Source organism: Oribacterium sinus (assembly GCF_963537195.1).
GTDB lineage: Bacteria > Bacillota > Clostridia > Lachnospirales > Lachnospiraceae > Oribacterium > Oribacterium sinus_A.
Map to the genome: position 1 here is coordinate 1 of NZ_CAUTEG010000007.1, position 42,250 is coordinate 42,250.

Annotated in this window: 33 protein-coding genes; 11 read left to right on the top strand and 22 right to left on the bottom strand. The window is 43.7% G+C overall.

Annotated features, from left to right (window positions below; translation table 11 throughout):
- Positions 1–351: 351 nt before the first annotated feature.
- The 6 genes from RYL27_RS01935 to RYL27_RS01960 all read right to left on the bottom strand — a co-directional run bounded on the left by RYL27_RS01935 (position 352) and on the right by RYL27_RS01960 (position 9,412).
- The gene (locus tag RYL27_RS01935) at positions 352–1,068 is read right to left on the bottom strand and encodes an SDR family oxidoreductase (protein ID WP_314964856.1); all 717 of its coding nucleotides are present in this window, start codon (positions 1,066–1,068) and stop codon (positions 352–354) included.
- A gap of 85 nt (positions 1,069–1,153) precedes the next feature.
- Complete coding sequence (locus tag RYL27_RS01940) at positions 1,154–3,382, bottom strand: spore photoproduct lyase family protein (RefSeq protein ID WP_314964859.1); 2,229 nt, start codon at positions 3,380–3,382, stop codon at positions 1,154–1,156.
- A 98-nt stretch (positions 3,383–3,480) separates the two neighbouring features.
- Positions 3,481–5,547, bottom strand: coding sequence for a polyphosphate kinase 1 (ppk1, locus tag RYL27_RS01945; protein ID WP_314964906.1), 2,067 nt, complete (start codon positions 5,545–5,547; stop codon positions 3,481–3,483).
- A gap of 240 nt (positions 5,548–5,787) precedes the next feature.
- A complete protein-coding gene (locus RYL27_RS01950; protein WP_314964861.1) occupies positions 5,788–7,206 on the bottom strand; it encodes an APC family permease in 1,419 nt (472 codons plus the stop codon).
- Positions 7,207–7,324: 118 nt separating this feature from the next.
- Positions 7,325–8,656: a M18 family aminopeptidase gene (locus tag RYL27_RS01955; protein WP_314964862.1), complete on the bottom strand. Its 1,332-nt coding sequence runs from the start codon at positions 8,654–8,656 to the stop codon at positions 7,325–7,327.
- A 213-nt stretch (positions 8,657–8,869) separates the two neighbouring features.
- A complete protein-coding gene (locus RYL27_RS01960) occupies positions 8,870–9,412 on the bottom strand; it encodes a glutathione peroxidase (RefSeq protein ID WP_314964864.1) in 543 nt (180 codons plus the stop codon).
- Positions 9,413–9,696: 284 nt separating this feature from the next.
- Between RYL27_RS01960 and RYL27_RS01965 the strand changes: the two genes are divergently transcribed.
- From RYL27_RS01965 to RYL27_RS01985, 5 genes are all read left to right on the top strand, one after another.
- Positions 9,697–9,906, top strand: a complete 210-nt coding sequence (locus tag RYL27_RS01965) for a DUF1858 domain-containing protein (protein ID WP_183684395.1) — start codon at positions 9,697–9,699, stop codon at positions 9,904–9,906.
- The gene (locus RYL27_RS01970; protein WP_007158057.1) at positions 9,906–10,511 is read left to right on the top strand and encodes a hypothetical protein; all 606 of its coding nucleotides are present in this window, start codon (positions 9,906–9,908) and stop codon (positions 10,509–10,511) included. Before RYL27_RS01965 ends, RYL27_RS01970 begins: the two co-directional genes overlap by 1 nt.
- Before the next feature lie 160 nt (positions 10,512–10,671).
- Positions 10,672–11,247 (top strand): hemerythrin domain-containing protein, encoded by a 576-nt coding sequence (locus RYL27_RS01975; RefSeq protein WP_314344994.1) that lies wholly within the window; start codon positions 10,672–10,674, stop codon positions 11,245–11,247.
- Positions 11,248–11,466: 219 nt separating this feature from the next.
- Positions 11,467–11,766, top strand: a complete 300-nt coding sequence (locus RYL27_RS01980; protein ID WP_314344996.1) for a type II toxin-antitoxin system RelB/DinJ family antitoxin — start codon at positions 11,467–11,469, stop codon at positions 11,764–11,766.
- Positions 11,763–12,185 carry a PIN domain-containing protein gene (locus RYL27_RS01985; RefSeq protein ID WP_314964868.1) on the top strand — a complete coding sequence of 141 codons (423 nt, stop codon included), beginning with the start codon at positions 11,763–11,765 and terminating at the stop codon, positions 12,183–12,185. Before RYL27_RS01980 ends, RYL27_RS01985 begins: the two co-directional genes overlap by 4 nt.
- A 301-nt stretch (positions 12,186–12,486) precedes the next feature.
- Here RYL27_RS01985 and RYL27_RS01990 read toward each other — a convergent pair whose 3' ends face one another.
- On the bottom strand, positions 12,487–13,482 hold the full coding sequence (locus RYL27_RS01990; protein ID WP_314964870.1) for a Crp/Fnr family transcriptional regulator: 996 nt from the start codon (positions 13,480–13,482) through the stop codon (positions 12,487–12,489).
- 331 nt (positions 13,483–13,813) lie between these two features.
- On the opposite strand from RYL27_RS01990, the gene hcp reads away from it, so the two are divergent.
- Positions 13,814–15,457: a hydroxylamine reductase gene (gene hcp / locus RYL27_RS01995; protein ID WP_040649579.1), complete on the top strand. Its 1,644-nt coding sequence runs from the start codon at positions 13,814–13,816 to the stop codon at positions 15,455–15,457.
- 218 nt (positions 15,458–15,675) lie between these two features.
- Positions 15,676–16,065: a DUF488 domain-containing protein gene (locus tag RYL27_RS02000; protein ID WP_183684390.1), complete on the top strand. Its 390-nt coding sequence runs from the start codon at positions 15,676–15,678 to the stop codon at positions 16,063–16,065.
- A 295-nt stretch (positions 16,066–16,360) separates the two neighbouring features.
- Here RYL27_RS02000 and RYL27_RS02005 read toward each other — a convergent pair whose 3' ends face one another.
- The 4 genes from RYL27_RS02005 to RYL27_RS02020 form a co-directional block, all read right to left on the bottom strand.
- Positions 16,361–17,020, bottom strand: coding sequence for a hypothetical protein (locus RYL27_RS02005; RefSeq protein ID WP_314964872.1), 660 nt, complete (start codon positions 17,018–17,020; stop codon positions 16,361–16,363).
- 119 nt (positions 17,021–17,139) lie between these two features.
- Positions 17,140–18,246: an NAD(P)H-dependent flavin oxidoreductase gene (locus RYL27_RS02010; protein WP_314964874.1), complete on the bottom strand. Its 1,107-nt coding sequence runs from the start codon at positions 18,244–18,246 to the stop codon at positions 17,140–17,142.
- 443 nt (positions 18,247–18,689) lie between these two features.
- Positions 18,690–19,112, bottom strand: coding sequence for a flavodoxin (locus RYL27_RS02015; RefSeq protein ID WP_007158065.1), 423 nt, complete (start codon positions 19,110–19,112; stop codon positions 18,690–18,692).
- Positions 19,113–19,369: 257 nt separating this feature from the next.
- Entirely contained in the window at positions 19,370–19,984 is a 615-nt protein-coding gene (locus RYL27_RS02020; RefSeq protein ID WP_314964876.1) for a DUF3793 family protein, read from the bottom strand.
- A gap of 222 nt (positions 19,985–20,206) precedes the next feature.
- Here RYL27_RS02020 and hydA point away from each other — a divergent pair, with 222 nt between their 5' ends.
- On the top strand, positions 20,207–21,622 hold the full coding sequence (gene hydA / locus RYL27_RS02025; RefSeq protein ID WP_314964877.1) for a dihydropyrimidinase: 1,416 nt from the start codon (positions 20,207–20,209) through the stop codon (positions 21,620–21,622).
- A 305-nt stretch (positions 21,623–21,927) separates the two neighbouring features.
- Complete coding sequence (locus RYL27_RS02030; protein WP_314964879.1) at positions 21,928–22,767, top strand: PD-(D/E)XK nuclease family transposase; 840 nt, start codon at positions 21,928–21,930, stop codon at positions 22,765–22,767.
- Between the two features lie 165 nt (positions 22,768–22,932).
- On the opposite strand, the gene RYL27_RS02035 is transcribed toward RYL27_RS02030, so the two are convergent.
- Entirely contained in the window at positions 22,933–23,106 is a 174-nt protein-coding gene (locus RYL27_RS02035; RefSeq protein WP_314964881.1) for a hypothetical protein, read from the bottom strand.
- 149 nt (positions 23,107–23,255) lie between these two features.
- On the opposite strand from RYL27_RS02035, the gene RYL27_RS02040 reads away from it, so the two are divergent.
- Complete coding sequence (locus tag RYL27_RS02040; RefSeq protein WP_314964883.1) at positions 23,256–23,915, top strand: CPBP family intramembrane glutamic endopeptidase; 660 nt, start codon at positions 23,256–23,258, stop codon at positions 23,913–23,915.
- A 221-nt stretch (positions 23,916–24,136) separates the two neighbouring features.
- Here the strand turns inward: RYL27_RS02040 and RYL27_RS02045 are convergent, their stop codons facing one another.
- The 10 genes from RYL27_RS02045 to RYL27_RS02090 all read right to left on the bottom strand — a co-directional run bounded on the left by RYL27_RS02045 (position 24,137) and on the right by RYL27_RS02090 (position 39,992).
- Complete coding sequence (locus tag RYL27_RS02045) at positions 24,137–24,928, bottom strand: hypothetical protein (RefSeq protein WP_314964884.1); 792 nt, start codon at positions 24,926–24,928, stop codon at positions 24,137–24,139.
- Between the two features lie 21 nt (positions 24,929–24,949).
- Positions 24,950–26,005 carry a YARHG domain-containing protein gene (locus RYL27_RS02050; RefSeq protein WP_314964885.1) on the bottom strand — a complete coding sequence of 352 codons (1,056 nt, stop codon included), beginning with the start codon at positions 26,003–26,005 and terminating at the stop codon, positions 24,950–24,952.
- Between the two features lie 30 nt (positions 26,006–26,035).
- A complete protein-coding gene (locus RYL27_RS02055) occupies positions 26,036–28,123 on the bottom strand; it encodes a hypothetical protein (RefSeq protein WP_314964886.1) in 2,088 nt (695 codons plus the stop codon).
- A 123-nt stretch (positions 28,124–28,246) separates the two neighbouring features.
- Positions 28,247–30,973, bottom strand: coding sequence for an RICIN domain-containing protein (locus RYL27_RS02060; RefSeq protein ID WP_314964888.1), 2,727 nt, complete (start codon positions 30,971–30,973; stop codon positions 28,247–28,249).
- A gap of 333 nt (positions 30,974–31,306) precedes the next feature.
- Positions 31,307–32,983 carry a hypothetical protein gene (locus RYL27_RS02065; protein WP_314964890.1) on the bottom strand — a complete coding sequence of 559 codons (1,677 nt, stop codon included), beginning with the start codon at positions 32,981–32,983 and terminating at the stop codon, positions 31,307–31,309.
- A gap of 516 nt (positions 32,984–33,499) precedes the next feature.
- Positions 33,500–33,853: a hypothetical protein gene (locus tag RYL27_RS02070; protein WP_314964892.1), complete on the bottom strand. Its 354-nt coding sequence runs from the start codon at positions 33,851–33,853 to the stop codon at positions 33,500–33,502.
- A 540-nt stretch (positions 33,854–34,393) separates the two neighbouring features.
- On the bottom strand, positions 34,394–35,641 hold the full coding sequence (locus RYL27_RS02075; RefSeq protein WP_314964894.1) for a pyridoxal phosphate-dependent aminotransferase: 1,248 nt from the start codon (positions 35,639–35,641) through the stop codon (positions 34,394–34,396).
- Positions 35,642–35,803: 162 nt separating this feature from the next.
- Complete coding sequence (locus RYL27_RS02080) at positions 35,804–36,877, bottom strand: putative ABC transporter permease (protein WP_314964896.1); 1,074 nt, start codon at positions 36,875–36,877, stop codon at positions 35,804–35,806.
- Between the two features lie 220 nt (positions 36,878–37,097).
- The gene (locus RYL27_RS02085; protein ID WP_314964899.1) at positions 37,098–38,204 is read right to left on the bottom strand and encodes an acyltransferase family protein; all 1,107 of its coding nucleotides are present in this window, start codon (positions 38,202–38,204) and stop codon (positions 37,098–37,100) included.
- Between the two features lie 99 nt (positions 38,205–38,303).
- Entirely contained in the window at positions 38,304–39,992 is a 1,689-nt protein-coding gene (locus RYL27_RS02090) for a phospho-sugar mutase (RefSeq protein ID WP_314964901.1), read from the bottom strand.
- A gap of 395 nt (positions 39,993–40,387) precedes the next feature.
- Between RYL27_RS02090 and RYL27_RS02095 the strand changes: the two genes are divergently transcribed.
- A complete protein-coding gene (locus RYL27_RS02095) occupies positions 40,388–42,130 on the top strand; it encodes an ABC transporter ATP-binding protein (RefSeq protein WP_314964904.1) in 1,743 nt (580 codons plus the stop codon).
- The last annotated feature ends 120 nt before the right edge of the window (positions 42,131–42,250 follow it).

Genomic DNA, 42,250 nt, shown 5'->3' on the forward strand with positions numbered 1-42,250 from the left:
TACCGACGGGCTCAGACTACCCCTATTATAGACCTACACTGCATCATTCGCTTCACTTATTGCTTTCTGCAGTCCTTCCTTCCGCCGGTTTTTGTAAATACCTGCGGATTCAGATTGCCTCTCTTACAGACCCATACTGCATCATTCGCTTCACTTATTGATTTTTACAGTCCTTCACTTCACCGGCTTTCGGTAAGTTTCGACGGGCTCAGATTGCCCCTCTTACAGACCCACATTGCATCATTCGCTTCATTTATTGATTTTTACAGTCCTTCATTTCACCGGCTTTCGGTAAGTTTCGACGGGCTTAGATTGCCCCTCTTTCGGATCTATTCTATTGAACCGGAACATCTATAGTCTCTTCTTTCTTTGTATCTGAAAGCGTTGTGGCCGGATGAGTATCTCCTCCAATACCACCCCTTCTCTTTGAGAGAGTAGCATTTCCACCGCCGAAGCCACATCCTCCGGCAGGAGGTAGCTTCCTTCGTCTCCCACGGTAAAGTCCGCATTTCGGTACAGCTTGGTATCCGTCATATCCGGCAAGATGCTGTGTACCTTTAGACCGCTTTTTCTATATTCGGAAAATAGGCTTCTGGCAAAGGACAGCAGTCCTGCCTTTCCTGCCCCGTACACCGCCCCATAGGTATTTCGCTCCAAGGCGGTTACGGAGGAAATGAAAATGATATGCCCCTGATTTTCCTTTAGCTCTCGTAAAAAATGCTGCGTCAAAATCATGGGGATTTCCAGATTCAACTCTGTCATCTCTAAAATTTTTGCTTCTTCTACATTTTCCTGTAAACCATAATAGGCCACTCCGGCAGAATGCACCAATATATCAAGCTTTCCCTTTTCCCGAAGGCTTTTTAGAAAACTGTCTCTTTCTTCTTTCTTTCGTAAATCCAAAGAAATCGCTTGAAAAGATGGATTCAGACCGGAAAAATCCCGGCCAATGCCATAGACGGTATAGCCCAGTTTTTGCAGACTTTCCGCAATGGCAAAACCAATCCCCCCGGAGGCTCCGGTGACCAAAGCCGGTTTTTCTTTTTTCAGCTTGCTTAAATTGTCCAATTTCCCACCTCTTTTCTTCTCGTGCTCCTTGTCTTTTTACAAGCTTGATCTTAGTTCTGTTTCAGGTCTTAGTTCCTGCCTGCCTCTATTTTTCGTTTACACTGTCTTCTTCCTGACTGTCCCAACGGAAGATTTTCTCCTTAGGGAGCTTCTCCTGCAAACGGCTATACAAAAAACCTTCCATTTCCTCCATCAGTTCCTTGGGATAATGATAATAGCCCCCGGTATTTTCATAGGGAAATTGGGTGTGGGGAGAGTTGGGCAAAGCCTTTCCCATAGCCTTCAAGTAGCTTTCCGAAATCCGAAAGCTTCCCAAACTACAGTCATGAATCTGCTCCATGGGAATCTTTTCAAAAACTTCTTCAAGCAGGTCACTATAAGGTTCCTTCCAACGGGGATGATAAATCATAGGGTCAAAGCAAAGTCGTACCAAATATCCCTCTTCCAATGCCTTTTGAATGGCATAGATTCGGGAAGAAAGTCTTGCGGTGCCCTCCTCCGCCTCTTCAATAATTTCCTCCGGAGACAAAGTAAAGGCGAAAATCATTCGTTTTCTAGCATCCGAAGATAGGGGAAGTTTCTGCATTTTCCGCCAAAGACCTTCTCCCCCGGCCTTGGTTCGCACCTCGATACGGAGAGCATTTTCCTGATTTAAAAAGCGGGCAAACTCCTCCACATAGGGATAAATCCCCTCCATAGCCAGCAAATCCGTGTCGTAAGAGATGCAAAGATACAAGCTTCCCTTTTCTGCAATCCACTTTCTACAGTCGGAAAAATAATCCTCCAAATTTAAAAACATCACCAGATTACTGCTGGGGTACATCCCTTGCAGATAGCAGTAGGCGCAGTGAAAGGGACAATTCATCAGGAGGGAGGTATAGCAAAAATGGCTTTCCGAAAAATCCTGACAAACCACCGCACCGTCATACAGCCTTTGCCCCTCTTTCTTTGCCAAAATCAGCTTTCGGCTATGGGACTGGGCAAGACGCCCCTGTTTCTTTCGGTTAAAAACATCCTTGTAATGCCTGATAGGAATGACCTTTGCCTTGGGGAATTTCCGTAAAATCCGTTCCACATCAGGACTCTGTAGCAAGGCTTCCTCCACATAAATATGCTGAAAATGCTCCTGATAGGGATATCTGTTTGCATGTCTTCCTTTCGGCGATGTACTTCCGAAACAACCGCAATGATTCATCAAGATATTTTCCGAACTGCTGCAATGGGTTTGCAAGGAATCTCCTGAACCGCCGCGATTGCTTTGCAAGGAATCTCCTGAACCGTCACATTCTACCTGCAAAGTTCTTTCGGACAAAATCCATTCTTTCAAAGAAGAAAGAGCTTTTTTTCCGGCTCTTTTATCAATCAACGTAAGCCCACCTTGCTTATCTATATCCTTCCCAAGGCCTTTGAGAACCTCTTCTTTGGCCCCATTTTCGGCATCCTGACCGGCATCGTCCCCTGCATTCCGTCTTCCAAAATTCTTCTCTAAATATTCCCGAATTTCTTCCGGAGAAATCCCTTGCAGGAAGGCATAACGAAGCAGTCTTTCCAGCTGCTTTTCCATCACAAAGGAACAATGCAAGCTTTCGGAAAGACTTTGAAGCTGCTTCTGAAAAGTGATCTCCTCTTCCTCTTCTTTTCTTCTTTCTATGGATTTTTTCTGTAAAAATCCGATGAAACGAAGAACTTTGTCCTCTTCCTTTTGCAAAAGACTTTGCAGCTTTTCCTTCCATGACAGAGAAGAGGAAGAGAAAGAATCTGTTTCTTCACCGGGATTCACGCCAAAGTCCGTTACACAGCGAAGGAAAAAGAAATCTTCCGGAGCCAAATAAAAATTTGCCGTCTGAAAAACCGCAGCGCTTTCCATATCGTAAAGTAAGCGCTTCTCCCCTGAGATTTCGCCATCACCCATAGAAGTCCGTTCTAAAATCTTATCCCCCGTTAACAGCCTGGCTTCCGGAAAATCCAGCTTATAGAGTAAATCCGGATAAAAGCAGCGGCCTGTACTTTGCTGTTCCAGCTTTTGAATCCAAAACCAGCGCCCCATCAGCTCTTCTGATGCTGTCCGATTCTTTCCAAATATCACTGCCGCACTCCCTAAAGAAAGAAGGATATCTCCCTTTTTTGCTTTTTCCTCTTGCAAAGTCGCCCCAACAGATACAGAAGCATTAATCTGTCCCTGTCCGGTGATGGTTAGGAGAATCTCTTCTCCTTCATACTGCAAAAAGGGAAACGAAGTTTTTCGTTTCCCCAGACTTAGTTTCTTGATAAGATGTTCTACTTCTCCCTTGTGGGCCGCAAAGATATAGACCATTTTTATTCCTTAGTTTTATTTCCCAAGCTTGTTCCTTGTCTTTATTCCTTAGTTTATTCCTTAGCTTTATTCTTAGCTTTATTTCTTAGCTTTATTTCTTAGCTTTTCTCCTGTTCCACTCTCCGATAGGCTTCCCGGTAGAAATAATCTTGAGAATCCAATCGTTCCTCCGGCATAGGATCCGGATCATGATAAAGACCGTCGGAAAGAAGCCATTTTCCTTTTTCCGTATCCTGGAAGCCTAAGTCAAAGATTTTCCGAACCCGATTCTTATTCTCAGGATCCCAGATGGGCACTGCCACCTCCACCCTTCGAAGGGTGTTTCTGGTCATGCAGTCCGCACTGGCAATGTAAAGCTCCTCTTCCTCTCCCTGTCCAAAACGATAAATCCGAGAGTGCTCCAGATACCGCCCCACAATGCTTCGAACGGAGATATTCTCCGTCTTTCCCGGAATTCCGGGGATGAGACAGCAAATGCCTCGTACCAGAAGCTGAATCACTACACCGCTTTTGGACGCGTCAATCAAGGCATCAATAATATCCTTATCCGTAAGGGCATTTAACTTGAAACCGATATAGCCGCCTCTGCCCTCTTCGCATTTCTTCTTTTCTCCCTGGATTTTTTCCAAGATGCGATTTTGTAAACCGTGGGGAGCCACCCAAAGTGCCTCCGTAGTTTCCACAGTTTCTCCCAAAAGAAGGGTACGGAAAACCTCTGCCGCATCCTTTCCGATACTTTGATTTGCCGTCATTAGGCAAAGATCCGTATACAAAGTAGCGGTTTTTTCATTGTAATTACCGGTTCCGATCTGGGTAATGTAGTGGATGCCCTGTTCCGTCTGTTTTGCAATTAAGCAAAGCTTGGAATGTACCTTATAATTGGGCAGACCATAGATTACCTGACAGCCTGCATCCTCCAAGCGATGGGACATTTCGATGTTGTTGGCTTCGTCAAATCTTGCCCGAAGCTCCACCAAAACCAGGACTTCCTTTCCATTTTCCGCAGCTTCACAAAGGATATCCACAATCTGACTATGGCTGGCTACCCGGTACAAGGTAATCTTAATGGAAACCACGGAAGGATCTCTGGATGCATCCTGCAACAAGCCTAAAAATCCCTTCATGCTTTCGTAGGGGTAGGACAGCATCAAATCCCGACGTTCTACCTGAGAAAGGACGGACTCGCCTTTTTGAATGTAGGCAGAGCTTCTGGGGCTGTACTTCGGGTAGAAGAGCTCCGTCTTCTCTCGAAAGCTGTTCTGTAAGGTAAAGAGGAAGGACAAATCCAAGGGTGTTCCGCAATGCAGGATATGCTTATGGGAAATGCCAAGATGCTCCGCTATCTTTTTCTTCACGGACTTATGGAGTTCTCTGGTAAATTCCAGTCGCACCGGATTCAAACGGTTTCGCTTCTTTAAAAGCTGCTCCATCATGCCTCGATAATCCAGGTCCTCATCATAGACATCCGTAGCGTCAATATCCGCATTTCGGGTAATCCGAAGAATGGACTTTTCCTTAATCTGATAACCAGGATAAAGCTTGGAAACAAAGTGTAGAATCAACTCCTCGGACAGCATGTGGTAGCCCTTTCTTCCGGGAATCTCGATGAGTCGTTTAAAGACCGGGTTCCAGCAGGGCACAATGCCCAGCTTCTTTTTTCCGTTCTTGCTTTCCAGACGTACCACCGCATAAAGCTCCCGGTTCTGTAAGAAGGGGAAGGGTTGTGTCTTTCCCACAATCATGGGAGAAAGGTAGGGGCGAATGGCCTGGTCAAAATAGATTTCCAGCTGACTCTGCTCTGCCTTAGACAGTCTTTGGAAATTAATGATGTGAATACCAACAGGCTCCAGCTCTCCCATGACCTGCTCGTAGATTTCTTTCCGCTTTTGCTCTAAACGCTCTACTTCCTTTAAAATCAAGTCCACCTGCTCTTCACTGCTAAGATCGGTTTTATTGTCCCTGGTCGTTTTCTTTGAGCGCATTTGCTGCATCAAGGTGCCCACCCGCACCATAAAGAACTCATCCAGATTGGTCTGGTAAATGGAAATAAAGGGCAGACGATCCAGGAGGGGCACTCGCGGATTTCCTGCCTCATCTAAAACGCGCTCATTAAATAAAAGCCAAGACAGTTCCCGGTTTTGATACGCTTCTCTTCCTTCCTTCATTTTCCATCCCTCTTTTCTCTCTATAGCGGCAGGAAAGATCTTCCCCTTATCCGACTCCTGCCTGTCCATGTGGCTGTCTCTGCCGTTATGCAGTAAGGTCTGCTTCGTTTCTTTCCTATTACTTAAAGATAATAAATCTTCCCTCCCCCTCTGTACAGAGGGAAGAGGGAAGAAATTTTGTTTTCTACGAAAATGAAAGCTTCTGGAATGGCGATGGTTCTGCTCTGTCCAAGCCATGACTTAGGCCTTTTCGTTCTTTGCCAAAATCGGCATGATAATTCCCAAGATGGAAAGCACTACCGGGGTAATGATATTTAAAGCCATGGTGAAAGGATCATCGGAGTGCATACCCATTAAACAGCAGATGGCTGTAAGGGCAAAGCACCATACACCGAAGCCCAGAGCCACTGCATTGTTCTTTACAAAGTAATACTCTCTCGGGAACTTGTCTCCGGCCTTTCTTAAAGCAATGTAAGCCACGAATACCCAAAGGTAACGAAGAGGCATACATACGGAGTTTAACTTGGTCAGCTGCTTCAATACTGCTGCCGCTCCCGGAACGAAGGACTGTGCCAGGATGATGGAGCCGGAAAGTACCGCTACCATGACAATACCGTTTACATAGCTTCCTTCCTTGTTCTGCTTTAAGAGCTTCTTGGGGAAGAACGGACGAGTCTCTTCATTGTCCAAAAGCATACGAAGGGGGGCGTCAATACTGATAATCAAAACCGCAAACTGTCCGATTACGTTACAAAGAGCATAGATTACCAGCAAAGCATCTCCAACATGATAGTACTGGCCAAGCTTCTGGAATGCCCAGTAGGATCCGTTTGCCGCATAGGAGTCAAAGGCTTCCTTACTCTCGTTGATTAATGCAGGGTCAAACATCATACCCATAGCGATGGTTCCCAACATAGCACAAACCACAACCATGATAGCCAGGGCAATCATTCCCTTGGGGAAGCCCTTACTGGGGTTCTCTACCTTATTTACATAAGGAGAAATCTTCTCACATCCGCCTACCGCAAATACCAGGATGGAAAGAGAAGTAAAATACTCCAAACGGAAATTCGGAATCAGGTTCTTTAAGCTGAAATCCAAAGAAACATAGTCTCCCTTAGGATTGATAGCCGGTGCCGCAAACATCATGACAATGTAGAGCAGGGACATAATAAACATGCTGGAACCTGCCAGAGTAGCCATCTTCTTCAATGGATTCAAGCCCTTGCTGGCTACATAGCAGAAGATAATGAGTAAAGCAAAGGTAATCAACTGAATCATGAGCGTGGGAAGCTTATCATAAAGCTCTGCGCTACGGAAGATTACCCAGGACAATGCCTTCAGTCCGCCACTTGGCTTACTGGCAATATAGGTGATGTGACAAGCCCAATAGGTCCAACCTGCATAGTAAGCAAGCTTTGTGCCTAAGGTTTCTCTAATCCAGGAGCTTACACCGCCTCCCGCATGCTTGAAGGCAGAGCCCAGCTCTCCTACCATTAACGCATAGGGGACAAAATAAAGGGCAAACATGAAAATCCAGCTGAAAATAACCTGAATTCCATTGAACCATACGAAGCCGTTGGTTACGTTTCCAAATCCCCATACTGTGGAAAAGGCCATAAACGCCAGCATTTTCCAACTAATTTTTTTCTGATCCATACTTTTTCCTCTTCAATTCTAATTGCTGAAATCGTGTCACGAAGCTTTCGTAACACAGGTTGAGCGATTTTTTTCCTCCGGCCCTGTTCTCCATTTTCAGTGCCGAAGAAAAATCTTTTTACGAAAAGAGAATTTCGTAATTTCCGTCACCCCGTCCCAAAACGGAGGAGGAGAAAAACAGCTTAGCTACTTCCACCATGTATCCGGTGTCCTTCACCCCTGCAGTTTCGTAGGGGGAGTGCATAGCCAGCTGGGCCAAACCGATGTCCACCGTATTCAGGGCTACCTGGCTGTTGGAAATGTTTCCAAGGGTAGAGCCTCCCAACATATCGGACCTGTTGGTGAAAATCTGGAAGGGAACCTTTGCCTTTTCGCAGAACTGCTTGAAAATGGCGCCGGAAATTCCATCCGTGGTGTACTTCTGGTTGGCACTGTACTTAATGACAATTCCCTTATTGATATAAGGACGGTTTGTGGGATCCGCCTTATCCGGCTGGTTGGGATGTACCGCATGGGCATTGTCTGCAGAAAGCAGGAAGCTGTTCTGCAAAGCCTGCAAATACTCGTCTTCGGTCTTTCCGAAGGCACGGATAATTCGCATTAACACATCCTTTAGGAAGGTGGAAGCTGCGCCCTGCTTGGTACCGCTGCCTACCTCTTCATTGTCATAAACACAATGAACCGCTACACTCTGCTTAGGCTTTGCGGCAAGGATTCCCTGTAAGGAGGAAAATCCGCATTGCAAATCATCCAGTCTTCCGCTGCAAAGGTACTCTTCCTTTGCCCCTAAGATACTGGCCTTTTCCCTGTTGTAAAGGAAGAGGTCCGTATCCAGGATATCCTCCGGCTTAACTCCCAGTTCCTTTCCGATAAATTCCAGAAAGGCACCCTTCTCCTGGAAGGAGGAAAATAAAGGCAGCATATCCTTTTGTGCATTGAAGGCATAGCCGTCGTTGACTTCACGATTCATGTGAATGGCAAGGTTCGGGATAATCATTAAGTCTCTGTCCACATTTAAGAGCTTAGTCTCTACTCCGCCCTTTGTCTTGCAAATGACTCTTCCCGCCAAAGACAGCGGTCTGTCCAGCCAGGGGGAGCAAATCATTCCGCCATACTTCTCCACATTCAGCTTCAGATACTCCTTGTCAATCCCGATTTCCGCATTGGCCTTGATTTTGAAAACCGGAGAATCACTGTGGCTGGCCATCATCTGGAAGCCCTTGAAATCCCCTTTGGGAAGGACAAAGGCTATTAAAGCAGAGCCGTTCCTTGTCACATAGTACTTTTCTCCTGCCTTCAGTTTCCAGGCCTCTCCCTCATAGAGAGCTTTAAAACCGCCCTTTTCCAAAGCCTGCTTCATATTTTCCACAGCAAAAAAGGCATTGGGACTTTGGTCCAAAAAGTCCATTAATTTACGGTTTATGCTTTGTTCTTCTTTGTCTATCGGCATATAGACTCCTTTCTAATCTTGCAAGAACCGGTGGTCACTGAAATACATCGTGACACCCGAATGGAATTATACCGTAAAAGCCCGGACAATGAAATACTGTCCGGGCTTTTCTTTTATGCTATTTATGCAAAAGCATTTGTTTAATGCTGTTTCTATTTATTCAAAACTATCTGTTCTGAGAAATAGCTTCCAAGCAATTTGACAAAGGAGATATTATAGTGCAGCTTCCACAGCCTTTCTTACCTCTGCCATATCTACGGTTGGCTCAAAACGGGCAAGTACGTTTCCCTTTCTGTCCACCAGGAACTTGGTAAAGTTCCACTTAATCTCCGGATTCTTCTCATAGTCCGGATCAATCTTTGGAAGCATATCCCGAAGAAGATCTGCCATCTTGCCTTCTCCGAAGCCCTTAAATCCCTGCTGCTCCTTTAAGAAACGGTAAAGAGGAATCTGGGTTTCTCCATTTACATCCACCTTCTTCATCTGAGGGAACCGGGTATTGTAGTTTAAAGTACAGAACTCATGAATTTCCTCATCGGTTCCGGGAGTCTGTCCGGCAAACTGATTGCAAGGAATATCCAGAATCTCCAGTCCCTTGTCGTGGAATGCCTCGTACATCTCCTCCAGCTCCTTATATTGGGGTGTAAAACCGCAGCCTGTTGCTGTGTTTACTACCAATACTACCTTTCCTTCGAAATCCTTTAAGTCCTTCTCTCCGCCCTTGGTGTCCGCTACCTTATAATCATAAAATCCCATAAAAAACTCCTTCCTAATACTATACTTACGTTCTATTTGAATTCCCTTCCGTCTTTGGCTTTTTGAAAGATTTTTGGCAATTCAATTTTTTACAATCTTTATTGTAGTGAGGGCAAACTTCCCTGTCAAGGAAAAGAATCTAAAAATTCAAGAAAGTCTAAAAATCCTCCATGCCTATACTTTTTCTCCAAATGTTGCAATCGCAACAAACTTTATTTTTTCTCTTTGCTATACTTTGCTCAGATTCAAAATTTGTAAGTCAGAGTTTACAGGAGGATAAAATAATGGCACAGATTACTAGTGATATGTTGGTAGGACAGATTGTAAATGAGTATCCTATGTTAATTGATACTTTACTGGAGGCAGGAATGCATTGTCTTGGTTGCCCCAGCTCTCAGATGGAGTCCTTGGAGGATGCTTGCATGGTTCACGGATTAAACCCGGATGCTCTTGTTTTGGCATTGAACAGTAAGTTAGGAGAGGTAGAGGCGTAATGAGTGCATTTTTAGGGCCGATTCATTATTGGTTATACAACAAGATTCAGCTACAGGAAGAGCTGATTAAGGATATTGTAGCTTACGGCGAAAAAGAGCAATGGAAGGCTTTTGCTGATGGAAACTTGGCTGAGAAAACGGTAAATAAAGAGTTACGTCCTTTAAATGAATTGATTGACGTAATGAACATTCACGGATGGTTGCAGGAAAGAGTGCAGGATGCGGAAGCTCGCTATGCTCTTTTGGTTACAACTGTTCTGGCAGAGGACAGTTCCCGTCTTTCTTCCTTAGAGGATATCGCCTTTCAGTTTGGACAAAAGCACGCTTTGGAGGCTGACTCCGATGCCAGCGACGCTTACAGAAAGATTGACGATTCTCTTTTAAACGGTATGCCCTGTGACAGAGTAAATGTCTTAACAGAGCAGGATGTGGATAGAACCTCCTGGCAGCAGGAAGAGGATATTCATGCCCCCTTCTGGGAGGCCGTTTCCGGAGATCCTAAGGTTTACTATCAGTTGAGGAGAAAAATTATGGAAGGTATGCTAAAGGATACCAAGCTCCATATGGATTCTTCTGATGAGAACCATTACAGCATTTACAGATAAAGGGAAATGCTGCCGGTTCAGATTAAAGGCTGGCGTAATGCCATAGCTCCGGCGATACTATATATTTATAGGAATCTTTTATTGAGGGGTCATCACTTTGAAGAAACCCTTCTCCTATTACTATTGCAAAAATTTTAGAAAATACGAAAAGAGGAAGTTTATGAATCAAAGTGTAATTCTCATGGAAGAAGACCATGCCAATATCAATAGAGCCTTAGGGGTTATCCGCAACATTTGCCTGCAGCTGATGCAGGGAGGGGAAGTTCCCGATGAAGATCTCCGGGAAATTATCGAGTTTGTTCGGGAATATGCGGATAAGCATCACCACGGTAAGGAAGAGAAATTCCTCTTCCCCGTGATGGTAAAGAAGTTGGGACCTGTAGGAGACAAGCTGGTAACTCACGGTATGCTGGTGGAGCATGATTTAGGAAGAGCGGATGTTTTATCATTGGAAACCGCCCTGAACGAGTATAAGAAGAATCCCCGTCTGGAGTTAAAGCTGGACATCTTGTCCTATGCTATGGCTTATGCTCACTTATTACAGCTTCATATCGAGAAGGAAAACAGTGTGGTATATCCTTTTGCGGAAAGAGGTCTAAGCGAAGAAGATTTCAAGGAAATCAATGAGAAGAGCCAGATTTTCGAGGATGAGCAAACTGCCAAGGGTGTGCAGAAGCATTACCTGGATATTTTGGAGAAGCTGGAGAAGAAGTATCCGGCAAGCGCACAGGCGTAATATCAAAAGAGTTACAAATAAGAAGCTATGGAAAATCAATTTGGTTTTCTACGCAATATAGGTCTAAATTGGGGCACAGATCGCCCTATTTCAGACCTATATTTTTCTTTTTCGAACACAATAATCATCAACTAGAACCTATCGTGTTCTTTTTATATTGAAATTTCTTGTCAAACTAACTATACTGAAGAAAAATATCTAAAAAGGAGGTATAGAGATATGGCACAGGCTACTTTCAGCGTTCGTATGGATGAATCCTTAAAAAAACAATTTGACGGACTATGTCAGGAATTCGGCATGAACCCCTCTACTGCCATAAATGTATTTGCAAGAGCAGTAGTAAGACAGCGTAAAATCCCCTTTGAGATTTCCTCTCCCGAAACAGGGATTACAAGAGAAGGTGCAATGCAGGCATTTACAGCTTTACGAGCACAGGCTAAAGCTAATGGTGTTTCAGGTATGAGCCTGGAGGATATCAATAAAGAAATCAATCTTGCTCGGAGGGAGGCAAAGATATGATTTGCTGTGCTGTAGTGGACACAAATGTACTTGTTTCAGCCTTATTGTCAAAAAAAGATGATGCCGCCACAGTTCAGATATTTAATAAAGTAATTAGCGGCGAAATCATCCCTGTCTACAGCAATTTAATCACAAGAGAATATCGGGAAGTCTTAACACGTAAGAAATTTGGTTTCTCAGTAGATTTAGTTGAATGCTTAATATCTACTATAGAAAAATACGGTATATGGGTGGATCCTATAGCTTCCGGCATAACACTTCCAGACATGAAAGATTTGCCATTTTATGAGGTTGTACTTGAAAAGCAAAATAATAATAGCAATACTTATCTTGTTACCGGAAATACCAAACATTTCCCGAAAGAGCCTTATATTGTAACCCCAAGAGAGCTACTGGGTATTTTAAGCACTAACGAATAATACTATTGAATCTAACACCCTAACAATTATCTATATGGTATATGAGTTTTAGAAAAATTTCATTACCCTTTTTGTTCCTTCTATGATAGACTGAAAACCAGTATAGGGTATTTTTATATATCGACAGCATGTGAACTGCTCTTGGCGATACAGAAATAAGGAACTGTGAAAGAGATTTTTCTCCTTCTACAGTTCCTTTTGTTTTGCATTATTACAAGCTGACTTTTGTCCTATAACCCTAGCTTTTTCTTATTTTCTTCTATACATTTTTTCTTAGCGTGATAACGCACGCACTCCGACTCTACTGCTTTAAAATAAAGGTATTCCGGTCAAAATCGATAATTCCTTCCTCCTTTAGCTGGGAAAGCTCTCTGGTCATGGCGGAACGGTTAGTGCATAAAAACTGTGCCATATCCGTACGGCTCAGTCCCAGTTCAATGTACTTGGATTTTTGTTTTTGTGCCTGTAAGGAAAGGTAGGCCAATATCTTCTCTCTAAGGCTACTTCGAGAAGTCACCTCAATCTTTTCCATCAACTGAATATTTTTCTTCCCAATCAAATCAAACAGATTTTCAATCAGGCGGAAGTGGAAGGCACAACGGTTTTTACAGACATGAATAGCCTTTTGGAAGGAAATGAACAGCACCTCAGCCTTACTGGCCGCCACAAAGCTGACATACTCTCCCGCGGCGGTATTATTGCCGAAGGTCTCTCCAAAGATTTCTCCCTCATTCATATAGGTAAGAAGGGTTTCATTTCCCCACACATCCGTCTTTAACATATGGATACTGCCTTGTAAGACTACTCCTACGTGTTGCTCATTCTTTTCCTCCAAATGAACAATCTCCCCCTTTTTATAGGAGCGGACATAGCTTTTCATGCAGTACAGAAGGGCATTCAGGTTCTCCGTCTCCACCCCATTGAAAATCTCCAAATCTCTGTAACGAAGGAGTTCATCCCCCTTCAAATGTTTTTTCTTTTCCTGTTCCCTACTATGTACGGAGGTAAAGGAAACTTCCCCCTTTTGCATGGCTTCTCTTTCCTTCCCGCTAAGCACGGAAAAGTCCTTATCTCCTATCTCTTGATGCGTTCTTTTTTCCTCGCAATCCGGGCAGGTACAGCCCTCTCCATGATTTTCCTCGGAGCAGCCGCAAGAATGCCCATGGGAGTCGAACCCATGTCCGCAAGTGCTTTCCTCAGTGCCTCCCGAGCAAGCGCAAGAATGCTCATGATAGCCTTCTCCACATTGACAACTCTCCTCTGTACTATTCCTTTTTTTATCCATTTCCTGACCCATTTTTGTTCTCTCCTGTTATTTCATTTATTTTCTTAAATTTTATCTATAATACTCTCTTTCAGATAGTTTGCACTAGCGAAAATAAAACAAAGCCCTATTCCATTTCATGTTCCCTTATTCGTGATTCTTCTCTATTGGACTCCGATTTTCTATTCATCCTCTATGCATTTTCCCCTATAGCTTGTATAAAAAATACTTAAATTTTCAAATATTGTATTTTATATATACAGAGTTTATCAGCATTTTGTTGCCTCTGCAACACTTTTTTCTCATTTCCTAGGTATGATAAGCAAAGTAATGAGTCTAGGAATTTTTCTTCAGGAGGAAAAAAATGGAAAATAAGATGTTTTGTTATCAGTGTCAGGAAACCGCAAACTGTTCCGGCTGTACCGTATCCGGTGTTTGCGGAAAGAAGCCGGAAGTAGCTGCTATGCAGGATCTTTTGGTTTATGCCACCAAGGGATTATCCGCTGTGGCTCAGCAGTTAAGAGCTGAGGGAAAGGAAGTTTCTCAGGAATTAAACCACAGAGTAACTATGAACCTTTTCATCACTATTACCAATGCAAACTTTGATAACGATGCTATCGTGGAAAATATCAAGGAAACCTTCGCTATGAGAGATGCGGTTAGAGCTACTCTTTCCGATAGTTCCAAGCTTCCTAAGGCAGCAACTGTAGAAGTGGCAGAAAAGGATTATCCCGTTTTTGCACAGAGCATCGGTGTTTTAGCTACTGAAAATGAAGATATCCGTTCTTTAAGAGAGTTAATCACTTACGGATTAAAGGGTCTTGCCGCTTATTCCAAGCATGCAAACGCTCTTTTAAAGGATGATGCCAATGTAGATGCTTTCATCCAGAAGGCTCTTGCCGCTACTTTAGACGACAGCCTTTCCGTAGACGATTTGGTAGCCCTTACCTTGGAGACCGGTAAGGCCGGCGTAGAGGGTATGGCTCTTCTTGACGGAGCAAATACTTCCGCTTACGGAAATCCTGAAATCACTACCGTAAATATCGGTGTTCGTAACAATCCCGGAATTCTGGTTTCCGGACATGACCTTAAGGATCTGGAAATGCTCCTTGACCAGACAGAAGGCACCGGCGTAGATGTTTACACCCACTCTGAGATGCTTCCTGCCCACTACTATCCATTCTTTAAGAAGTATAAGCACTTCGCAGGAAACTACGGAAATGCTTGGTGGAAGCAGAAGGAAGAGTTCGAGCCATTTAACGGACCAATCCTCATGACCACCAACTGTATCGTTCCTCCAAAGGACAGCTATAAGGACAGACTTTGGACTACCGGTGCTGCAGGTTATCCCGGATGCAAGCACATCGGAGGAAAGTACGGCGAAATCAAGGACTTCTCTGCCATCATTGAACAGGCTAAGTCCTGCCCCGCTCCAACAGAAATCGAGACCGGAACCATCGTAGGCGGATTTGCTCATGAGCAGGTATTTGCCCTTGCGGATAAGGTAGTAGAGGCTGTAAAGTCCGGCGCTATCAAGAAGTTCGTGGTTATGGCAGGTTGTGACGGAAGACAGAAGAAGAGAGATTACTACACAGAGTTTGCCAAGGCACTTCCAAAGGATGCTGTAATCTTAACCGCAGGATGTGCAAAGTATAAGTACAACAAGCTGGATCTTGGTGATATCGGTGGAATTCCAAGAGTTTTGGATGCCGGACAGTGTAACGACTCCTACTCCTTAGCCTTAATCGCCTTAAAGCTGAAGGAAGTATTCGGTCTGGACGATGTAAACAAGCTTCCTCTTGCTTACAATATTGCTTGGTACGAGCAGAAGGCTGTTATCGTTCTTCTTGCCCTTCTCTACTTAGGAGTAAAGAACATTCACCTTGGACCAACTCTTCCTGCCTTCCTTTCTCCCAATGTAGCAAAGGTTCTTGTAGAGAACTTCGGTATTGCCGGAATCGGAACCGTAGAAGATGACATGAAGATTTTCTTCCCGGAAACAGCATAAACGAGATATCGTATGCTTCGCACGCGATATCCGCTAAGAATCAAGGAAAGCCGCCCCTATGGGGCGGTTAATCCGATATAAGAAATCGTTTTATTTTCGGAAGCTGAACAAGTTCCAGCCAAAACATCATTTGCCCAAAATCTTATCTTCTGAGAAGCACCGGAAAATCTCTTGCAGAAAAGAGAATCTTCAAAACGCACTAGAAAGAGAGCTATACAATGTATTCTATTCAATGTAAACGAATTTATGAAGAAAAAACAGATAAGGATGGATTTCGTATCCTGACGGATCGACTTTGGCCACGAGGCATCACAAAGGAACGTGCCGCTTTGGATAACTGGGCGAAAGAAATGAGTCCTTCTACTTTTCTTCGCAAAACTTTCAATCATAAAGAGGAGAATTTCCCCTTGTTTGAGAAAAAGTATTGGGAAGAGCTGGAGAAGAATCCGGAGAAGGAGCAATTTATTGCTTTGGTTAGAGAGCATCTTGCTCATGAAAATGTTACCCTTCTCTATGCTACTAAAGAAGAGCGTTTTAACCAGGCTGTGGTTATGGAGGGCTGGCTGAAGGAGAAGCTTTCGGAAGAAGCAAAGGAGCATTCCGCTTAATTCGCCCTTCGAAGGGAAGGAACTGGAAAAATTAAAGGTATACGCTCTGATGCAGTATAGGTCTGTATTCGGGGCACGCTCTCGCTAACCTCGCCACGTAGCGGATACTAAGCGAAAAACTTCGTTTCTCTTGTTTTTCGCAAGTACCGACGGGCTCAGATTGCCCCTATTATAGACCTATACTGCATCATTCGCTTTTACTTTACTTTTTCTACAGTCCGTCACTTCGCCGGGCTCTGTAACTTCTGCCAAACTCAAATTGCCTCATTTTCAGACCAATCTTGTCGAAAATTTTTTATTCTGCTTCTATTTCTTCCGTATTCATCTCTACCGGATTTATCCCTTTTGCTTCGAGGTCTCCTTTTTTCTCCAAGGACTCTTGGATAGCATCTTTCATAGCATCCATGCCGTTGTCTCCCTGCTCTTCCTTTTCTTCTCCTCGAATGGATTTCTTCTTTTTATCCTCTTCAACGGTTTTTTGCAGGCTTCTCATGGCTATGGCCATGACATAGGCTTTAGGATTTTTTTCCTTTAAAAATTCCAGATCTTTCGGACTCACAGCTTTTCCGGAGCCGTACAAAAGAGCAATTCGAAAAGCATCTGTCTCATCCTTAAAGGCCTTGGATGCCTCCTCTCCGGATTTTTTCGCATTCTCAAGCTCTTCCAGCCGGGATGCCCATTCCTGCTGAAAGTCCTTCTGCTTATTGATATCCTTCGCATCCTTTTCCATATCTTTCAAAAGATTGGAAAGGACGTCAGCAAGGTCTGTATCGTCCTCCTGCCCCTTTGCTTTTTGAGAAAATGCTTCATACTCCGCACTGAGCTGAATACTGTCTTTCCGTACCGAAGAGCCTTCCTTGGCTTTGGCTTCGGTTTTTTCGTTCTTTGAAACCGACTTGTTCCCGGTATGTAGCTTTGAAATTCCTCTTCCTCCGGGGAATGCTTTAATCTCCATTTTGCCTCCTTTGCATAGATTTCTTAGTATTCTATTCGACAAAGGCCGGCAGAAAAATTATCCTTTTCTATCCTTTTCCGCTAAAAGCTCGTTTTTTCCTTTTAATTAAATGTAAGTGTTTAAAAACTGAATACTTCCTCTCTTTGGAATAAATGAAGAAGCCGGTCGTCATCCTCTCTAGGGAACAGCTCATCAACCACTTCCTGCACAGAAACAATTTCCTGAAGCTTTTCCACATTTGCCCCGGAGAAGAAGAGACCTTCCTCCACATTTCCCTCCACTGCGGAAATAAGGGCATGGGTAATACAATACTTCACCGTTCCCGGATCACAGCCGTGAATACAGCGAGAGCAATGCTTGGGGGCAATCCGCCCGCTAAGGCCCAACTTCTCCAGCATGGGACTCTTCACCGCCCTTCCCGGCATGCCCACCGGACTATGGATGATTTCCAGGTCATTTTCCTTCTTGGAAATGAGGTACTCTTTATAGGCAGTGCTGGCATCACATTCTTTGGTGCCGATAAAACGGGTAGCCATCTGTACACCGTAAGCTCCCGCTTCCTGCATTCTTGCTATGTCTTCCCTACTCCAAATGCCTCCTGCCGCAAAGAGAGGAATCTTCCGTCCGAACTCTTCTTCAAAAACCTGCAATACGGAAAGCACCTCCGGAATCAATTCTTCCAAAGGCTTGGCTGTAGATTCTTCCACCTCTGTCGCCTTAAAGCCCAAATGTCCCCCTGCCAAAGGTCCTTCCAGCACCACAAAATCTGCTGTTCTTTGGTATTTTTGGCTCCAGGTCTTGAGCAAAACCTTGGCAGCTCTTCCGCTGGAAACAATAGGGGCAATCAAAGCAGTTCCTTCCGGTACCAGCTCCGGTAAACTTAGAGGCAATCCCGCTCCGGAAATCACCGCGTCAATTCCCTCTTCCACAGCGACTTTTATGGCATCTTCCCATTGTCTGGTGGCCACCATGGCGTTGATGGCAATCATTCCTTTTCCTTCGCTAAGCACCTTCGCTCTTTGGATTTCCTTACGTAAAGCCCGAAGATTGGCTTCCTCCGGAGCGCGGCGAAAGTCCTCTTCCCGATAACCGCAGTCCGCTGTACTGATGCAGCCCATAGCTCCTGTTTTGGCCACTGCTCCTGCTAAGCCGGAAAGGGAAACCCCTACCCCCATTCCTCCCTGAATCAAAGGAATCTCTAAACCTCTATTTTTCAACTGATCCATTTTCCGCGTCCTTTCTGCTAATGGAGAAGGAATATTCTTCTTCATGTATCAATATTTTTAATTATATTCCTTTAATAGCTTAAATCATCTGGCAAACCCCGTCAAGTAGTTTACGAAACTACATTCGAAGTTCTTTCTTGTATTTTTCTTAAGATAAGGATGTTTGGACGCGGATTTCTCCATCAGAGATTAAAATAGACAACAAAAAAGAGGAGGTAAAAAATCAATATAAAGAAATATATTTTCGGCAATATAGGTCTGAATTCGGGGTAGTCTGAGCCCGTCGGTACTTGCGAAAAACAAGAGAAACGCAGTTTTTCGCTTAGTATCCGCTACGTGGCGAAGCTAGCGAGAGCGTGCCCCGTTTCAGACCTATATTGCTTAGAAAATTTCTTTTTTGATTTTTTACAACCTCTTTGTTTCTTTAGGGTTTTTAATCGCTCTTAAGCCTTAGCTAAAGCCTCGCCAAGAGCCTTGCAGTTTGCCAGTCCTTCCTCATCGGGAGTATTGTTGCAGATAACGGGAGGCGCTACCATTACGGCACCTGCGCCGGTCATTCTTGCTTCCCAATCACGCATCCACTGTCCATCGCCCCAGTCATAGGATCCGAAAAGTCCGATCTTCTTGCCGGAAACGGAACCGAGTAAATCCTCTACGAAGGGCTCCATCTCGCCTTCATCCAATACTTCATCTCCCATAGCAGGGCATCCTAATGCGTAAACTGCATCTCCTGCCAAGTCTGCTGCGGAAATATCGGATACGCTAACCATCTTAGCCTCTCCGCCTGCTGCCTGGATTCCCTCAGTAACTGCCTTTGCCATCTCCTCTGTGTTTCCTGTCTGGCTGAAAAATACTACATGAATCATCTTTTTGTCCTCCTTGATTTTATGCCTAAAATATTGAATTATTCAATATTTTGGTTTGTAAAGTGAATTGATTAAGAAAGTCTTTTCTCTTTTAGAGGAAATATCTTTTTCCTCTTGTCTATATCCTAGCACTTAACTAGGATATTTTTGTTGCAAACGCAACACTATAACTTTTACCCTTCTTTACCTTTTAGATTTCTTTGCTTATAGGTTCATCCTCTAATGGATTTCTGCTCTTGTGCAGTAGCTTTTTTCTCTTAAGCCACCTGACGCTTCTTAATGTGATAAGCCAGCACCAAATCTCTACAGCTTAAGCCGGATTTCAGCATCAGGGTAAAGCTTTGAATGCACATGTCATAAGCCTGAAAGCAAGCTAGTGCACTCTCCACCTCGGTAAAGACCTTCCAATAGCCGGTGAGCTTCGCCTTCGCTAAAGGATTCTTCATATAAATCTTCACATCCCGAAGAGGATACCCGAGAAAAACACCTACCTCATGAGGAAAATCCGCCTGTTTCTCCTTGTATTGGGCGAAACGCACTGTGAAATGCCGAAAAACCTCCTCTAAAGAGAAACTCTCATAGCCCACAGCTAAGCTCTGTAAAAAGCTCTGTACAGTCTTTCTGCTCAGAAGCTCCTCCAGCTTTTCCCTTTGGTATAGGAGAATGCTTTCCTTTTTCCCGCTATGAAGACTAATCACACAAATCTCGGTTCCTGAAAACAGTTCTTCCAAAATCTGTTTCTCCGCCTTTGTTACCGTGATAATGGCAGAAGGCTTAAGTCCTGTAATCACCGGGGCATTCAGGCAGATATGCTCTGCAATATAATCCTCTATCCCCTCTTTTCTTTTGCAAAAAAAATTATCCTTCTCCATCCTCTCTCCCCTTCGGTTAGTTAATATAAACTAACTACAAAGTGGATTATATTAGTTAATGCTAACTTTGTCCAGTAGGAAATAAATAATTCTATCTTTTTGTAATGCCCCTATGCATTTTTTCGCATTGTGCTATAATTTTTTGAGGAATTTATTGAACCATTCGATTCTTTGAATCATTATAGAGTCGTTGCATTGCTTTCTTTTATATAAGGAGGAACTATGATCCTGATTGAAAACGGAACCCTGGTTAGTCCCAGAGAAAGTTTCCTTGGAGACATTTTGATAGAGGGAGAAAAAATCAAGAAAATTTTCCGAAAGGACAGCCCTAATTTCCAGGCCGAGAAGGATGCCGCTTTGGCTTCCGAAAATGCTGTAGAACGGATTGATGCAAGCGGAAAGCTCGTTTTTCCGGGCTTTATTGATTGCCACACCCACTTTGAACTGCATGTTGCCGGCACTGTAACCTGCGATAACTTCCCCTCAGGTACCAAGGCCGCCATTTCCGGCGGAACCACCAGTATCGTGGATTTCGGCACTCAGTATAAGGGCGAAACCCTGATGGAGGGCTTTAAAAATTGGCAGATAAAGGCTGATTTAGGCGCTTCCTGCGACTACGGCTTCCACATGTCCATCAGTGACTGGAATGAAGAGGCCAGCAAGCAATGTCAGAACATGATGGACGAGGGGCTGAGCACCTTTAAGGTGTATATGACCTATGACATTCAGGTGGATGACGAGGAAATGTTTTACATTCTGAAGCGGCTGAAGGAAGTGGGCGGAATCACCGGCGTGCACTGCGAGAATACCGGCATGATTGCGGCTTTACAGAAAAAATACAGCGCCGACGAGAATACGAGAAAATCCGTATCTTCCCACTATCTTTCCCGTCCGGATGATGCGGAGGCGGAGGCCATTAACCGTATGCTCTATATTGCCGATGTGGTAGATACACCCATTATTGACGTGCATTTGACCTGCGAAAAGGGCTTAAATGAGATTCGAGAGGCCAGAAAACGAGGTCAAGTGGTATTTGCAGAAACCTGCCCTCAGTACCTCACCATGACCGATGACCTCTACAATTCCGATTTTGAGACCTCTGCCCGCTATGTAATCGCTCCCCCTCTTCGGAAAAAATCCGACCAGGAAGCATTGTGGAAGGCTCTGGCCGATGGGGAAATCCAGACCATTTGTACCGACCACTGCTCCTTCACCTTAGCACAGAAGGATCTGGGCAAAGAGGATTTCCGGAAAATTCCCGGCGGAATGCCCGGCGTGGAAACCAGAGGAGAAGTCATTTTCTCCGAAGGCGTGGTAAAGGGACGAATTTCCAAGGAGCGTATGGCTGCTCTTCTTTCCGAGAATCCCGCAAAGCTCTACGGCATGTATCCGGAAAAGGGAATCTTGCAGGAAGGGTCTGACGCGGACATCGTTTTACTGGATCCCAATAAGAAGAAAACCATTCGCAAAGAAGACCAGGTTTCCTGCTCCGACTATGCACCATTGGAAGGACTGGAAATTCAGGGCTGCATCGAAGAAGTGTTCCTGAGAGGAAAGCTGGTTGCCAAGGGTGGTAAGGTGCTTTTGGAGAATCAGGGAAAGTATTTGAAGAGAAAGAAGTTCCAGCCGGTGGTATAAAGAAAACGGAAATGTAAAGAAAACGATTTGCCTTTATAAATATATAGAGGGCCATAAAAATTAGAAAAGACCTTCTAGGATATATTTAGAGACCGATAACCCGGTATTTCCGGATTATCGGTCTTTTCTATGTTTTATACACTTGGTTTTTTCCTATAAGCCTCTTTCTTGCAAATAGAAGATTCTACTCCGTTTACGGATATTATCCGAATGCGGAGTATAGGAGATTTGGAATATTCGAATTATACTATTAGAAAATCTAATTTCTTCATTCTGAAAATTCTCATTCTTACAAGGAGATTCTTATGTCCACATTTAAAGTCAATTATGACTCTGCCGAAAAGCAAAAAATTATTTCCTCTCTCACTTTGATGGATGATCTGTTTATGAAAGTTGTTTTACAGGATAGCAAATGTACGGAATTTATCCTTCAAACCATCATGGATAATGCAAAATTAAAGCTCAAAAAACAGATTCTTCAAAAAAATCTTTCTAATCTCCATGGGCATTCTCTTATTTTAGATTGTCTTTGTGAAGATGAGGCAAACAATATTTATAATATCGAAATTCAAAATAATATCTCCGGAGCCCAACCCAAAAGAGCCCGCTATCATGCCGCTTTATTGGATATGCACTCTCTAAAAAGAGGCAATGATTTTACACAATTACCTCGGTCTTATGTTATATTTATTACAGCAAAAGATGTACTTCATGGTCAACAGCAGATTTATCATGTAGATAGAATGATACGAGAATCCGGAAAGCCATTTTCAGACGAATCTCACATTATCTATTTCAATACTTCTTACATAGATAATAGTCCTTTAGGGAAATTAGCTGAAGACTTTCATGCCTTAGAAACAAGCAAGATGCACTCCCCGATTTTGTCCAAAAGAGTAGAAGCATTAAAAAACTTCAACGCCCATCAGAAAGGAGATCAAGAAATGAATGTTCTTTTAGAGCAATACAGGCAAAAAGCCCTGAAAGAGGGTATGGAAAAAGGAATGGAAAAAGGAAATTTGGCTAAGCAAAAGGTAATGCAATTAATGGGATTGCTGGCGGAAGAAGGTCGGATTGAAGATATCAAAAAAGCTTCTGTGGATCAGGAGTATTTGCAGAGCTTACTTTTGGAATTCCAATTATAAAATGTATAAAAAAGCCCCTGAAGTTCTCTCAGGGACTTTTAGAGGGCTATAAAACAGTTTACCCTAAAAGACCGATAAATCGATATTCATCGGATTATCGGTCTTTTCGTTTTTACATTCTTTAACAGCTTTAATAAGCACAGATTATAGGAATCAACACCAATATCATCTACCTTTGAAAATAAAAATCATTTCTACCACTAATGCAAATACAATAATAAGCAAGGTAAATAATTTCAATAAATTATTATTTAAAAATTTACTGTTTTTAAATTTTTCATGCAATATAATAGCTCCTATCATCATTGCAATAAATATGGCATATTGAATCCAGTTCATTTTACTTACCTCCCGGGATAGCACTTATTGGTTAACGTCTATTTTATCTCTAATACTACAGCTTTACCATCTGTAATTGCTCAACTATTTTAATTATTATTTCTTTGTGCTATAGTATGAAACGCTATTTTAGATAAGGAGGAACTATATTGAAGTTAATTTTAAAACGTATTCTTGAATCTTTTGTACTTATTGCCATTTCAGCAGCTCTATGGCAATTCATTCTTTTTCCGGTTGCAGATACTGTAAATACAAAATCACCTATGTCTTTACCACAGAATATTTATATTATTTTCGGCATTGGCGTTTTGGTTTTCCTAATTAACTGGTATTCCAAAAAGCAAGGTTATTTAAACTGGCGGATAGCATTGTCAGATTCATCTACAAAAAAATGGATTCTATTCGGTCTGGTATCTACAGTTATTCTTCATTTTTTGTCTACATTTGTAGGATATATAGAGGGTATCCCTTACCTGGTTCTTAGCAATGATTCCCATGGTTACTATATGTCTATCGATTTAATGACAACTTTGCTATTAGCTCCCCTTGCTGAGGAACTGGTCTTCCGAAAAATTTTAATTGAAGTAATCTTTCCCAAAAATTTAAAAGTCAGTCTATTAATTACAGGAATTCTATTTACAGCTTTTCATTTCCCCATGTCAGCAGGAGAATGGGTTAATCAAATTGGAGCAACTATCGTTCTTTCAATTATTTATTATAAAACCAGAAAAGTAGAAGTCGGAATTATAGTTCACTCTATAATGAACCTATTCATTGCATCTCTCATGCTATGGACTATGTATAAGTAGTCTATTATAAATGTACAGAAGGCTATATCATGCTATCTGTATTGTTTAAACAGCTTACTTTTGGAATTCCATTTATAAAAAAGCCCGAACACTGTTAAAAAAGTCCCCCGAATGTTTAGAAAAGGATTCTATGCATCCGGGGGTTATTGTCTTTAAACAGAAAGTCAATTTACAATTGTAGTTCCTATTGCAAGACTAACTTTCAATTTAATAAAAAGAGTCTATTCTATAATATAAGCTACTACCCCATGAGAATAGTTCAGAGGAACCCATGCATCAGAAGGAGTAAAAAAATGATCTGATTGAAATACTACATTAATAATCTTCCCTGATAACGTACCATAGCGCTTAATAAAGTCAGAATCTACTGCGAAGGTCAATGCATCTGCCCAAACATAGCTTCCAGGTTCGCCTTCTTGATGCATAAATACTTTTTCTGGCTTTGTAAATTGAACTATTCCAAACCGTATCTTTTCAAATTCCGGTGAATTTCTTAAATTTCCATCAATTAAGTCCTGATCATGTCCTGCATTTCTCCATTCTAAATTCGTCCATATTTTCATCTTTCCCTGTATTACTGTATACCCCTTATTCCTCGCCTCCTGGATCTTGCCCTGCCTTGCCGCTTCTGCCATGGCTTGCTCTTGAGCCTGGTCTCTCTTGCCGTCTTCTCCCAGATACTTTCCGTCAATCTCTTGATTTCTTGCCATGGAGCCATCTCCCAAGAGATAGTAGTCCTCTATCCATTGATTTTTTGCCATGGTGCCATTGGGTAAAAGATAGTACCAACTTCCCTGCTGTTCCACCCACTCCTGTTTTGCCATGGAGCCTGTCGGCTTAAAGTAGTACCATTCTCCATCAATTTCCGCCCACTGGTTTCTATAAAAATGTTTTCCTACCCGATAGCGCCATAGGCTTCCGGTTTTTACCCAAGTGCCGGCAAAGCTGATTCCGGAAAATAAAGTGGCTAATAAAATGCTGAGCCACGCCATACTTAAAAATCTTTTTTTCACTTTCCCCTCCATTTTCTCTATTTAAGAGTATGTTCTAAGAAGCGTAACATTTGCCTGTTCCACAGCATTCATGACAGGGTAGATTTCTTCCATATCGGCAGTCCTAGGGATATACCAACTCTTCTGCGCAAAATAATCCGTTAGAGCCTGGTCTTTGAAAATGTAACCGTGCCGGGCATACATTTCATTGATAATCATTTGGGTGATGCTTCTCTCTCCGGGGAACATGCTGTTCGGATATCGGGCTTGGAAATTTGACACATCCGCAGTACTCAACAAACGACTTGCACTTTCTGCATAAAGGTATTCTCCTGTAGCAGGATTTTGCACAGCTGCATTGCCTCCCTCTGCACCGGACTGTACGTTGGCACCGGGCTGAGCATTGGCATCGGCCTGAGTGTTTGCATCAGCCTGCATTTCCATAGAAACAGTTGACTGCTCCATATTGCTTTCCTTCTCATTTTCTGCCAATGAAACTTGCTCTGAACCTTTTTCTTTATTTGGGTCTGTAGCATCAGAAGCTTTCTTTTCATCCTCTTTTGTTAAGCCGGATACTTTATAGCTTCCGCCTTTAAGAGAAAGGGGAATAGCTAAATTCTTTACACTTTCTTCTGAAAAATCCCAACGATACTGTACCGTATCTCCATTTTTCAAATCCGTAGTTTGGCTAAAATCCGGTAGCATAATGATATTTTTGGCATAGTCAACGGCCCCAGGATAAAGAAGGGGAAGAAAGCCTTCCTCCGCTTCTTTGGAGTAGCGAATGTTCTCCTTCTCTTTTTCCAAGAGAGCATCCCAATCAATTTCAGCCTCTAAAGTTCCCTGCCCATCAGCTCCTACGGATTGAATTTTTAGGTAAGCGTTTAAATCAATCCCATTATTTTTCGGACGAAGTAGTAGAAATCCACCTCCTGCTATCACTGCTAAAGCAAAAATTACCAGCCCTGGTATATACTGTCCCGGTTTAGTTTCGGTATTACTCGGTTCAACTTTTGGGGATGAAGCTTCGGGGAAAATCTGCTCTTCTTCAGGAGAAGCGTTTTCGATATTTTTATTTTCATTGAATTGTTCCGTCATAAGGCACTCCTTCTTTCCATGAAAAGCACTTTAATAGGGATATTTTTTCACGAAATTATCCCAGCCCATCTTTAACGCATCCGGGGCAGGAATATAATCAATATATCCTTTATCCAAGTAAGCAGCATACAAAGCGGCATCCGTGGTAACCGGTTCATCATGCCTTACATCATCGTCAGTATACGTATAAGTAGCTATTTCTATTGAATCAATTTTTGAGCCATTATAGTAGTAATAATACATACGATTCAGTCCTGTTTCATAATCGTCAGCATTTCCACGGAACCATAAACCTCCAAATAAACCGGGATAGTTTCTATTCTTACTATATCCGGCATAAGCTGTACCGGAATAAACACTCATATTCCCTTCTATTTTTCGTACACCATTTTCCGTCGCTCTATAAAAGCAAGTAGCGCTATAGCTGGATCCATTCTGGTTACCAACCAGTAATTCCGGAACTCCGTCATTGGTAATGTCATATAAAGCAATAATCGCACTAGCCCAATCAAATATATCCACATCATTACGGTAACGTTCATTCTTTACAAACTCATAGAACTGCTCTTTCCACGTTCCCTTATTGGTACTTGCGTTATTCACCGCTTCTGTTGCTGCCGGTGTTGCCGGGGCTTCCGTTTCTGCGGGTACAGCTTCTGTCTGTGGAGCGCTCTCTATGGCCTGTCCACCTCCATTTGCTTCAGTTCCTTCTCCCGCCTGTTCGGCTACTTCCTCTTGCAGTGCCTGAGCCATACTTTCCATCTTGCTCTTTTCTTCCGCACTTGCTTCCGCCATGTTTTGAACAGTGAAAGTCAATCCCTGCCCTCCTGCATTTTCCGATACAAGGCAGGAGCGATATTGCTCTTCCGGAAAGCTTTCGCTGATAAATTTGAGTAGAATGCGATAAGCCAGTGCCTCCTTTTTCACGGAAAGGATTTCCATATTTTTTACTTCTCCGGTGGATGGGCTTCCCTGCTCCAAATTTTCTAAAATGCTAAGCAATAGAGAATCCGGAAGACTTTCCAGAAGAATGTCGGAATCATCCCCTTCCTTTAAAATCTGTCCTTGCAGGAAGAACAGAGCTTCGTTATAGGATAAGGCTATATTTTTTACAGAAGCAGTCACAGCTTGATTTATGCTGTTCTTCTGTTCTTTTGCAGTATTTTCTGAGGAAGCAGTAGATTTCTCAGGCTGATTTTCAGGCTTCTGAGACTCATCCACGGTATCCTGAACATCCTCAAACTTGCTGTTTTTCCCGTTGCTGAGAAGGATATGGGACTTGCTCTTTTTCAGTCCTTCCCAAAGCTTCAAGTATTCCTGTTCCTTGACTTCTTTGCCATGCAGTATAAACTGACCGGAATTGTTTTCCGGACTTTCCGCTTTATTTTCTTCAGAGTTTTCTTTCTTAATATCTGCACTGCCTTCTTCAGCAGTTCCCCCTGCATTTTCTCCCACGTCTTCACCGCCAAAGGCTTCATAGGAGTGGCTGGCAATTTCCTCAAAGCTTAGGGGAAGACTGCCGTTATTCAAACGGTAAAGCCGCTCCAGCATTTGCTCGTCATATTCTTCCCGATAGAGATAAAGCGTTTTTTCTCCTTGAATTTGAAACAGGGTATAGTTCACACCGCCACCTGCGAAAACATCCAGACTGTCCATGGTGCAAAGGGGCTCAAGTCTTCCCCCTGTAAAGCTGTACACCTGTAAATCTGCCTGACTTACCCTGCCGTCTTCCTTACCGCTGTTTCCCTCTATGTAAAGTAGCTCCGGGGTATCGTCACCGAAAATATCCCAAAGCAAGACTGTTTTCCCCTCTTTCTGCTCTGCTTCTTCCCCTGCATCCTCTGTATACTGTCCGCTGTACTGCCAAACATACGAAGAAATGGCCTCCTCCTTTTCTTCCAAGTGGGCAAGATAGGAACCATAGGCTCTACTATAATCCGAAGAAAATGCTTCCTCTTTCCCTACGGCATTAGACTTTCTCTGTAAGAACATGAGAAAAAGAAGCAATATCGCCATAAACAACACGAAAAATGGCAAATACTGCATGAGTTTGTAACGAGAAGTCTCGGTGGCTCCACCCCTTTCTCGTTGCTCATTTGATAAATTGGAAGAGTTCATCATTTTCCCCCTCTAATTCCGAGTAAATCGGCTTCTTTGAAGCTTTAAGTTTTACTCTATCTTTTTACCACAATACCAGCGGTAGCAAAAAAGCCACCGCCGGTATCAGTTCCCCGGTAAATCTTATCTCTTTACCGGCTTTCCATTTACAGTCCACCGACCTTCACTATCTAATTGATAACCGTCTTTTTGTTCATTACGATAAAGTCTTCCCTGGTTTGCTCCTCCTTCTTCCAAATAGTAACAATAGCCGTCAATCCACTGCCAGCCTGTTACCATTCTTCCTTTCCAACCGTCGGAAGTTGGGAAGAGATAGTATTTGCTACCGTTTAACTCTATCCATCCTGTTGCCATATAGCCGGAATCCAGGAAGTAATACCAATAGGTCTTACCATTGTAATCTTCATTTCCCCAGTTGTTCTTGGGATAGCTTCCGTCTGCTTTTTTATACCACCAGCCGGTTCCGTCCTGCATCCATTGTCCGCCTGCTAAAGAACGCTCAACACCCAGAACCTGTCCTACATTTCCACCGCTAACGCTGGGCTTTCCGAAGCCACCGGAGGAGCTTCCGCCACCTCCACCGCCGCCGGAAGAACCGCTACCGGAGGAACTGCCGGAGAAACTGCTTCCGCCACCGGAAGATCCACTTCCTCCGCCTGAAGGCTTACTACTGCCGGAACTGCTACCTCCGCCTGAGGAACCACCGGAAGTGCTACCGGAGGAGCCGCTTGAAGAACTGCCACTATTGCCACCGGTTTGTGCCTTCTTTTTATACTGCGCCGTAATAGTTATATTTCCCTGCACATTTCTTGCATCCTTATCCCAGCCGGTAAATTCATAGCCCTGCACAAGAGGTGCTGAAGGATAGCTTGCATTTTCTCCTTTTTCTACTCGCTGGGTAGATAAGTTTTCTCCGTTCATCCCCTTAAATATAACATTATAATACACTGCCGCAGGGTATCTGTCCAAGTAGAATCTTTGCGCGTCATGTCCGTGCCAAAGATACTGCTGAACATTGGTACCATTAGCCGTCAAACCGCCGGTAATGTCCACCACTTTTCCGGAGCCCTTATTCACAAAACGATAGGTTCCGTCTCCATTGGCCACCACATACCATTGTTCACTGGGCTTACCATGCTTCTCCCAGGTTAAAATGTTGACACGGTCACTAAGACCATCTGCCACCACGTCCAAGTACTGATTATTGTACTGATTCTTTACCAAAAAGCTACCATCAGCCTGCTTTTCCAAGTTCCAAACTGCCGTAGCATCCGGCGTTGTCTTGTTGTAATCCCAAAGAAGTACGTTGGTTCCCAACTTTGTGGGATTGCCTTTTTCCACAACTACCGCTTTATCCGGTGAAAGCTTGGAGCGGAGCACATAGCCTGCACTCTTTACTTCCGAAGCACTCTTTTCATTCACCTTTGGTTTATTATATTTCACCAGATTAAAACGCTGAGCATAAGATCCGTTCGGTTCATATTGTCGAACATTCGTGCCATCTGTTATTCCTGCATTATCCACATCCACTCTAAATCCGGAACACTTTGGAATAAGCTGATAGCCGTTTCCATCATCGCTCTTTACAATATAAAAACGTTGATTAGCATTGGTTCCTGTTTCATTCCATACCTGAATATTCGGTCCGTTACCCGCTGCTCCGGGACCTCCATTCACATCTAAAATCGTTCCCCCCTTAGAGCGAATAATGAAGCTATCATCCTCCGACTGTCTTTCCAAATGCCAATAATAAGGCGTATCTCCCCAAGTGTAATAATCTCTAAGGAAAACATTTTGCCCGCTCTGACCATTCCCGCCATAAGCAAGACATCTTCCTTCCGATAATAATGAAGTAATCAGATAATCGCCATCGGCAATATCATCGTCACTGCCATTTACCGGGAGAGGTAAGTGATCCGGCTTGGGTGGTGGTGTAGGCTGATTATAGAGATAGATATAACCTTGGAAGCCGGGTACATTTTCCATTCTGTCATACCGGAAGCTATATGACCATCTGGACCCTTTACCGGCAGTACCATAGCTGGAACTTGAAGTATATACCACGCCATTTTCTACCTTTTCTACCACGGCAACATGGCCATAGATATAGACACTATTTCCCCACCAACAAGCAATCGCTCCTGGACGTGGTTCACTTCCGGTAGGAAAAGTCTTTGTTCTTTGATTGTTTCCCCACCAGTCTCTTGCATTACCATAAAAATTAGGCTTGTATCCAAGAATCTCATAAGCTCTGCCAAAGGCATACCATGTACAATTCCATCCCGGTTCCGGAAAGGGATTGTCATAGCCATAGAATCTACCCCCTGTTCCCGGATTTGTCGTCCTCGGCACATATCCCACCGACCTAAACCCGGAATATCCGAACAAAGACGCGGTCTCTGCTACGGGAGCTTCTTCAATGCCTTCCTCTTCCGTCTCCTTAAAGCCGCTTTTCAGCTTGCTCAGATCCACGATGGAATAGGTATTTTCTTCTTTTGCTACAGATCCTTCTGCTACTTCTTTTTCCTTTACTTCATTCTCTACTCCCTTTCTCGAAATTTCTTTGTCTTCCGCTTCTTCCTTTCCTTTTACTTCTTCTTTTCCTTCTGATGCTTGCTTTGTTTCTTCCGGCACTTGTGCTTCTTTGGCGCCTTCTGCCTTTCCCTCTTTCTTTTCCAAAGAGTCGGCTGAGTATGCCGCACTTTCTTCCGCCGACTTTGTCTCGGTTGTTTCCTTCACAATGGTTTCAGATGCTGCATTTTTCTGCTCCGCATACGCCGGAACAGTAGCGCTTCCTACCATAGCCAAGGAAACAAAAAAGGCAAGGATTTGTTTCTGTCTTCTTCTCATGCATAACCTCCTTATCCTGCATTTGAAAACAAGCGTTTTTCCTATTCACGTAGTAGTGTTCAAGCCATCAGCACATCCTAGATAAACTACATCCTGACGGATGAACTTTGGTCGCAAGGCCAGCCTACCGGTATGCCTCGGAGAATCTACTCGCTGGTGTTGCTTTGGTTCTAGCAAAAAATTCGCAGGAATACACTTCCCTTTTCTTACACTTACAGGGGGTGTAAGTTTGGTGTAAGTGGAAAAAAGGCGCAAAAACAGGCGCAAATTCCGGAAAATTCATTTTCCAAAATCTGCGCCATAGACATTTTCAAAACTCTTTTAAAGTATCTTTTATAGATGTGCCGCCAGTAAGAAAAAGAAAAAAATCAGTAAAGCATAGAGAAGAAAGTAGGCTCTATGCATTCGCATAAGAGGGAAAATGCTGCGAACCCGATCTTTCAGGAAAGAAAGCAACCATACCACCAGCACAACAACATTTACCCCGTGTACCAAAAAGGTGCCCGGTCCCGCTTTAAAGCAAAGAATGGCATAGAGGGTGCTTAGCACGAAAACGATGGGAAAAATAATGATAAAGGAACCGGCGCATTCCGCATTGAACTCCACGGCAAAGGGAGAACAGGAGGAAAACCACAGGAAGCCGTAGATGAAAAAGAGCGCTACGGCGAAACCCGGGGATAAAAGTAACGTCCCCTCTCCTCCGTGCATATAGCCGTAAACCAAAACCAGGAGGATTCCTATCGCATTAAAGGTCATATTGAATATCATATGAAAGCTGTTGGCAATCACATGCAAACGATCCATTTTCTTGGTATCCGGATTCTCCTCGCTGGCGCAAAATGTATGCATGGGCTCCCTGGTAAAGAGAAAAAAGCTGTGCACAAAGGTTACCAGCATATTAAAGGCCAGGGAAATGTTGGCCACGGGGACAAAGTGTCCCTTTCCCACATAGCTTGCAAAGTCCGGAATGCTTCGTAGGAAAATGTAAAATGCCATAGAGGAAAAGGCCCCGAATAAGTTGCAACCTAAAGAGTAAATAATTAACTTGGGAGACAGGTCATAGCGCCCCATTCCGGGAATCACTCTCCGGCTATCTCCGTATTTTGCAATGTAGGGAATTTCTTTCAGCTTAACCTCCACTGCGGGGTTCCTTTGACAATAAAAAAATACCGCTATTGTCGTATCCACCAGTCCCAAAAAGAAGGGAGAAACTGCCAGCATAAAACTCAAAGCAAAAAAAGCGAGGGGAGAAAGCCGGATGCACTGCAAAAATATATCCAGGGTATTCATTTTCCCTAAATGCATTATGAAGAACACCAAGGCAATCACACCTACGGTAAAGAAAAAGCAATTTCTATTATCCAAGATTTTCTTCCCCAAGGGGTTCTCTGCCGTAAAGTCCGCTCCTCGGGGCTCCGGGAGAAGGGGGATGGGCTGCTCTGTTTTCCGCTTAGTTTGTCGAGATTGACTTAAGAGCATATCTATGGGCATACCAATGGACATATCTGTGGGGGAATGCATGGAAGAATTTATGGAAGAATTCATGGAAGAATCCATCGGAATATTCGTAGGAATATTCACAGGAGGCTCGATAACCCTATCCACTGATGCATCCATAGATGCCTCTTCGACAGCATTTTCCTCCGTAATCTCCCCGGGGCACATGCAGTTGTCCAGCCCATACTCTAAAAAGCGAAGGGCATAGCTTTCCAAGTCCTCATCTTCATTTTCAGAACCGGGAAAGCTAAGCTCTTCCCTTTTCAAAAACTGACGCAAATTTCGAAGGGTATAGGCTGCATCCTGTTGTTGAAAGCACTCTGTAAAGCAAAGAGACGCCGCAGTTTTTAATCCGCGATACCCTTTCCGCTTACCCTGTTTGATTTCGCTGATTCGAGTCTCGGTCATATTTCCTTCACGAACCTTATTAAAAATAGAACACATGGCCTTTTGGGTCACCCGTAATTCTTCGTTTATATAGCGGAAAATATCTCCTTGGCAGACGCTCCTCATAACCCAAAAACTCCTTCAGGGAAAAATCATTGCAATTTCAAGCTTATTTTCTTATACTGCGTATTCTTAGTCCTGCCTCGGGAATCCACTCTTTAGTGCCTCTTATGGCAGCTCAACAATTTGTATATATAATATCTTAAGAAATACTCGTATGTTGTCAATATCCTATGAAGATTTTCCCCCTTTCACGGTAAGAATTTTGTTTCATTCCTTCTCTTTTTCTTTATTTTCTTTAGGATTCTTTAAGGCTGAAAACATATTTTGCTCACAGTTTTCTTGTATCCTATACACAGTTACAGAAATGTAACTGAAGAAAAAAAGCTTTTCATACTCAACTCCGGGACCTTCTCCTGAAAATATGGTTTCGGAGTCCCCCCTTCAAAAAAAAGAAAGCGGCTGTGAGAAATCACAGCCGTTTTTCTTTTCTGCTTATTTTCAAACTTATTACCGCTTAATTTCGATACCCGACGCCCTTTACACGCAATTCCTATTAGCTTGAGGCTCTATCCGTCTTTTCTAGGAAACTAAGCTTTGTCTCTTTTTGTTCGGAAGAACGAGATTAAAAAGCATGATGCCGATATATAGAATCAGACATATTCCATTGATAAGGTTGGTATGAAAAACGAAGTAGTTTAAAATACAGGCTCCATAAGATAGAAAAACTAGAGCAAAGGAAAACTGATAGACTCTGTTATCCTTTAAAGATGTTTTTTCGTCCTTCATCCTTCTTTCCAGCTGAGCAGCTGCGCCTAGGCCAAAAATCATGGTACTGCAGAAATCTTTTGTAGCCTGCTCTTTACTAATCAGATAAACAATAAAGAAAGCTACAGCCACCCCGATGCTTAAAAAATCCCAAACACTAAGCTTCATACCTCCTCCTTTCATTAATAGCCTTTCACGGCTATCTTTACTTTCAAAGTTCATTTTCCATTGCTCCGCAAAGCTCTTTTGGAAAACCTTACACAGTGAAAATAAATCAGTGTTTTGAAAGAATATCTTTAGAAGGATTATATAATGCTAACTATTTCTTTTCATCTTACATTTCTATTAAGCGACAAAAAGTCGATGTAAAAAATCAAAATATAAAGAATTTTTCGGCAATATAGTTCAGAATTGAGGATAATCCCAATACTTGCGAAAGACCGGCGAAGTGAAGGACTGTAGAAATTAAAAAGCTAAAGCGACAGATGCAGTATAGGCATGAAAGAGAGCAATCTGAGCCCGCCGGTACTTGCGAAAAACAAAGGTACTGTAGTTTTTCGCTTAGTACCGCTGCAGGGCGAGGTTAGCGGGAGCGTGCTCGATTTCATGCCTATACTGCATCGGAGCGAGCCTCATCAATGAATACAGTCCTTCCCTTCGCAGAGGCGAGGCTAGTGAAATCGTGCCCCCAATTCAGACCTATATTGCTTATAAAATTTTTTGATTTTTTACATCGCTATCTTTTTGCTCTGCATCCGTCTCCTGCCGATGCTTCACCTTCTCCCACAAAGCCCGAAAAGCCGGTAGGGAGCTTTCAATGGTTTCAAAGGGAATACAGTAGGACAGGCGAAAATAGCCGGGTAAGCCGAAGCCGTCCGTGGGCACCATAATGATATGCTCTTCCTCCGCCATCTTCTGGAATGCCTCCGTATCCTCCAAGGGGGATTTCATGAGAAGATAAAAAGCTCCCTCCGGCGGCAGACAGGAAAATCCCATTTCCGTAAGCTCCGTATACAGAAGGCGACGATTTCTGTCATAAAATCCCACATCCACCTTCACTTCCAGACATTCGGAAATTACCTTTTGGAAGAGAGACGGGGCATTCACAAAGCCCAGGGTTCTGCCGGCAATCGTGGCAGCCCGCATCAGCTTTTCTCCGTCTTCCACGTCTTTTCCTATAGCCAGATAGCCGATTCTCTCTCCCGGGATGGAAAGGGTTTTGGAGAAAGAATAGAGGTAAATGCTGTTGTGATAAAGACCGGGCATATAGGGCACGGTTCTGTCGTCATAAACCAGCTCCCGATAGGGCTCATCGCAAATCAGGTAAATGGGGTGTCCAACCCTTTCCTCCGCCTCTCTCAGCATCTCCGCCAAGGCCTTCAGCTCTTCTTCCTTATACACCACACCGCTGGGGTTGTTGGGATTGTTTAAAATTACCGCCTTGGTTTTTCTGCGAATCAGCCGGTCTGCCATGCCGATATCCAGGGAAAAATTATCTTCCTTCACCGGTACCACGGTAAGCTTTCCCTTGTAGTGGGAAACGTAAGCATTGTACTCCGTAAAATAGGGGGCAAAGCAAAGCACCTCATCCTCTTCGTCCAGAAGACAACGCATCAAAATATTTAAGCCTCCTGCCGCTCCGGCACAAAGAAGAATCTGCTCCTTCTCATAGGGCAGTTCAAAACGTCTTGTCAGATGCCGTGCAATCTGTTCCCGTACCTCATCATAGCCGGCATTTTTCATATAGCCGTGAATCTCGTGGGGATCCTGATTTTCCAAAAGGCTGATAATGGCATTTTTCACTTCGTAGGGCACAGGAGCCACAGGATTTCCCAGACTAAAATCATAGACATTTTCCTTGCCGTACTTCTCGGCCATTTCCTGTCCCAGTTCAAACATCTTTCGAATGGCGGAATTTCCTTGTAAAAGGGGTTCCATCGTCTTTGCCAGTGCCATAATACCTCCCAAAGAGCATGCTCTTTTTCTTTACTGCGTTTCTTGATTTGCTTTGCAATACTTCTTTTGCCTTATTGCTTTTGACTTATTGCTTACTACTTTGTTGCATGTTCGCTTTTACTTGCTTATTCTAACGATAATTCTTGGATTTTTTACTTCTATTTATTTCTTTGACTTTGTTCCTGCCTGGCTCTCCTTCTTTTGCCTTTTCATTGCCGCTTCCTTTAAGGCCTTAAAGCTTTCTTCCTCGGAAACTGCATCCGGGTTGTTTCGAAGCATGGTTTTGGTCCACCAATGCATCTTTCCGCTTTCCGCATTACCGCCGTCTTCCAAAACCGCAAGCTCCTCCTCCATTCTCTCCTTATCCTTTAGCAAGCTTCTAAGAAGAGCGCCGGCGGATTCTTTTAAGTTCCCGGCAGATTCCTTCACACTGCTGGCTGCCTGCCCCACGGCGCCTTTGGCGGTATCCGCCGCCAGGCTTGCCGTCCCGATGGTACTGCTGGCCGCCTGACTCACCGTATTTTTGGCTAAAGACATTCCGGACTCCATCACATATTTCATGGCAGCCACATTGCCTTCATTTTGCTGTACGGCTCTAAGCTCTTCCGCTCCCTGCTCCCATTCCTGCTTGGCTTCGCCGATACGGTCATAAAGCTCTCCGATGGAGCGCCGCAGGTTCTGTATTTCCTCGGAATTTCTCGCCAGTCTTCCCAGACGCTCCCGAAGCTCCAGAGCCGCGATGACGGAGAATACCACGTCTTCAATGAACAGGGTATAGAGCATGGTGTCAATAATCACAAAGGTGAGATAGCTCCAATCCGCCGGAATGGAGGAAACAAATTTGTGCACCACCTGCATTAAAAAAATCGCCATCACTCCCCAGCCTATAGACGCAAAGAAGCAGATGTAACCGCGAAAATTCAAAGGATTCTGAGAATAATCCCACCAGCGCATATGAAAGATATGATTCATCAAAAGACCGGTAATCAGTTCCAAGCTCGTTCCGCCAAAAAATCCAAGCAAAAAAAGATAGAGGAGATGCCCCTCATGTCCATGAGCGAAGAAGACCAAAAGGCAGGATCCCACACCGTACAAGGGAATCCAAGGTCCATGGCAAAATCCTCTATTCTGTAAATGGCCGGATTTCAGAGAGCAGTAAGAAGACTCGAAGCACCAACCCAGGATGCAGTACAGCATAAAGAAGGTCAGCCACTGTAAAATTGTGTATCCTCTCATAAAAACTCCCTTGCTCTAAAAATCATTTTTAGCTATTTTATCGCAGTTTTTCATTATTGTCGAGTTTTTTGGCGTTTTTCAAAATATATGTTCTGAAATACAGCTCTTAAGCGCTATCTGCAAAAGTGTAGGTTTCGGGATTTATGTCATAAGCTATATAATCCAAGCTTTGAGCATGGAAATCTCTTAGAAAGCCGGAATTTAATCCTAAATCTTAGATTTACCATCTTTTCTTGCAAAGACTGTAGAGGGATTTCCTTCCCAAAAGAACGCAAACTGCCACGGAAAATCCCAGCAAAAACAGGAAGAAAAGAATCTGAACCGACAAAGCTCTCTCATGATGTAGGAAATAGCTGTAGCCTCCTATTTTCAAGAACAAATCCCGGAAGGGGCGATGGAACAGATAAATCACCAAAGAATACTTTCCCCAAAGAGAAAGCTGCTTTTCCAATATTGTCTTCCGAAAAGGACTTTTCCCGGGAAAAGATAGCATCCAATAGAAAAAATAGGAAATGCCCAAAGCAAATGGAATGTAAAAAATGCGAAGCAGGATGGGAAAACTTTGAAAAAAGGGAAGAATCTCCTCTTTACTCACCCTCCTGTACCAGACTCCATAGAAAATGCGAGTATAGTTTTTTAAAGCGGGAAAAAACAGGAGAAAGAAGAAAAAGCAAGCCCCGGCCATAAGGGCAAGGTCTGTTCTTTTTTTCTTCCAAGAAAAAGAGCTTTGGAAAGTGAGCATTCCAAAATAGAAAAAGGGCGCAAAACCGAAGACTCGATCCAGCGCCAGGAAATCCACCAGTCTTCGGTTTTGGTCCAGATATCCTGCAAACAAGGAAAGAAGAATCAGAAGGAGAAGATAGTATTTTTCTGTCCTATCCTCCGGATTTCCCCCCTTCCCGATATAGACCTTGTTTCTCTTGAAAAAGCAAAGAGGAAGGCAGGCGAACTGCCAGAAGAAAAGTCCCAAAAGATACCAGGGAGTAGAGGATTCATGGAGATAATCCGGAAAGCTCCCCTGCCCCCCGTAGCAAAAAACATCAAAGGGATACAGCAAGGTTTTTAAGAAAAAATAGCAGAGAAAATAATACAGTAAGTTCGAAAAAAGAGAGGAAGCTGCTCTTCCTCTCTTTACAAAGCTTTGTTGGAAAAAATATCCGGACAGGAAGATAAAGGCAGGCATATGAAAACTGTATATCCCGTAAAAGCTCCGAGAAAACAGCGCCATGTCGCTATCTTTTATCGGCAGGAGAAAATGTCCAAGCACCACAAGGAAGATTAAAAAGCCCTTGTATCGGTCCAATTCCTCAACTCTCTCCCCTGCCATACTGTCCTTTCTTTTACTGCGAACATAAGTGCTTTTGTTACTGCTATTTACAGTGCTACTACTCCGCTCTCTCTGCTATTCCGAATACCGCTCTATCCTTTAAGCAAAAATCGGTGCTACCGCCTTTGCATACTTCTCTTTTACCGCCTTGGCCTCTTCCTTATTCTTTCCTAAGGTGGTGTAGTAAGCCTTAATCTTCGGCTCTGTTCCGGAGGGGCGCACAATAATGCTGGATCCATCCTCCAAGTGGTAAATCAAAACATTTGCCTTAGGAAGCCCTGTCTTCTCCGTATCCAGATAATCCACACATTCCTTTACCTTGCTGCCGGCAAAATCCTTAGGGCTGTCCTTTCTTAAGGAATCCATAATGCCCTGCATCTTATCCATGCCGGAAAGCCCCGGGAAGGAGAAGCTGTCCACAGAGTTCAAGTAGTATCCATGTTGCGCATAAATCTGCTCCAAACGCTCCTTAATGGAAGAGCCGTTTTTCCGGTAATAAGCTGCCATCTCGCAAATCAGCATGGAAGCTACCACCGCATCCTTATCCCGCACTGCGGTTCCGGACAGGTAGCCATAGCTTTCCTCGAAGCCGAAAATGAAGCGATTTTCCTCTCCCTTTTCCTCCAAAAGCTTGATCTGCTCTCCGATCCACTTAAATCCGGTAAGGGTATGGCGAAGCTCGATGCCGTAATACTCTGCCACCTTATCCGCAAGGGGGGTACTCACAATAGACTTTACCGCCACCGGTCTTTCCGGAAGGGTACCTTCCTCCTTACGGCCTTTCGCAATGTAATCTAAGAGTAAAACCCCCATTTCATTTCCGGACACCAGCTCATAGCTTCCGTCCTGACAACGCATGGCGATACCCACACGGTCTGCATCCGGGTCTGTGGCCAGCATCAGGTCTGCATTTTTCTCCTTTGCCAAGGCAAGTCCCTTCTCCAAAGCTGCGAAAATCTCAGGATTTGGGTAGGGGCAGGTGGTGAAATAGCCGTTAGGATACTCCTGTTCCGGCACAATGCTGACGTCCTCGATTCCCATTTCCTTGAAAATGCGGGTTACCGGCTCTAAACCGGTTCCGTTCAGGGGAGAATATACCAGAGTCAGTCCTGCATCCTTGCAAAGTCCCGGATGTACCTGCTGAGACAGCACATATTTATAGAAGGCTTCCTTGCAATCCTCCCCTACAAAACGAATCAGCCCTTCATCCACCGCCTTGGCAAACTCCATGGTCTTATAGCCGGTGAGCACATCGGTTTCCTGAATCTTTTTATAAACCTTTCCTGCGGCTTCGTCCGTCATCTGGCATCCGTCACTGCCGTAGGCCTTATAGCCGTTGTACTCTGCAGGGTTGTGGGAAGCAGTCAGCATAATGCCCGCACTGCAATGATAGTATCTGGTAGCAAAGGACAGCGCAGGCACCGGCATCAAAGCATCATACATCCGGACGGTAATGCCATTTGCCGCCAAAACCTTCGCCGCTTCCTTGGCAAAAGTCCAGCCCTTTAAACGGGAGTCATAGCTGATGGCTACCAGCTTTTCCAACTTCTCCTCTAATATGTATCTGGCCAAGCCCTCTGTAGCCTGACGCACCACGAAAAGATTCATTCTGTTGGTGCCCGCTCCTAGCGTTCCTCGGATTCCTGCGGTACCGAACTCCAAAGCTCTTGCAAAATGCTCTTTGATTTCTTCCTCCTGCCCTGCAATGCATTGCAGCTCTCTCTTTAAATCAAAATCCTCTAACTCCGCTGCCATCCAGCGCTGATACTCTTTTTGATAATCCTGCATCTTCTTCGTCCTTTCTGCATTCTGCTTTTTTTATTGCTCTACTTTACCATGGAAGACGGAGAAGAGGCAAGAATATCGTATAGAAATGATGGAGCCAAATGATATAGCCCAAAGGTATAGAAATGATAGTATCCTAAAATCTTTCTCCATAGGATGTCTCTCCATAAAATATCTTTTTATAAAAATCTCTCATTCTTCCATAAAAACTGTTTATAAAAAAGCAGTATACAAAAAATCATTCTTCTATTGTTAGTTAACGCTAACTAATGTATCATAATAACGAACATTTTCATATCATTTAATGATTTTATATAGTTTCTACTAATAGTTTCTACTAAAAGCACCTGCCAATAGTATTTACTAATAGTTCTTACTAACATCTTTAGGAGGCCTCCATGAACGTTTACAAAAAAGTATTTCACTACGTTCCGGAAAAAATCGTGCCGGGAATTCTTTCTATCCTGACTTCCCTTCTTTCCGGAGTGATTCTGGTCTACGCCTATATGCTCCTCTACTTCTTTCTGGAAAATCTCATCCTTTTCCGAGATGAAGGGCAAAGCTACGCCATGAGTCTGAAAATTGTTCTTGCCCTTACCCTGGCAGGACTTTGCTATCTCTTTTCCGGCGTCTTATCCCACATCTTTGCCTTCCGCCTGGAGACGAATCTCCGGAAGAAAGGGATTGAAGGATTGGCGTCCGCTTCATTTCGTTTTTATGACCTGCATTCCTCCGGCTATATTCGGAAAACCATCGACAGCAATGCGGAGAAAACCCATCAGGCAGTGGCCCACATGATTCCGGACAGTGCTCAGGCCTTTCTTGTGCCCCTCCTTACCCTGGCTCTCGGCTTCTTTGTGAGTCTTCGGGTAGGGGTAATTCTCCTGCTTCTGGTTCTCGTTAGCGGCTTCTTCCTCCAGAAAATGATGGGCGGCAGTCAATTTATGAAGTTGTATCAGGAATCCTTAAACCATCTCAGCGGGGAAACCGTGGAGTATGTTCGGGGTATTCAAGTCGTAAAGCTCTTCGGAAACCGCTTGCAAAGCTTCAAAGCCATGAAAGAAGCCATTGAAAGCTATGCCAAATACGCCTATGAATACAGTTTAAGCTGTAAAACGCCCTATGTTCTCTACCAATGGATCTTTTTAGGCTTAATTCCGATTCTTTCGATTCCCCTGTCCTTTCTCCTGGTAAAAGAACCTCAACCCGAAAAACTGATCATCGATTTGATTATGATTTTCTTTTTGGACGGCGTCATCATGGTGGCTTTCATGAAAATCATGTGGTCCGGCATGTACATTTTCAACGCAAGCTTTGCCATCGACGAAATGGAAAAGCTCTACAAGGCAATGCAGGAAGACAGCCTCCAATACGGTAAGGAAGAAAATTTTCCCAATTACAGCATGGAGTTCCAAAATGTAGATTTCTCCTACGGAGATAAGAAAGTTTTAGAAGGGCTTTCCTTCCGTTTGGAAGAAGGAAAAAGCTATGCCCTTGTGGGGCACTCCGGTTCGGGAAAATCCACCATTGCAAAGCTTTTCTCCGGCTTCTATAAAGCGGATAAAGGACAAATTCGAATCGGGGATCTCCCCATTGAAAGCTACAGCAAAAATGCCCTTTGTAAGGCCATCTCCTTCGTTTTCCAGGACAGCAAGCTCTTTCATAAGACGATTTATGAAAATGTGCTGTTAGGAAAACCCGGTGCTACTCCGGAAGAAGTTCATCACGCTTTGGAACTGGCGGGTTGCAGGGAAATTCTGGAACGTTTTCCCGAGAAGGAAAATACCTTAATCGGCGCAAAAGGCGTTTACCTCTCCGGCGGAGAAAAGCAAAGAATCGCCATTGCTAGAGCGATCTTGAAAAATGCTCCCATCGTGATTCTGGACGAAGCCAGTGCCTCCATCGACGCGGATCAGGAGTATGCCCTGCAAAATGCCTTTAAGAATCTGATTCAAGGGAAAACCGTGATTATGATTGCCCACCGTCTTTCCAGTATTCAGGGCCTGCATGAAATCCTGGTTTTGGAAGAGGGAAAGATCCTGGAACGGGGAAGCAGTAAGGAGCTTTTACAAAAAGACAGTCGCTATAAAAAGCTCTGGGAACTGTATCAAACTACGGAAGATTGGAGGATAAACAAATGATGAATTGGTTCAAAAAACAGTTCTCCCTTACGGAGCAGGGCGCGAAAAACCTGCAAAAAGCTAGTCTCTACTGCTTTCTTACCTATTGCATCAACATGGGGCCCGTTATGCTCTTACTCT

Bases quoted from the DNA above. Each gene is read 5' to 3' on its own strand.
- RYL27_RS01940 (WP_314964859.1), bottom strand. From the start codon at position 3,382: ATGGTCTATATCTTTGCGGCCCACAAGGGAGAAGTAGAACATCTTATC.
- ppk1 (WP_314964906.1), bottom strand. From the start codon at position 5,547: ATGAAGGAAGGAAGAGAAGCGTATCAAAACCGGGAACTGTCTTGGCTT.
- RYL27_RS01950 (WP_314964861.1), bottom strand. From the start codon at position 7,206: ATGGATCAGAAAAAAATTAGTTGGAAAATGCTGGCGTTTATGGCCTTT.
- RYL27_RS01955 (WP_314964862.1), bottom strand. From the start codon at position 8,656: ATGCCGATAGACAAAGAAGAACAAAGCATAAACCGTAAATTAATGGAC.
- RYL27_RS01960 (WP_314964864.1), bottom strand. From the start codon at position 9,412: ATGGGATTTTATGATTATAAGGTAGCGGACACCAAGGGCGGAGAGAAG.
- RYL27_RS01965 (WP_183684395.1), top strand. From the start codon at position 9,697: ATGGCACAGATTACTAGTGATATGTTGGTAGGACAGATTGTAAATGAG.
- RYL27_RS01970 (WP_007158057.1), top strand. From the start codon at position 9,906: ATGAGTGCATTTTTAGGGCCGATTCATTATTGGTTATACAACAAGATT.
- RYL27_RS01975 (WP_314344994.1), top strand. From the start codon at position 10,672: ATGAATCAAAGTGTAATTCTCATGGAAGAAGACCATGCCAATATCAAT.
- RYL27_RS01980 (WP_314344996.1), top strand. From the start codon at position 11,467: ATGGCACAGGCTACTTTCAGCGTTCGTATGGATGAATCCTTAAAAAAA.
- RYL27_RS01985 (WP_314964868.1), top strand. From the start codon at position 11,763: ATGATTTGCTGTGCTGTAGTGGACACAAATGTACTTGTTTCAGCCTTA.
- RYL27_RS01990 (WP_314964870.1), bottom strand. From the start codon at position 13,482: ATGGGTCAGGAAATGGATAAAAAAAGGAATAGTACAGAGGAGAGTTGT.
- hcp (WP_040649579.1), top strand. From the start codon at position 13,814: ATGGAAAATAAGATGTTTTGTTATCAGTGTCAGGAAACCGCAAACTGT.
- RYL27_RS02000 (WP_183684390.1), top strand. From the start codon at position 15,676: ATGTATTCTATTCAATGTAAACGAATTTATGAAGAAAAAACAGATAAG.
- RYL27_RS02005 (WP_314964872.1), bottom strand. From the start codon at position 17,020: ATGGAGATTAAAGCATTCCCCGGAGGAAGAGGAATTTCAAAGCTACAT.
- RYL27_RS02010 (WP_314964874.1), bottom strand. From the start codon at position 18,246: ATGGATCAGTTGAAAAATAGAGGTTTAGAGATTCCTTTGATTCAGGGA.
- RYL27_RS02015 (WP_007158065.1), bottom strand. From the start codon at position 19,112: ATGATTCATGTAGTATTTTTCAGCCAGACAGGAAACACAGAGGAGATG.
- RYL27_RS02020 (WP_314964876.1), bottom strand. From the start codon at position 19,984: ATGGAGAAGGATAATTTTTTTTGCAAAAGAAAAGAGGGGATAGAGGAT.
- hydA (WP_314964877.1), top strand. From the start codon at position 20,207: ATGATCCTGATTGAAAACGGAACCCTGGTTAGTCCCAGAGAAAGTTTC.
- RYL27_RS02030 (WP_314964879.1), top strand. From the start codon at position 21,928: ATGTCCACATTTAAAGTCAATTATGACTCTGCCGAAAAGCAAAAAATT.
- RYL27_RS02035 (WP_314964881.1), bottom strand. From the start codon at position 23,106: ATGAACTGGATTCAATATGCCATATTTATTGCAATGATGATAGGAGCT.
- RYL27_RS02050 (WP_314964885.1), bottom strand. From the start codon at position 26,005: ATGACGGAACAATTCAATGAAAATAAAAATATCGAAAACGCTTCTCCT.
- RYL27_RS02055 (WP_314964886.1), bottom strand. From the start codon at position 28,123: ATGAACTCTTCCAATTTATCAAATGAGCAACGAGAAAGGGGTGGAGCC.
- RYL27_RS02060 (WP_314964888.1), bottom strand. From the start codon at position 30,973: ATGAGAAGAAGACAGAAACAAATCCTTGCCTTTTTTGTTTCCTTGGCT.
- RYL27_RS02065 (WP_314964890.1), bottom strand. From the start codon at position 32,983: ATGAGGAGCGTCTGCCAAGGAGATATTTTCCGCTATATAAACGAAGAA.
- RYL27_RS02070 (WP_314964892.1), bottom strand. From the start codon at position 33,853: ATGAAGCTTAGTGTTTGGGATTTTTTAAGCATCGGGGTGGCTGTAGCT.
- RYL27_RS02075 (WP_314964894.1), bottom strand. From the start codon at position 35,641: ATGGCACTGGCAAAGACGATGGAACCCCTTTTACAAGGAAATTCCGCC.
- RYL27_RS02080 (WP_314964896.1), bottom strand. From the start codon at position 36,877: ATGAGAGGATACACAATTTTACAGTGGCTGACCTTCTTTATGCTGTAC.
- RYL27_RS02085 (WP_314964899.1), bottom strand. From the start codon at position 38,204: ATGGCAGGGGAGAGAGTTGAGGAATTGGACCGATACAAGGGCTTTTTA.
- RYL27_RS02090 (WP_314964901.1), bottom strand. From the start codon at position 39,992: ATGCAGGATTATCAAAAAGAGTATCAGCGCTGGATGGCAGCGGAGTTA.
- RYL27_RS02095 (WP_314964904.1), top strand. From the start codon at position 40,388: ATGAACGTTTACAAAAAAGTATTTCACTACGTTCCGGAAAAAATCGTG.